This is a genomic window from Demequina maris (assembly GCF_000971155.1).
Taxonomy (GTDB): Bacteria; Actinomycetota; Actinomycetes; order Actinomycetales; family Demequinaceae; genus Demequina; species Demequina maris.
Genome location: NZ_BBLX01000002.1, coordinates 1 through 57,175 on the forward strand (window position 1 = coordinate 1; position 57,175 = coordinate 57,175).

The 57,175-nt window shown below is 68.7% G+C and carries 54 protein-coding genes (1 of these 54 cut by a window edge); 32 read left to right on the top strand and 22 right to left on the bottom strand.

Annotation, left to right across the window (positions count from 1 at the left end):
* Nucleotides 1-100: 100 nt before the first annotated feature.
* The 3 genes from AOM02_RS02240 to AOM02_RS02250 form a co-directional block, all read right to left on the bottom strand.
* Complete coding sequence (locus AOM02_RS02240) at nt 101-1,105, bottom strand: GDP-L-fucose synthase family protein (protein ID WP_062296239.1); 1,005 nt, start codon at nt 1,103-1,105, stop codon at nt 101-103.
* The gene (gene gmd / locus AOM02_RS02245) at nt 1,090-2,121 is read right to left on the bottom strand and encodes a GDP-mannose 4,6-dehydratase (RefSeq protein WP_062296241.1); all 1,032 of its coding nucleotides are present in this window, start codon (nt 2,119-2,121) and stop codon (nt 1,090-1,092) included. Before gmd ends, AOM02_RS02240 begins: the two co-directional genes overlap by 16 nt.
* Nucleotides 2,122-2,219: 98 nt before the next feature.
* Nucleotides 2,220-3,593 carry a tyrosine-protein kinase domain-containing protein gene (locus tag AOM02_RS02250; RefSeq protein WP_062296243.1) on the bottom strand — a complete coding sequence of 458 codons (1,374 nt, stop codon included), beginning with the start codon at nt 3,591-3,593 and terminating at the stop codon, nt 2,220-2,222.
* Nucleotides 3,594-3,723: 130 nt separating this feature from the next.
* Here AOM02_RS02250 and AOM02_RS02255 point away from each other — a divergent pair, with 130 nt between their 5' ends.
* Nucleotides 3,724-5,208: a sugar transferase gene (locus AOM02_RS02255; protein WP_169746581.1), complete on the top strand. Its 1,485-nt coding sequence runs from the start codon at nt 3,724-3,726 to the stop codon at nt 5,206-5,208.
* Nucleotides 5,209-5,541: 333 nt separating this feature from the next.
* Here AOM02_RS02255 and rfbA read toward each other — a convergent pair whose 3' ends face one another.
* From rfbA to AOM02_RS02270, 3 genes are read right to left on the bottom strand one after another with little or no spacing between them, the layout of a single operon-like run.
* The gene (gene rfbA, locus AOM02_RS02260; protein WP_062296246.1) at nt 5,542-6,411 is read right to left on the bottom strand and encodes a glucose-1-phosphate thymidylyltransferase RfbA; all 870 of its coding nucleotides are present in this window, start codon (nt 6,409-6,411) and stop codon (nt 5,542-5,544) included.
* 11 nt (nt 6,412-6,422) lie between these two features.
* Nucleotides 6,423-7,415, bottom strand: a complete 993-nt coding sequence (gene rfbB / locus AOM02_RS02265) for a dTDP-glucose 4,6-dehydratase (RefSeq protein ID WP_062296248.1) — start codon at nt 7,413-7,415, stop codon at nt 6,423-6,425.
* Complete coding sequence (locus AOM02_RS02270; RefSeq protein ID WP_062296249.1) at nt 7,412-8,023, bottom strand: dTDP-4-dehydrorhamnose 3,5-epimerase family protein; 612 nt, start codon at nt 8,021-8,023, stop codon at nt 7,412-7,414. Before AOM02_RS02270 ends, rfbB begins: the two co-directional genes overlap by 4 nt.
* Before the next feature lie 57 nt (nt 8,024-8,080).
* Between AOM02_RS02270 and rfbD the strand changes: the two genes are divergently transcribed.
* The 3 genes from rfbD (at nt 8,081) to AOM02_RS02285 (ending at nt 11,351) form a co-directional block, all read left to right on the top strand.
* A complete protein-coding gene (gene rfbD, locus AOM02_RS02275) occupies nt 8,081-8,941 on the top strand; it encodes a dTDP-4-dehydrorhamnose reductase (protein WP_062296873.1) in 861 nt (286 codons plus the stop codon).
* A gap of 214 nt (nt 8,942-9,155) precedes the next feature.
* Nucleotides 9,156-10,190, top strand: coding sequence for a sulfotransferase family protein (locus AOM02_RS14005; RefSeq protein WP_169746582.1), 1,035 nt, complete (start codon nt 9,156-9,158; stop codon nt 10,188-10,190).
* 36 nt (nt 10,191-10,226) lie between these two features.
* The gene (locus tag AOM02_RS02285) at nt 10,227-11,351 is read left to right on the top strand and encodes a glycosyltransferase (RefSeq protein WP_062296253.1); all 1,125 of its coding nucleotides are present in this window, start codon (nt 10,227-10,229) and stop codon (nt 11,349-11,351) included.
* Nucleotides 11,352-11,647: 296 nt separating this feature from the next.
* Here the strand turns inward: AOM02_RS02285 and AOM02_RS02290 are convergent, their stop codons facing one another.
* The 5 genes from AOM02_RS02290 to AOM02_RS02300 form a co-directional block, all read right to left on the bottom strand.
* Nucleotides 11,648-12,727 (bottom strand): acyltransferase family protein, encoded by a 1,080-nt coding sequence (locus tag AOM02_RS02290; RefSeq protein WP_062296254.1) that lies wholly within the window; start codon nt 12,725-12,727, stop codon nt 11,648-11,650.
* 304 nt (nt 12,728-13,031) lie between these two features.
* Nucleotides 13,032-13,973 (bottom strand): sulfotransferase family protein, encoded by a 942-nt coding sequence (locus tag AOM02_RS14195; protein ID WP_156156047.1) that lies wholly within the window; start codon nt 13,971-13,973, stop codon nt 13,032-13,034.
* Nucleotides 13,937-15,283 carry an O-antigen ligase family protein gene (locus AOM02_RS14010; protein WP_169746583.1) on the bottom strand — a complete coding sequence of 449 codons (1,347 nt, stop codon included), beginning with the start codon at nt 15,281-15,283 and terminating at the stop codon, nt 13,937-13,939. The genes AOM02_RS14195 and AOM02_RS14010 overlap by 37 nt, the downstream gene beginning before the upstream one ends.
* Before the next feature lie 28 nt (nt 15,284-15,311).
* The gene (locus tag AOM02_RS14015) at nt 15,312-16,472 is read right to left on the bottom strand and encodes a glycosyltransferase family 4 protein (protein WP_082104829.1); all 1,161 of its coding nucleotides are present in this window, start codon (nt 16,470-16,472) and stop codon (nt 15,312-15,314) included.
* Nucleotides 16,469-17,362 carry a glycosyltransferase family 2 protein gene (locus tag AOM02_RS02300; protein ID WP_062296257.1) on the bottom strand — a complete coding sequence of 298 codons (894 nt, stop codon included), beginning with the start codon at nt 17,360-17,362 and terminating at the stop codon, nt 16,469-16,471. Before AOM02_RS02300 ends, AOM02_RS14015 begins: the two co-directional genes overlap by 4 nt.
* 187 nt (nt 17,363-17,549) lie before the next feature.
* Here AOM02_RS02300 and AOM02_RS14020 point away from each other — a divergent pair, with 187 nt between their 5' ends.
* The 9 genes from AOM02_RS14020 (at nt 17,550) to AOM02_RS02335 (ending at nt 26,750) form a co-directional block, all read left to right on the top strand.
* Nucleotides 17,550-18,530 (top strand): sulfotransferase family protein, encoded by a 981-nt coding sequence (locus tag AOM02_RS14020; protein WP_169746584.1) that lies wholly within the window; start codon nt 17,550-17,552, stop codon nt 18,528-18,530.
* A 93-nt stretch (nt 18,531-18,623) separates the two neighbouring features.
* Entirely contained in the window at nt 18,624-20,084 is a 1,461-nt protein-coding gene (locus AOM02_RS02305; RefSeq protein ID WP_082104830.1) for an oligosaccharide flippase family protein, read from the top strand.
* A 266-nt stretch (nt 20,085-20,350) separates the two neighbouring features.
* The gene (locus AOM02_RS02310) at nt 20,351-21,850 is read left to right on the top strand and encodes a tyrosine-protein kinase domain-containing protein (RefSeq protein ID WP_062296262.1); all 1,500 of its coding nucleotides are present in this window, start codon (nt 20,351-20,353) and stop codon (nt 21,848-21,850) included.
* A gap of 1 nt (nt 21,851) precedes the next feature.
* Nucleotides 21,852-23,249, top strand: a complete 1,398-nt coding sequence (locus AOM02_RS02315; protein ID WP_062296264.1) for an arsenate reductase/protein-tyrosine-phosphatase family protein — start codon at nt 21,852-21,854, stop codon at nt 23,247-23,249.
* Entirely contained in the window at nt 23,246-23,539 is a 294-nt protein-coding gene (locus AOM02_RS02320; RefSeq protein WP_062296266.1) for a hypothetical protein, read from the top strand. The genes AOM02_RS02315 and AOM02_RS02320 overlap by 4 nt, the downstream gene beginning before the upstream one ends.
* Complete coding sequence (locus AOM02_RS02325) at nt 23,536-24,495, top strand: nucleotidyltransferase family protein (protein ID WP_062296268.1); 960 nt, start codon at nt 23,536-23,538, stop codon at nt 24,493-24,495. Before AOM02_RS02320 ends, AOM02_RS02325 begins: the two co-directional genes overlap by 4 nt.
* Nucleotides 24,492-24,770, top strand: a complete 279-nt coding sequence (locus AOM02_RS02330; RefSeq protein ID WP_062296270.1) for a PqqD family protein — start codon at nt 24,492-24,494, stop codon at nt 24,768-24,770. Before AOM02_RS02325 ends, AOM02_RS02330 begins: the two co-directional genes overlap by 4 nt.
* Nucleotides 24,771-25,115: 345 nt before the next feature.
* Entirely contained in the window at nt 25,116-25,673 is a 558-nt protein-coding gene (locus AOM02_RS14200) for a hypothetical protein (protein ID WP_156156048.1), read from the top strand.
* Between the two features lie 108 nt (nt 25,674-25,781).
* Nucleotides 25,782-26,750, top strand: a complete 969-nt coding sequence (locus tag AOM02_RS02335; protein WP_062296272.1) for a hypothetical protein — start codon at nt 25,782-25,784, stop codon at nt 26,748-26,750.
* A gap of 21 nt (nt 26,751-26,771) precedes the next feature.
* Here the strand turns inward: AOM02_RS02335 and metX (AOM02_RS02340) are convergent, their stop codons facing one another.
* Both metX (AOM02_RS02340) and AOM02_RS02345 read right to left on the bottom strand, forming a co-directional pair.
* A complete protein-coding gene (gene metX, locus AOM02_RS02340; protein WP_062296274.1) occupies nt 26,772-27,971 on the bottom strand; it encodes a homoserine O-acetyltransferase MetX in 1,200 nt (399 codons plus the stop codon).
* Complete coding sequence (locus AOM02_RS02345; RefSeq protein WP_062296275.1) at nt 27,968-29,335, bottom strand: bifunctional o-acetylhomoserine/o-acetylserine sulfhydrylase; 1,368 nt, start codon at nt 29,333-29,335, stop codon at nt 27,968-27,970. The genes metX (AOM02_RS02340) and AOM02_RS02345 overlap by 4 nt, the downstream gene beginning before the upstream one ends.
* A gap of 353 nt (nt 29,336-29,688) precedes the next feature.
* Here AOM02_RS02345 and AOM02_RS02350 point away from each other — a divergent pair, with 353 nt between their 5' ends.
* Both AOM02_RS02350 and AOM02_RS02355 read left to right on the top strand, forming a co-directional pair.
* On the top strand, nt 29,689-30,297 hold the full coding sequence (locus AOM02_RS02350; protein WP_062296277.1) for a hypothetical protein: 609 nt from the start codon (nt 29,689-29,691) through the stop codon (nt 30,295-30,297).
* Between the two features lie 102 nt (nt 30,298-30,399).
* A complete protein-coding gene (locus AOM02_RS02355; protein WP_062296278.1) occupies nt 30,400-31,152 on the top strand; it encodes an SGNH/GDSL hydrolase family protein in 753 nt (250 codons plus the stop codon).
* A 66-nt stretch (nt 31,153-31,218) separates the two neighbouring features.
* Here the strand turns inward: AOM02_RS02355 and AOM02_RS02360 are convergent, their stop codons facing one another.
* From AOM02_RS02360 to AOM02_RS02375, 4 genes are all read right to left on the bottom strand, one after another.
* A complete protein-coding gene (locus AOM02_RS02360; protein ID WP_062296279.1) occupies nt 31,219-32,244 on the bottom strand; it encodes an acyltransferase family protein in 1,026 nt (341 codons plus the stop codon).
* A gap of 104 nt (nt 32,245-32,348) precedes the next feature.
* A complete protein-coding gene (locus AOM02_RS02365) occupies nt 32,349-32,837 on the bottom strand; it encodes a hypothetical protein (RefSeq protein ID WP_156156049.1) in 489 nt (162 codons plus the stop codon).
* 316 nt (nt 32,838-33,153) lie between these two features.
* Nucleotides 33,154-34,350, bottom strand: coding sequence for a homoserine O-acetyltransferase MetX (gene metX / locus AOM02_RS02370; protein WP_082104833.1), 1,197 nt, complete (start codon nt 34,348-34,350; stop codon nt 33,154-33,156).
* 62 nt (nt 34,351-34,412) lie between these two features.
* Nucleotides 34,413-35,195 (bottom strand): SGNH/GDSL hydrolase family protein, encoded by a 783-nt coding sequence (locus AOM02_RS02375; protein ID WP_062296281.1) that lies wholly within the window; start codon nt 35,193-35,195, stop codon nt 34,413-34,415.
* 250 nt (nt 35,196-35,445) lie between these two features.
* Between AOM02_RS02375 and AOM02_RS02380 the strand changes: the two genes are divergently transcribed.
* On the top strand, nt 35,446-36,846 hold the full coding sequence (locus AOM02_RS02380; RefSeq protein ID WP_156156050.1) for a C40 family peptidase: 1,401 nt from the start codon (nt 35,446-35,448) through the stop codon (nt 36,844-36,846).
* 237 nt (nt 36,847-37,083) lie between these two features.
* On the opposite strand, the gene AOM02_RS02385 is transcribed toward AOM02_RS02380, so the two are convergent.
* A complete protein-coding gene (locus AOM02_RS02385) occupies nt 37,084-37,608 on the bottom strand; it encodes an inorganic diphosphatase (protein ID WP_062296284.1) in 525 nt (174 codons plus the stop codon).
* A gap of 93 nt (nt 37,609-37,701) precedes the next feature.
* Here AOM02_RS02385 and dacB point away from each other — a divergent pair, with 93 nt between their 5' ends.
* The 15 genes from dacB to AOM02_RS02460 all read left to right on the top strand — a co-directional run bounded on the left by dacB (nt 37,702) and on the right by AOM02_RS02460 (nt 53,461).
* Entirely contained in the window at nt 37,702-39,102 is a 1,401-nt protein-coding gene (dacB, locus tag AOM02_RS02390) for a D-alanyl-D-alanine carboxypeptidase/D-alanyl-D-alanine endopeptidase (RefSeq protein ID WP_062296286.1), read from the top strand.
* Nucleotides 39,103-39,148: 46 nt separating this feature from the next.
* Nucleotides 39,149-40,126: a tRNA lysidine(34) synthetase TilS gene (tilS, locus tag AOM02_RS02395; RefSeq protein ID WP_228373753.1), complete on the top strand. Its 978-nt coding sequence runs from the start codon at nt 39,149-39,151 to the stop codon at nt 40,124-40,126.
* A gap of 14 nt (nt 40,127-40,140) precedes the next feature.
* Complete coding sequence (gene hpt, locus AOM02_RS02400) at nt 40,141-40,677, top strand: hypoxanthine phosphoribosyltransferase (RefSeq protein WP_062296876.1); 537 nt, start codon at nt 40,141-40,143, stop codon at nt 40,675-40,677.
* 229 nt (nt 40,678-40,906) lie between these two features.
* On the top strand, nt 40,907-41,734 hold the full coding sequence (locus tag AOM02_RS14205) for a type IV toxin-antitoxin system AbiEi family antitoxin domain-containing protein (RefSeq protein ID WP_156156051.1): 828 nt from the start codon (nt 40,907-40,909) through the stop codon (nt 41,732-41,734).
* Nucleotides 41,735-41,971: 237 nt separating this feature from the next.
* Nucleotides 41,972-44,014, top strand: a complete 2,043-nt coding sequence (gene ftsH / locus AOM02_RS02410; RefSeq protein ID WP_062296292.1) for an ATP-dependent zinc metalloprotease FtsH — start codon at nt 41,972-41,974, stop codon at nt 44,012-44,014.
* 2 nt (nt 44,015-44,016) lie between these two features.
* Nucleotides 44,017-44,583 carry a GTP cyclohydrolase I FolE gene (gene folE, locus AOM02_RS02415; protein WP_062296294.1) on the top strand — a complete coding sequence of 189 codons (567 nt, stop codon included), beginning with the start codon at nt 44,017-44,019 and terminating at the stop codon, nt 44,581-44,583.
* A 10-nt stretch (nt 44,584-44,593) separates the two neighbouring features.
* Nucleotides 44,594-45,412 (top strand): dihydropteroate synthase, encoded by an 819-nt coding sequence (folP, locus tag AOM02_RS02420; RefSeq protein ID WP_228373754.1) that lies wholly within the window; start codon nt 44,594-44,596, stop codon nt 45,410-45,412.
* A gap of 5 nt (nt 45,413-45,417) precedes the next feature.
* A complete protein-coding gene (gene folK, locus AOM02_RS02425) occupies nt 45,418-46,449 on the top strand; it encodes a 2-amino-4-hydroxy-6-hydroxymethyldihydropteridine diphosphokinase (protein WP_062296297.1) in 1,032 nt (343 codons plus the stop codon).
* Nucleotides 46,450-46,468: 19 nt separating this feature from the next.
* Nucleotides 46,469-46,936 carry a DUF3180 domain-containing protein gene (locus AOM02_RS02430; RefSeq protein ID WP_062296298.1) on the top strand — a complete coding sequence of 156 codons (468 nt, stop codon included), beginning with the start codon at nt 46,469-46,471 and terminating at the stop codon, nt 46,934-46,936.
* Nucleotides 46,937-47,151: 215 nt separating this feature from the next.
* On the top strand, nt 47,152-47,634 hold the full coding sequence (locus AOM02_RS02435) for a PH domain-containing protein (RefSeq protein ID WP_062296300.1): 483 nt from the start codon (nt 47,152-47,154) through the stop codon (nt 47,632-47,634).
* A gap of 17 nt (nt 47,635-47,651) precedes the next feature.
* On the top strand, nt 47,652-49,292 hold the full coding sequence (locus tag AOM02_RS02440) for a PH domain-containing protein (protein ID WP_062296302.1): 1,641 nt from the start codon (nt 47,652-47,654) through the stop codon (nt 49,290-49,292).
* Complete coding sequence (locus AOM02_RS02445) at nt 49,285-50,214, top strand: Rossmann-like and DUF2520 domain-containing protein (protein WP_062296304.1); 930 nt, start codon at nt 49,285-49,287, stop codon at nt 50,212-50,214. The genes AOM02_RS02440 and AOM02_RS02445 overlap by 8 nt, the downstream gene beginning before the upstream one ends.
* Nucleotides 50,214-51,086, top strand: coding sequence for a pantoate--beta-alanine ligase (gene panC / locus AOM02_RS02450; protein WP_062296306.1), 873 nt, complete (start codon nt 50,214-50,216; stop codon nt 51,084-51,086). The genes AOM02_RS02445 and panC overlap by 1 nt, the downstream gene beginning before the upstream one ends.
* A gap of 45 nt (nt 51,087-51,131) precedes the next feature.
* The gene (gene panD, locus AOM02_RS02455; protein ID WP_062296308.1) at nt 51,132-51,602 is read left to right on the top strand and encodes an aspartate 1-decarboxylase; all 471 of its coding nucleotides are present in this window, start codon (nt 51,132-51,134) and stop codon (nt 51,600-51,602) included.
* Between the two features lie 164 nt (nt 51,603-51,766).
* A complete protein-coding gene (locus AOM02_RS02460; protein ID WP_062296309.1) occupies nt 51,767-53,461 on the top strand; it encodes an L-aspartate oxidase in 1,695 nt (564 codons plus the stop codon).
* 123 nt (nt 53,462-53,584) lie between these two features.
* Here the strand turns inward: AOM02_RS02460 and AOM02_RS02465 are convergent, their stop codons facing one another.
* From AOM02_RS02465 to AOM02_RS14685, 4 genes are all read right to left on the bottom strand, one after another.
* Complete coding sequence (locus AOM02_RS02465) at nt 53,585-54,364, bottom strand: alpha/beta fold hydrolase (protein ID WP_062296310.1); 780 nt, start codon at nt 54,362-54,364, stop codon at nt 53,585-53,587.
* Nucleotides 54,365-54,473: 109 nt separating this feature from the next.
* Nucleotides 54,474-56,159 (bottom strand): FAD-dependent oxidoreductase, encoded by a 1,686-nt coding sequence (locus tag AOM02_RS02470; protein ID WP_062296311.1) that lies wholly within the window; start codon nt 56,157-56,159, stop codon nt 54,474-54,476.
* Nucleotides 56,160-56,332: 173 nt separating this feature from the next.
* Entirely contained in the window at nt 56,333-56,593 is a 261-nt protein-coding gene (locus AOM02_RS02475; protein WP_082099639.1) for a metal-sensitive transcriptional regulator, read from the bottom strand.
* A gap of 91 nt (nt 56,594-56,684) precedes the next feature.
* Nucleotides 56,685-56,810 (bottom strand): hypothetical protein, encoded by a 126-nt coding sequence (locus AOM02_RS14685; RefSeq protein ID WP_267127681.1) that lies wholly within the window; start codon nt 56,808-56,810, stop codon nt 56,685-56,687.
* A gap of 70 nt (nt 56,811-56,880) precedes the next feature.
* Between AOM02_RS14685 and nadC the strand changes: the two genes are divergently transcribed.
* On the top strand, nt 56,881-57,175 hold the start of the coding sequence (nadC, locus tag AOM02_RS02485) for a carboxylating nicotinate-nucleotide diphosphorylase (RefSeq protein WP_062296318.1). The gene runs 629 nt beyond the window's last position; the window shows 295 of its 924 coding nt (coding positions 1-295); it begins with the start codon at nt 56,881-56,883; its stop codon lies beyond the right edge, outside the window.

The following is a 57,175-nucleotide window of genomic DNA, read 5'->3' on the forward strand; positions in this document are numbered from 1 at the left end:
GGCGCGCGTCATCATGTTCAGTCATTGTGGTCCCCCAGCAGTCCATCAAAGATGCCGGAAACTGTACCAGCGACCGATTGCCGCGCCGAAGCCGTCCAAGTCAGTCGCGCAGGGCTTCGACGTTCTCCTGGTACCACGCATAGGTACGGCGCAGGCCCTCCTCAAGGGAGATCTGCGCGGTCCACCCGAGCCGGGTCAGGTGCGAGACGTCGAGGAGCTTCTGCGGTGTGCCGTCGGGCTTCGTCGTGTCCCACTCGGTGCGGCCGGCGAAGCCGGTCACCTGGGCGATGGTCTCGGCGATCTCCTTGATCGTGACGTCGGTGCCGGTGCCCACGTTGACCTGTGACGGCCCGTCGTAGTGCTCGAGCAGGTGGAGGCATGCGTCGGCCATGTCGTCCGCGTGGAGGAATTCGCGCCGCGGCGTGCCGGTGCCCCAGTTGGTGACTGTCGGCGCTCCCGATCTGGCTGCCTCGTCGTAGCGTCGGATGAGCGCCGGGAGTACGTGGCTGCCCCGGAGAGAGAAATTGTCGTGGGGACCGTAGAGGTTCGTCGGCATCGCAGAGATCCATGCCTTGCCGTACTGGCGACGTGCGGCCTGGATGTGCAGGATGCCTGCGATCTTCGCGATGGCGTACGCGTCGTTGGTCGGCTCGAGGTGGCCGGTCAGCAGGCTGTCCTCGGGGATCGGCTGCGGCGCAAACTTGGGATAGATGCACGACGAGCCGAGGAACAGCAGCCGCTCGACGTCGTGGGCGATCGCCGCGTCGATGACGTTGGTCTGGATGCGGATGTTGTCGGACAGAAAGTCGACCGGGTACGTGCTGTTGGCGAGGATGCCGCCGACCTTCGCGGCGGCCAGCACCACGTAGCGGGGCTTGGTCTCGGCGAAGAACGCGAAGGTGGCGTCGCGGTCCTTGAGGTCGAGGTCAGCCGACACGCGCCCCACCACGCTGGTGAAGCCCGCTGCCTCAAGGCGGCGCACGATAGCGCTGCCAACGAGCCCCCGGTGGCCCGCGACGTAGAACGTTGCCGTGTGGTCGAGCGGTGCCGGGGTGTACTCGACGCCGTCGACCGCCACGGAGGGTGAGATCAGGCCGCTCGCCACGACTGCAGGTCCACGACATCGTGCCACGGCTTGGCCTCGTAGCCGATGGCGTCGAGGTCGGCGTCCACCATGAGCCGCGCGAGAGCGCGGCCGTCGACGGTGGCCTCCCAGCCCAGCATCTCCTTCGCCTTCGAGGCGTCGCCGATGAGGGCGTCGACCTCGGAGGGGCGCAGGTAGCGCTCGTCGAACTTCACGTGGTCGTGCCAGTCGAGGTCGACGCGCGCGAAGGACTCCTCGAGGAAGTCGCGGACGGTGAGGCCCACGCCTGTCGCGAGCACGAAGTCGTCCGGCTCATCGGCCTGCAGCATGCGCCACATGCCCTCGACGTACTCGGCGGCGTAACCCCAGTCACGGACCGCGTCGAGGTTGCCCAGCCACAGGTCGTCCTGCAGCCCCGCCTTGATGTGCGCGGCGGCACGGGTGATCTTGCGGGTCACGAAGGTCTCGCCGCGGCGCGGCGACTCGTGGTTGAAGAGGATGCCGTTGACAGCGAACATGCCGTAAGCCTCGCGGTAGTTCTTTGTCACCCAGTAGGAGTAGACCTTCGCCGCGCCGTAAGGGCTCCGCGGGTAGAACGGCGTGCCTTCGTCCTGCGGCGGCGGCGAGGCGCCGAACATCTCCGACGACGACGCCTGGTAGAAGCGCGTGTCGATGCCGGCCATGCGCACGGCCTCGAGCAGGCGCACCGAGCCGATGCCGGTGGTGTCGCCGGTGTGCTCGGGCTCGTCGAAGCTCACTCGGACGTGCGACTGCGCGGCGAGGTTATAGACCTCGTCGGGATTGATACCAGCGAGCAACGACACGAGCCGTGCGCCATCGGACAGGTCCCCGTAGTGGAGGAACAGCCGAGCCTCCGGCTCGTGCGGATCCACGTACAGGTGGTCGATGCGCTGCGTGTTGAACGACGACGAACGGCGGATCAGGCCGTGCACCTCGTAACCCTTGCTCAGCAGCAGTTCTGCCAGATATGAGCCGTCTTGACCGGTGATGCCCGTGATGAAGGCCTTCTTCGGCATGATTCCCCCCTCAAGCCTCAGCGTGGGAGCGGACATGCGCTCCTACTGCGGACTATAGCCAGAATGTCCGAAATGAGGGAAGGGGGTGGAAGCCTCCGCTACTTGTTGGCAGCTTCCTCTTCGTAGGTGTAGCCGTAGCGGCCGTAGCCGTAGGCGTCTGGACCGCGCGCCGGGAGCATCGAGAGCACGAGGCCCGAGACGTGCGCGCCGACCGTCTCGAGGGACTGGAGCGCGCTATCAAGCTGCGGCGCATGGGTCTTGCCCGCCGCGACGATCACGACGGCGCCGCCGACGAGCTTCGCGAGGACCGCGGCGTCGGTCACGGGCAGCAGCGGCGGCGCGTCATAGAGGACCACGTCGAAGCGTGCGTCGAGTTGCTTGATGAGCTCGTCCATGCGCGACGAGCCGAGAAGCTCAGACGGATTTGGGGGGATCGAGCCCGCCGGCAGCAGGTGGAGCTCGCTGCGGCCCCACCGCTGGATTGCGTGGTCGAGATCAAGGCGGCCGATGAGCACGTCGGTGAGGCCGACGGAGGCCTCGATGCCCATGTATTGCGCCATCTTGGGGCGCCGCAGATCTGCCCCGACCAGGAGCACGCGAGCGCCGGCATCCGCGAGGGTGATCGCGAGGTTGGCGGCCGTCGTGGACTTGCCCTCCGAGGGAATGGACGAGGTGATGACGAAGCTGCGCGCGGAACGCTCGGTATCCAGGAACTGGAGGTTGGTGCGGAGCGTCCGGAAGGATTCCGCTCGGGGGCTGCGCGCGTCCTCGTGGACGATGAGCGGCCGCTGCTTGGCCTTGGGATCGAAGACGATTCCACCAAGAACGGGCGTGTCTGTGACGCGCTCGATGTCGCGTTCGTTGCGGATACGAGTGTCGAGCGTGGCCCGGAGCAGGGCGACGGCAACCCCGATAGCGAGTCCGACCAGGAGCCCAAGCGCAGCATTGAGCGCCTTCTTCGGGTTGACCGGGTATTGCGGCACCTCCGCCTGCTGGACCACCGTGAGGCTCACGGGCGAGCCACCAGCGCTGTCCGTCGTCTCGATGTCCTCGACGACGTCGATGAGCTGGTTCGCGGCCTCGGTCGCGAGCGACGCCGCGAACACCGGGTCAGAGTCGGAAACAGCGATGTCAATCACCGAGGTATTGAGAGGCGTCGAGGCGGAGATCTTTCCTCGAAGCTGCGCGACGCTGAGATCGAGGTGCAGGTTGTCGATAGTCGGCTGGAGCACCGCGGACGTACCGATGAGGTCCGCGTAGGTCTTCACACGCTGTTGAGTGAAACTGTTACCTTGTGCGAGGTCGGAGACCGTGGAGCCGCCGGAGGTAGAGACGAATACCTTCGACGATGCGGAATACGTCGGAGTGGCCACGAGCGAGTATGCGAGACCCGCAGCCCCGCCGAGCACCGCGAGTACTAGGATCAGGACCCAGTTCTTGCGCAGGATCCGGACGTAGTCCTGTAGCTCCACGTGTCTTCCTCTTGTTCTCTCGCGAACACTCGAGGGCGCGCCCCCCGGCGACCACCAATATTGCCATGACGGGGTACCCGCGATGGACGCGATGTCGAACACAGGTCACAGCCCGGGTACCCTTGCGTGCATGGTAGCCACGGGGGGCGAGACGCTTCGACGCGCCTCGACGCAACGAATGTTTGGCGCGCGGGGATGGGCGCGCAAGTACGAGCTGCGGCTCTTTGTGACGGACACGCTCGTTGTGTCACTTGTAATGATCGGCGCTCACGCCGTGCGATTCGGGTGGGATCCGTTGGTCGGAGTTACGGGGCACGCCTCCCCCGCGTACTGGCAAGTCACAGTAATTGTCGGGGTGCTGTGGGTACTTCAACTCGGATGGACCCGCTCGCGCGAGGCGTTGGTGCTCGGCCATGGACCTCAGGAGTTCCAGCGCGTGGTTCGAGCGTCGTGGAACACCTTCACGATTGTTGCCATCGTCGGTTTCTTGACGCAGTGGCAAGTGAGCCGCGGCTATCTGCTTTTTGCAATCCCGCTTGGCACCGCAGCGCTCGCGGTGTATCGCGCCGCGTGGCGTACATGGATGCATGGCCAGCGAGATCGAGGAGAGCTCCTCGCGCAGGTGATTGTCGTCGGCCCGATGTTGACTTCCCAGCAGATGATCCGGCGCATCCAGCGATCTCGGCGGGCGGGCTATAGCGTCATCGGTGCGTGCCTCCCTGCGGGTCACCAGTTCGTGGATGCAGACATGCACGACATTCCGCTTCTGGGCGCGGTGGAGAACGCTGCTGAGATCGCCAAGCGTGAGAACGCCGAGTTTGTGCTGCTCTCGGGGACTGATGCAATGTCACTTCGCGAGTCTCGCCAGCTCGGGTGGGAACTCGAGGGCACCGGCATCGGTCTCATTGTCGCGCCCGCCATGGTCGATGTAGCCGGACCTCGAGTCTCGATGAGCCCAGTCGAGGGCCTCCCGCTGCTGCACGTTGACATCCCTCGCTTCGAGGGGGGCAAGTACTTCCTCAAGGAGGCCGGCGATCGTCTCACGGCGCTGATGTTGCTCGCGGTGGGTGCTGTACCGATGCTAGTCGTGGCCGCCCTCATCAAGGTCACGAGTCCGGGACCCGTGTTCTTCAGGCAGGAGCGCATTGGCCGCGACCATGAGCCATTCGCGATGATAAAGTTCCGCTCAATGTATGTCGATGCCGAGCACCGGATACAGGAGCTGCGCGAGCGCCAGCGCGCTGAGGGCAATGAAGTCCTGTTCAAGATGAAGGACGACCCCCGAGTTACACCGGTCGGACGGTTCTTGCGCCGGTTCAGCATCGACGAGGTGCCGCAGCTCATCAACGTATTAGTGGGCGACATGTCGATCGTGGGTCCGCGCCCGCCGTTGAGGACCGAGGTGGAACAATGGGATGACGCGCGCGTAGGGCGGCGTCAACTCGTGAAGCCCGGAATTACCGGACTTTGGCAGGTGAGTGGACGAAGCGACCTCTCGTGGGATGAGAGCGTTCGACTCGACCTGTATTACACGGAGAACTGGAGCCTCGCTGGCGACTTCGTCATTGTGTTGAGAACGGTCGGAGCGGTGCTGTTCGGCCGTGGCGCGTATTAGGCTCCGCACGAATCACGGCACCTGACAGCGACACCAGCAGTTCGCGCTTCATTACCGCACGGAAAACGGAGCGCATCGAGGAGCGAGCTCAGGAGCCCAATCGAAGGACTGCACTTCGCTTTCTAGACCAAGTGAGCTGGGGACAGTGGCCGGCGTCGGCTCTGAGGTTATGGGGATTGCGCTACACGCAAACTAGTGCGATCGCTACCGCGGTAACCAACCCCGTCCGAGGGCTACGATGTCATTCGGCGCTAGACGGGCGATGGCAGAGGCACGGCGACTCAACGACGTCAAGGGGCTTCTTTAGCACTTTGACCCCAGTCTGCCTTGGCGCTACCCGTGGTACCGAAGCACCGATCGAAGGTAATCGCCGTAGCCCGACTTGGGGTAGGCGCCTGCGCGCTCAAGCAATTCGTCGTCTGAGAGGAAACCGCGGCGCCACGCGACTTCTTCGGGCGCGCCAATGCTGAGACCCTGACGGTGCTGGACCGTGTGAACGAACTCGGACGCTTCGAGCAGCGAATCAAAGGTGCCGGTGTCGAGCCAGGCGGTGCCTCGTGGAAGGACCTCGACCTTCAACTTGCCACGCTCGAGGTAGTGCCTATTGACGTCCGTAATCTCGTACTCACCACGGGCACTCGGGGGGAGGCTCCGGGCGATCTCCACGACTTCGTTGTCGTAGAAATAGAGCCCCGGTACCGCGAAGTTTGACTTGGGGCTCGCTGGCTTCTCCTCCAGAGAGACGGCGGTGCCGGATTCATCGAACTCGACAACGCCGTAGGCGGAAGGGTCCGACACGTGGAACGCGAACACGGCTGCTCCATCGAGTTCCTGGAAGCGTGTGAGGCGGTGCCCAAGGCCGGGGCCGTAGAAGATGTTGTCGCCCAGGACCAGAGCGACGCGGTCGTCACCGATGAAGTCAGCGCCCAGAACAAATGCTTGCGCGAGCCCGTTCGGCTCTGGCTGCAGGGCATACGTGATGTGGATTCCGAACTGCGCCCCGTCACCTAGCAGGCGCCTGAACTGTTCAGCGTCATGCGGTGTCGTGATGATCAATACTTCATCGATACCCGCGAGGATGAGCGTTGAAAGCGGGTAGTAGATCATCGGCTTGTCGTACACGGGCACGAGCTGCTTGCTCACCCCCATGGTGATCGGGTGCAGGCGTGTGCCAGAGCCCCCTGCGAGGATGATTCCTTTCATCGTTGCCTCCCTTAGCGTCCGAGGCGCTGGTACCTGAGCTCGGTCTCGAGCTTCTGGGGGCGCCACCAGGACTCGTTCGCCCGGTACCAGGCGATGGTCGCGGCGAGGCCAGCGCGGAAGTCGCCGTAGACGGGCTCCCAGCCCAGCTCCTCGCGCAACTTGGTCGCGTCGATCGCGTAGCGCAGGTCGTGGCCGGGACGGTCGGCGACGTGCTCGTAGTCGGTGGGCTCGTGACCCATCAGCTCGAGGATCGTCTCGATGACCGTCCTGTTGTCGACCTCGCCGTCGGCGCCGATGAGGTAAGTCTCGCCGATGCGGCCGCGCTCGAGGATGGTCCACACGGCCCGGTTGTGGTCGTCGACGTGGATCCAGTCCCGCACGTTCAGGCCCGCGCCGTACAGCTTGGGCCTGACGCCATCCAGGAGGTTGGTGATCTGGCGCGGGATGAACTTCTCCACGTGCTGGAGCGGCCCGTAGTTGTTGGAGCAGTTCGAGATGGTCGCCTGCAGCCCGAAGGAGCGCACCCACGCGCGGACCATGAGGTCCGAGCCTGCCTTGGTCGAGGAGTACGGCGACGACGGGTTGTACGGCGTCTCCGGCGTGAACTTCGCGGGGTCGTCGAGATCCAGGTCGCCGTAGACCTCGTCGGTCGAGACGTGATGGAAGCGTGTCTGGTGGCGGCGAGCGGCCTCGAGCAGCTGAAACGTGCCCACCAGGTTGGTGTGCACGAACGGCCAAGGGTCGTCGAGCGAGTTGTCGTTGTGGGACTCGGCCGCGAAGTGCACCACCGCATCGTGCTCCCGCACGAGGGAGTCCACGAGTTCGGGATCCGCGATGTCGCCCTTGACGAGCGTGACGCGCGGGTCGTCGGGCACGGACGCGGTGTTGCCCGCGTAGGTGAGCAGGTCCAGCACGGTTACGGTCACGTCGGGACGCGTGTCGAGGGTGAGGCGCACGAAGTTCGCGCCAATGAATCCGGCGCCGCCGGTGACAAGGAGCTTCACAGCGAGGAGATCCAATCGGTGGTGGACCCGAAGTTGGGGAGCAGGCCAAGTTCGGCAGCATCGGCAAGAGTCGGCGCGGCTTGGTCCTTCGCGGAGAGCTCGTAGGCGAGCGGGCTCCCGTCGCGCGCGGTGGTCGGCCATGCGATGCCGATCGCGGGGTCGAGCGGGCTCACCTCGTGCTCGCGCTCCGGCGAATAGGGCGTGGAGCACAGGTACATCACGGTCGAGCCATCCTCAAGGGACAGGAAGGCGTGGCCTAGGCCCTCGGAGATGTAGATCGCCTTCCGGCCGACGTCGTCGAGCAGAACCGAGTCCCACTGGCCGTAGGTGGGGGAGCCGACGCGGAGGTCCACCACCACGTCGAGCACCGCGCCCTTGGCACACGTCACATACTTGGCCTGTCCGGGCGGGACATCGGCGTAGTGGATGCCGCGAAGCACGCCTGCGGCCGAGACCGAGCAGTTGGCCTGGGCAAGCGTGAAGTCGTGTCCCGACGCGTCGGCGAACGGCGCGCCCTTGAACCACTCGAGGAACACGCCTCGGTCGTCTCCGAAGTGCCGGGTGGTGATCTCCCACGCTCCGGGTACGGCAAGCTCTCTGTATTCCAAGGTCCCCCCTTGACCAGTCGGCGTCCACCTTACCCGGGTCGCCTACAATCCGTGACCATGTTGATTGAGGGAACGACGTGGGTGGTCATTGGCGCCCGTGGCATGTTGGGGCAGGACCTTTGCGCGCGAGCGCAGGCTCGGGGCGCGGTGGTGGTGGCTCTCGACCAAGACGATGCGGATATACGCAGGGCCGGCTCAGTGGCGGCGGCGGTACCTGCTTGCGATGTCGTCGTGAACTGCGCCGCCTACACCGCGGTCGATCAGGCCGAGCAAGACGAGGCACGTGCTTTCGCAGTCAACGCCGTAGGTGCTGGAAATGCTGCAGCTGTCGCGAAGGCTCGCCACGCTCGATTCGTTCAGGTATCGACTGACTATGTGTTTGCCGGCAACGCGCCGGTCGCTTACCCGGAGGACGCGGCGAGAGCGCCGCTCTCCGCCTACGGACGGACCAAGGCTGCGGGCGAGGAAGCAGTTGAGTCGAGCGGAGCGGACAGCCTAATTGTGCGGACTGCGTGGCTCTACGGTGCGCACGGCCCCTGCTTTCCGAAGACGATCGCCAAGGCAGGGAAGGAGCGCGGCGCGCTTCAAGTCGTCGACGACCAGATCGGTCAGCCGACCTGGACCTGTGACCTCGCGGAGTTCATCATCGACCTCGTGGAGGCGGACGTGCCCAGTGGCATCTACCATGGCACGTCCGGCGGCCAGGCGTCGTGGTTCGACTTTGCACGTGAAGTCGTTGCCGCTGCGGGCCTTGGTGACATTGTGACCGCGATTGACTCATCGAGCCATGTGCGGCCGGCACCGAGACCACCGTGGTCCGTTCTCGGCCACGATGCTGCGAGGCGCTTCGGCGTCAAGACCATCGGCAACTGGCGAGACCGTTGGCGCGAAGCCGCGCCGGCGGTCCTGGGCGCGTAGTGAGTACGCAGGATAGCGGTGCCCGTCGCAGCTCCGCAGGCGCCTCTGGAGCCCTTGGTTGTATCCGACGTCGAGGCGACCGCCAGCGGCGACGGCGGGACGGCGCTTCCCCGCTTTGCGCGGGTCCGGTCTCGTCGATGTACATGGTGCAGGCGGAGAGCGGCATACTGGGGGCCGCATGTTTTCACGAACGACTCTCGGACGGACCCAACAAATGAAAATCGCGAGCGCCGTCTTCATCGCGGGAAGTTCACGGTCGGGAACGACGCTGCTGTCTCGAGCGGTTGGGCTAAACTCGCAGGTCCATTCGACGCCGGAACTTCACTTCGTAGGCGAATTGTGGGACCCGTCGAGTGCGCGGCCAGTAGCTTCCGCGTCAGAGATCGCTAACGGCTTGGAACGGGCCGGTGAGGGACGCTATTTGCGTGATTCGGACCCCGCGCGGACCCGGCGGCGCGGTGCAGCGTTGTTGGTCGCTTCAGGTGGGGAATCCGCGCGCCCTGCAGAGATCCTCCTCCGATACCTAGACCAAGTGGCAGATGACAATGAAGTTGCCGTTGTTTGTGAGCAGACTCCAGCGAATGTGTACTTCATCGCTCCGCTTCTTGAAGCTCTGCCGCAGGCGCTAGTGCTCGGCATCGTTCGCGATCCGCGCGACGTCCTTCTGTCACAGAAGCGCTGGTGGCGGCAGGTCTTTCAGGGCGGCAAGTTCCCCTATCGCCATATTCCTTGGCGAGTGACTTTGCGCCGGTGGGCCGACTACAACCCGATAGTCATGGCGCTCATGTGGAAACGGGCCGCCGAGGCACTGGTCAAGGCACGTGGCCACGAACGGGTTAAGGTCGTGGTCTACGAGGAGCTTGTGGCGGATCCGCACGTGTCGCTCCGGGGGATCGCGGACTTCATCGGTGTGCCTTTCGAGACGCAGATGGCGGATGTGCCCCGACGCAACTCGTCGCATCGTGCAGATGCGGGCACCGGCCTGGGGATGGACGCGTCGTCGGCGGGCCGCTGGACTGCGGGCCTTTCCGCCGGGGAAGTGTGGCTTTGCGAACGCACTGTCTTCCCGACCGCTGACGAGTTCGGCTACACGCGATCATCCACGCGATTCCCCGCGGGCTCTGTAGTTTGGTCGATTCTGAAGACGGCGCCCAAGTTGTTGGTTTCCCTCATTCTCAGGCTGGGCTCGCCACGGCAGGCATGGCGAACGTTGCGCGCGCGGACTGGTCACACGGCTTCTGCCCCGTGAGAACGGCACACTGCGGTAAATAGGAAGGAAGGACTCGTGGGAAAGAGCGTCGCCATTATTGGAACGCGTGGCTACCCGAGCTACTATGGCGGCTTCGAGACGGCTGTCAGGAAGGTCGCGCCGTACTTGGCCGCGCGTGGCTGGGACGTTACTGTCTATGGGCGCCGGGGCGCCGCGCGGATAGATGACCCGGATCGGGACCACAGCGTGCACACTTCTGTCACTTGGGGGCTTGAATCGAAGTCGTTGAGCACGCTGTCATATGGACTCAGCGCATCCGCGGTCGCGGCAATTCGAAGGCACGATGTCGCCCTCGTCATGAACGTTGCCAATGGCTTCTTCCTGCCGTTTCTCCGTGCCCGAGGAGTCAAGACCGTGGTCAATGTGGACGGCATCGAGTGGGAGCGCGCCAAGTGGGGAAGGACCGCGTCGAACGTCTTCCTCGCGGGCGCTCGTGCGACGGCGAAGTACGCCGACTCGATTGTTTGCGACTCGGTGCGCATCCAGTCGCGGTGGCGAGGGGAGTTCGACGTCGACGGAGTGTTCATACCTTACGGTGCCGACAGTGTCGAAGATCCGCCGGTGCCTCTCGGCCTTGAGCGCCGCGGCTATGTGCTGCTCGTCGCGCGGTTCGTCCCGGAGAATACGGTCGAAGAATTCATTGCCGCCGTGGACGCGCTACCAATCACGACGACCGTCGTGATTGTCGGGTCAGCCGGATACCCTTCTCCCATCGAGGATGCGGTTGCGCGGCTCGCGGAGCGACGGCAGCACGTCCAGTGGCTCGGGCACGTGAGTGACGACGCGTTGCTCGCCGCACTTTGGTACCACGCCGGGGCCTATTTCCACGGGCACTCCGTCGGCGGAACCAACCCCGCACTTGTTCAGGCAATGGCAGCAGGCGCGCCCGTGGTCGCCCGCGACACGGAGTTCAACCGAGAGGTGCTCGCGGATACCGCGGCGGCGTTCGTGGAGCCGACGTCAGAGGCCATCGCCGAAGGCATCTCAAGGGTGCTTCGCAGCCCAGCATTGCAGGAGTCGGCGTCCATGCGCGCGCGATCTCGGGCTGCTGAGCATTACACCTGGGACGGAATCTGCGCGCTCTACGAGCGCGCTCTGGTTGATGCATTGAACGAGGGGTCGAAGCGGCGGCTCATCTAGCCGCTCGGCGGGCCCGTTGCGGACGGCTGCCGAGTCTTGCAGTTGCCGCGGCGGCGCTAACCGAGAGGCTTCGGGACAAGTATCCACGACGGCGGCGACCGGAAGCGGTCTCCACTGCCATTTCGTGTCGTTCGGCAACAGCCGGTGATCGCTATGGGGTTTGGCAATTGGCATCTACGGTCGATATGCCGACGTGGGCAAGACCGCGACGCGCGCAACGGCGACCGGGCCAACGAGGATTGGGTGCCAGACGTCTAAGGATTGGGGGCCGCGGCGGTGTTTGCTGGTTAGGGGTGCTATGCGATTGCGTGCCGCGGGAATCTGCGTCGCGCCCGCGCCCGGATGACGCGCGCGACCGGCTGCTCGAAGTGTCGGAAGGACAGCCATGCGAGCGCGACCGATGCGGCGAACCCAGCGGTGAGCGCCAACGGTGAAGTTCCGAGGAGGGCTCCGGCGGCTTCCCGCAGAGGGCGATGTAGGAGGTAGAGCCCATAGGAGATCGTGCCCAGAAATACGAACGCCTGCGAGTCGAGGAAGCTCAGGGAGCGAAGGTTGAGTACACAGCACAGGAACAGTGCGTAGACGAGTGCAATCGTCAGTGGGTCGTACCACGTCGACATGAAGTAGTCGCCGGGAGTGAGCGACAGCCCGGCATTCTCACGCAGGATCGGTAGGTTGAAGGCAACCAGTGCGAGCACGAGAACCCCGGCGAAGGCCGGTGTGCGCGACGCGAGAGAGCGCTTGATGCCAGGTAAATACGCGGCAGTCAGCACGCCGAGCATAAACATGAGGCTGTACTTCGGCAGCACGGCGACGTTGCCGTGCAGCAGGACCAGGTGCAGTACCGCGAGGGTGCCGAGAGCCCCCGCGCCGTACCAAAGGACCGCTCGACCGAGGCGCGGTACCAGAGCCCACATCAGCGCGAAGACCACGTAGAACTGCACCTCGACCGGGATCGTCCAAAGCTCGTAGGGCGCGCGCATGAAGAGCAATGCCTGGCCGATCGTAGTGGGGTCGGACAGCGGCAGATAGTAGCGGAATGCGCTGCCGGCAACGGTGCTGATCAGCGCTGAGGCGCCCACCACCGCCAGGAACAGCGGCACTACGCGTCCCACCCTCGCTGCGGCGTATCCTGCGATGTTGGCCCGGGTCGGAGATTGGCCCAGGTACAGATAGCCCATCAGGTAGCCGCTGAGCACAAAGAACAGCATGACCCCTACTTGGCCGAAGCCTTGGCCAAGAACGGACGGCAGGAGTCCGATATTGGCGGCATGCGAAACGACGACGATGGCCGCGGCTAGGCCGCGAAGTCCGGTGAGCAGCGGCAGGTTCTGGCGCTCGCTCGTCGCCTTTGCGGTGCTGTTGTCCTTTGTCAATCCGGCCCCCGGTTGTGCAGTCCTACGACGGTCGTGGCGAAGGCTACCATCGCGCCGATACGGTATGGGTGCCCCGGTTCGCTGCCGCGGAGCTGTTCAACCGCAGGCGCTGGAGCGCGCGCGTCAAGATCGCGTGCGCAATCTTCTCGTGCATCGAGGGTTTCAACAACGCACCGGCACACACTCAGGATTGGGCCGGCTCAGCCTGCCACCGTGTCGAGGACACCTACCCATCACGACCACTCGACTCCTCACACACGAGCCTGTGAAAGCGGGCAGGATCAGCAAATACAGCGGGTTGGGTTCAGTTTCTTTGAGACGATCGCAAGGCGCGAATCGCGTGGTCGCGCCATTCGCGAGTATCAACGCGATAGCGGTCGCCGAGTTCTTCGAGGTCATCGATGATCAAAGACAACGCCGCTCCAGGCAACGGTGGGAGTTCAGTACGCGTGCCGGAGGTAGTAGTAGGTGTCAGATTCGCGGAATCTAGACGTCGGGCAAGTGAGTAGCGGGCTTCTTTGGACGGCACAACGAGGCGCGCGATGCGTCGAGCAGACTTCAGCTTCTCCCGGTTCCAGAGGATCGATGCGACTCTTGCAGACTTCGGCGCTGACGCAGGATTGCTGCGAAGCGAAACATCCATCGGATGTATGGGCGCCCTCCCGGTCAATGATTCCACGAAGCGAACGTAGGCAGCGCCGCTGCTTTGGTCGGCGAAGATATCTTCGAAGCGGACAATGCTCACAGTGGAGAAACGCGAGGAGTATTCGTCCAGACTCCTCGCGTATAGCGAGCGCCAGAGGTAGTCGTGGTGGTCATCGGAGCGTTGCCCCAACGTGATGTTGCCGAGGTCGGCTTCGAGCGCTTCCGCGAAAGACCGACTCTCCAGGCCCCGGCGCGCTGTCATCTGGTACTGCGAGTGTGCGCGTGCTATCGGATCTCGAAGTACAACGCCGACCGGGATGTCGCCGACTGTGGAGCTTATCCTCTCGGCGCTGTCACGAGCCGTCAGGTAGTCCGGATCGATCTCGCCGCGAGTGTACCCACTGCTGTCAGCGTCGAACGTCGACACGTACCAGGGCCAGCCGCGGCCCCAGCGATCCAGTGCGCTAAAGAAATGAGTCTCCTTGCGACGGGGCAGCCGGATCCACTCCTCCCGCTGGAGGAGCTCATGTAGCGAAGTGGTGCCCGCCTTCTGTGCGCCGACGATCACAAACGAAAGGAAGCCGCGCTGGTTCTGTTCCACGAATCTCCTTCTTTCCTACTAGACATGGCGAAGCCGTAGCTCGCCGCCGCCAGAATCATCACGCCATTGAACGTCTGCACGTTCATCACGCCGCGGACTGCAACCATGGCGAACGTCATGACGAGCAGAGCTCCAAGGCTGATGCGGCCCAACAATCCGGCCATCTCGGGCAACCGCGATGCGCGAAGACTTCCTCGCATGAGCGCGAGCACGAACGCGGCCAAGACGATCATGCCCACTACGCCAGTCTTGACCAGGAGCTCGAGGTATCCGTTGTGAAGAATTGGGGCGGATACCCGCACGGTGTCCGAAGTAGAGGACGCAGTGTCGACAACGAGGTCCACCGGGTATCCCCAACCTCGTCCGAAAACGTGCTGCAAGTCCGTTCCTTGGCGAAACGCTTCGAGTGCCTTGAATGACTCGTAACTTCGATAGTTCTGCGTAATCTCCGTCCGAGACGATGCAGGACGAGGCAAGATTTCATGGATTGAGTTCTCGGCCTTGGTCAGGAACTGTTGTACCAGTGTTGGCGGGGCGACGACGAAGACGATGGAGGCCAGAGCCGCCGCTGCACCTGTGATCAGCAAGATCGGAGATGTAACACCCTTCTGTCTGGGCGCGTCCAAAGGCGGCCCGCTCCCGGCGGATGTCTGCCGGGCCTTGAGCAGTGATGCGATCACAAGAATCGCGACGAGACCGAATATCGCTGTTCGCGAGAAGTATGTGGCGATCGAGACGCTTAGTATGGTCGCGAGCGCAGCACGGCGGGCACTCGTCGATAGCGGGCCGGTAGCCATCATGCGACCACCAAGCATCAGCAGGGCAAGCGCGAGCACTTCGGTAACTGAAGACTTGCTCACCTCGGTACGGAGCGCGCTAACTGCTGTGACCGTGAGACCGCCGCCCATCGCGAAGTCCCAAAGGTGGACACCTGCATCCAGAAGCCCGGCCCAAAGGATCGCTCGCGCCAAACTGACAGCATTACTGCGCGTCGTTCCCAATGCGAGCCCTATGGCAAGCAGCGCGCAGAGTCGCAGGGCATTGGCGAGGTCTCTCGCAACGTCGGCCTGCGTGGCGATCGAAGTGGTCAGTCCAAGAAGACCTACTCCGGTGAGCACTGCGATGGTCGCGATCGGTGCTGGGCGAAGGTGCCGCCAATGTCCGCTTGTTGCCACGACGACCACAGCGAGGGCGACAGTCGCAAGGGACTGCGTCTGCCACGAGGGCCAGATGTTTCTCGCCATCGCCAGCGACAGGGTCAGCTCAAGGGCGATTGGAATCCCGGTATGCGAGGCGCGTGCTGCTTTCACCGGCCGGCGCCTGTGTAGCGATACCATGTCATCCCTTGCGGAGCTTGTGTGCCGACACAGCCGTGCTGTAGCTCGTCAGGTATTCAGTCGCCATGGCATCGGTCGACTGCGAACGAATCGCGTGTGCGCGAGCGGCCCTGCCCATCCGCCGTCGGAGCTCACCGTTGGTCACCAGCAACTCAATCGCTTCGGACAAGGGTCGGAGTTGCCCGGGTTCGACGAGTATGCCCGTCACGCCATGGACAATCGTCTCGCGAAAGCCACCGTGATTCGTTGCGATTGTCGGTACACCTGCGATCGCTGCCTCGACCGGTACCCGCCCGAACGGCTCCGGCCTCGTGCTCGGCGTAACGACGACATCAGTGGCGCTGAGCACAGTGTAGATGTCCGAAACGAAATCGTGGATGGAGAACGCGCTGCATCGCGGAGACGCTGAAATGCGCCGCCGAAGGTTCTCTTCAAGATCTGGCCTGCCGGGCGGGCTTCCACCCACGAATGACACGTGTAGCGACGCTGCGACGGTAGCCGGCAACTGCTCAATCGCAGCGACGAGCTCTTCGTGTCCCTTCCAACCGTTGATGCGGCCAATGAGCGCAAGCCGAACCGTTGTGGTGTCGTCTGGAATTGCGGGAAGCGCATCGGCTCGTGCGTCGACGCGGTTGAGGATCGTGAATCCCTTGTCGCGCAAACCGTCGGGGCCGACCGCTTCCCAGAAATCCCGAGTGGCCTGTGAGTTGTACGTGACAGCGTTGGCGCCGTGGAAGAGCATTCTCGCCACTGCGCGCGCGACGAGTGGCCTGTCGCTGAGGATTTCGCGCACGGTCCAAACGTGTGGGATGTTGTGCCGCCGTGCCCATGCGGCGCCTGCAAGAACTGCTGACGTATTCGAGTGAACAACGTCGATTGCGCCAAACGCATGAACTCCATGGTCGAGGTCGCGCACGACCGCCCGTAGCTTCTTTCTCCATCTCTGGAAAATTGACTTCTTTGAGTTCTGCAGTTTGAGCACATCAGTGTGCAGTACTTGGGCGCCACTGGACCGCAGTAGCCTTGTGAGCGGCCCATCGACGCGCCCTGGCAACGCCACGAGACAACGGTTTCCTCGTTCAGTGAGGCGTGCAGTCAACGCAACGAGACTTCGATCCGATCCGTATAGCTCATCCGAGGAATGCACGAGCAGGATGTTCAATGGGTTTCCTTCACCAAATGCAAGGTCTCACGCGCTCGCGACGCGGCGCTGGCTGCTGTCGTACTGTTCGGCGCGAGCATCTGACGAAGCGTTGACATCAGTCGTAGCACGGCGAGTTTGGAGTAGAAGACGCCACGCAGGGTCATGCCGCGGGCGCCACTCGAATGATCAGACAGGAATCGCCACTGTCCTTGCGCGACCAAGGGCGCCCTTGACGCGACGTAGCCGCCGTCATGTACATAGCGCGCGCGCGACACGTAGAGCGTCTTGTGGCCCAGAGCCCGGGCGCGGTAGCAGAAGTCCCGCTCCTCCCCGTACATGAAGTAGCGTTCATCCATGCCGCCCAGGTGACGCCAGACGCTCGACCTCACCAAGAGGAACGATGCTTCGACATAGTCCACCTCATATGCGGGGGAGTCCATGTCGCCGGATCGAAAATGACCGCCAGCGAGGCTCAGACGCTTCAGGGCCACCGAAGGAAGTGTCGGGAAACGATAGACCGATGGCCGGAAACCGCCCTGGCTCGAGTACATCGCAGCTCCGGCGATTCCTGCGTGGGGATTCTCTTGCAGAGCAGACACTGCGTGGTCCAATCCTTCGAGGATCCGCGCATCCTGGTTGAGGAACAACAAGAGCGGCGTGTTCGCGCGCTTTGCACCCTCATTGCAGGCAGCGCCGAAGCCACTGTTGTGCGCGAGCCTGACGACGTCGCATGCGAACTCGCTCGTTGCCGCTAGGTGCGCGGTTCCGTCGGTCGACGCGTTGTCAACGACGATGATTCGTGCAACGCGCGCCTGCGCTGCCGATGCGAGCGAGTCGAGGATCTCGTCCGCGCCGTTGTACGTCGGTATGACTACTGTCACATCGGACGACGCCAACGTCTCGTTCATCTGCCGGCTCCTAGTTCGCGTTGTCTTTCTCGAGGTTGGTGGCTGGCACTCTACCGTCAACGTTGTTCACCATGAATTGGCCACCCGAGTGTGCGCTCGCGCGGCGAGATCGATCCCACGTAGTACTGTGGGCGGGTTCAACCGGGCTCCGGTGCAGAGAGAACGATACACCGAGCGGGTGGGGCACGTGCTTGATGCACTTCGGCGCCGGGCGGCTCAGGGCCTGCGTGGAATCCGCGGCAAAGGAGATCAATCGGTGCGAGTGGCCTACCCAAACCTGTTTGTAGTCGGAGCTCCCAAGTCCGGAACAACGTCGATCTACGACTATCTAGCCGAGCATCCTTCGGTGTTCGTGCCCGTCCGCAAGGAATTGCACTTTCATTCGAGCCCCGAGTTGCGTGCGAATGTGGCGGGCCCCGGAGATGCGGCTGCGGTTCGCGGCATCGTTACGTCAAGCGAGGAGTATCAGGGCTACTTCGCGCACACGGACGCGTCGCACACTGTGGTGGCCGACGTATCGCCTAGTTACCTCTACCACGCTCGGTCGGCTGGCCGTATTCATGCAGTTTCGCCGAACGCCAGAATCGTAGTTCTCGTTCGTGATCCGGTCGAGCGCGCGTATTCACAGTATTTGCACCTCGTGCGAGTTCAGCGCGAGAACCTAGACTTCGAGGCGGCGCTGGACGCTGAAGATGCACGGCGCTCTGCCGGCTGGGCGTCGATGTGGCGATACGTCGACACCAGCCGCTACGCGCGTCAGATCTCCACGTACCTTGAGACCTTCGGTTCAGACCGAGTGCTTATTTTGCATGCTGAGCACCTCCGTGCCGCTCGGGACGAGACCATGGCAAAGTTGTTTGACTTCATTGGACTTGAACCCGTCGAGACATCAGGCCTAGACGAGCGAAACGCGGGCGGCGCCGCTCGGTCGAAGTTGGTTGCCCGTACAATGGCTGGACAGGGAATCGTGAAGGCCGCCGCGCGCGCCGTCGTCCCGAAACGCTATCGCCGAGGCGTCGCTCTGCGCGCGCTCGCCCTGAATACAGGTGCAAAGCCGCAACTAGAAACCGGCGCGCGCGCACGTCTACAGGAGGCATTCGCCGATGAGGCAGTCGAGTTGGCGGCGCTCACGGGTGCGGCGCTGCCGTGGTCGTGGGTGCGTGGGTAGCGTTGAGATTCTGTGGCGGTGTGGTTCGGCAAGGGCGATGCGACATGAAGAAAGATCGCATTCCTTTGCCGCAGTACCTGGGCATGCTCGCGGATGACTAGTCTCGCAACGACTGGCGCGCGCGGTGCTGCTTCGACAATCGGCGCGCAGGCGCTGTCTACCCTCATACGCCTAGTCGGCGTGGCGATCCTCGCGCGTCTCATTGCGCCGTCAGTCTTCGGCACGGTGGCGGTGGCAGTGGCGGTCGCCGCATTCGGCAACGCGGTCGCGACGATGGGCTTCCCCACGGCGATAGCTCAGGCGCCGGCGCTGAGCAGGCGTTCGGCTAGCTATGTCTTCTATTGGACCCTGGCAACTGCGCTGCTGGTCGCTGTCGCCATCCTCGCTCTCGCAAAGCCTCTCGAGGACATCTTCGGCATACCGGGTCTCCATGTAGCACTCAGTTGGGCAGCGATAGTGCCGATTGCGGCAAGCATCGCCGGCTTCCTTCGGATGCTCCTGGCCCGTAGACACGTATTCACCCGAATAGCGATGGTGGAGGTTGCCGCGACTGCCATCGCTTTCGCGGTAGCGGTAGGTCTCGCGATCGCGGGTGCAGGCGTCGCCGCCATCCTCGCGCAGATCCTGCTAGTGCCCGCGTGCCAGGCAATTGGGTTTGCGCTTGTCGCAAGGTGGGTGCCGGAACGGCCAAGGCGGGCAAGCCCGGCAGAGTTGGACCTCCGCCATGTCGGCCTGAGGGTGTTCGGCATCAACCTGCTCCGGGAAGGAGCAAAGAACTCGGTCGTGCCGGCGCTGGGGTTGGTTGCTTCGCCGTCTGAAGTCGGTGTCTTTGACCGCGCACAACAGGTTGTGTTGATCCCGATCGTTCTAACGGTTGAGCAGATGAAGCGCGTAGCCCTTCCCCTGTTATCGCGTGTTCGCACTGATTCTTCGCGGCTCGCGGACGCCTTCGGCCGTGCTCAACTGCTTGCCGCGTATGGCACAGCGACCCTCTTCGCAATGATCGCTGCGCTGGCTGAGCCTGTAGTTCGAATTCTGCTGGGGCCGACTTGGCTCGCCGCAGTGCCGTTGGTCCAGGTGCTCGCAGTTGGCGGGGTGTTCAGAGCCTTGGGGCTGACCATCCAGTGGCTGCATATTGGTGGTGGTGCGGCGTCAGTCGGATTGCGCTTCAACGCAATCGCATTGCCAGCAGTCACACTGGCGACCCTGGCGGGACTCCCATGGGGAGCCTCCGGTGTGGCGATCGCAAATTCAATCGCCTGGGCCCTCTACTGGCCGCCTGCGGTGATTTCTGGCGCGCGAGCGGCGGGCATTCCTGCTTTGCCCATCGTGCGCAGTGCAGGCCTTGCGGTTGCGACCGTGGCGCTGCCAGCCGGCACTCTGACCGCGATAGCGGCGCGCCCTGTCGGGGGAGTGTTTCTGCAGGTTGCTGTAGGCATCGGTTGCCTGGCCACAGTCCTCGGCGTGAACTGGCTGATCAACCCCGTATTTCGCCAGCACGCACTCGACTTCACATTGACGCTGAAAGGAGCGAGGGGGTCGGCCGACACCTGAGGCACTTCGACGGGGCGAGCACGCAAACGGCGGTGCGCCGTGGCTCAGCGCACACGCGCCGGACACGGCACGAGGTCGCCGCAGTGAGCCGTGGACTGCTTCTCTCGACTACGAGGCTGTTGGCTGAGTCGACGTGCGTCTCCGTCGAGACTGAAGGGACTGCTCGCACGGATCGGAGTCCGGTGGGGCTTTGGGTGATGGGAGCCCTACACTCATTCCCAACGCGCAGGTAGGAGGGTTGTGTGGAACTCACGGACTATGCTCGCGTGTTTCGCGCGCATTGGGTCGCGATTGCCGTCTTCGTCCTTCTCGGCGCGATCGTTGCATCGGCATGGAGTATCACCCAGACGAAGGTCTACACCGCCACCGGCTCCGCGATCATCACTACCGGCGCAAGCGAGGACCTCGGTAGCGCGCTCGTCGGCGACAACTACGCCAAGTCCCGCGTGAAGAGCTACCTCGACATCGCGCAGTCCCGCAAGGTCGCCGAGTACGCGATCGAGGATTTGGGCCTCGACTCCAGCCCGGACGCGCTCGTGTCGCGCGTGACGGTCAGCAACCCCCTCGACACGGCGGTGCTGCGCGTCGCTGCCAACGGGTCCTCACCCGAGGAAGCGCGCGACCTGGTCGAGGCGTGGATCGCCGGCATGACCAAGGCCGTCGCGGACATCGAGAACTCCGGTTCGGGGGACGGTGAGACGCAGTCGGTCGTCGGCCTCCAGACGCTCGACAGCGCCGTCCTGCCCGGTGCTCCATCGAGCCCGAACGTCAAGCTCGCCGTCGCGCTCGGTCTGCTCGTCGGCCTCGCGCTCGGCGTCGGCTACGCGCTCATCAAGGCCACCCTCGATCGGCGTCTGCGCAAGCCCGAGGACGTCGAGCGAGAGTTCGACATCCCCGTGCTTGGCGCGCTGCCGTTCGACGACGCGATCGCTCGCAGCGGCGTCGCCCTCGGTACGTCCGACTTCGCGATGACGGAGGCGATCCGTCAGGTCCGCACCAACCTCCAGTTCATGGACGTCGATAACCCGCCTCGCGTCATCGTGGTGACCTCGTCGCTGCCCGGCGATGGCAAGTCGACCTCGATCATCAAGCTCGCGGACGCGATCGCCGAGTCCGGCCGCGACGTGGTCCTCATCGACGCCGACCTCCGACGCCCGAGCGTGGCGAAGAACCTCGGTCTGGTGGAGGGGGCCGGCCTGACCGACGTCCTCGTGGGCCGCGCCCGCGCGCAGGATGTCTTGCAGGCGTACGGCACTACCGACCACTTCTACGTCATGGCTGCCGGCGCTATCCCGCCGAACCCGTCCGAGCTGCTCGCGTCGGACGCGATGCACAAGCTCCTCTACAGCTTCCCCAAGAGCGCGATCGTCCTCATCGACACGCCGCCGCTCATCCCGGTGACCGATGCGGCGGTGCTGACCGCCCGCACCGACGGCGCCCTCGTGGTCGCGCGTTCGGGCAAGACCACCATCGACGTGCTCGACCGTGCGTTGCAGAACCTCGACCGCGTCAACGGCCGCGCGCTCGGCATCATCGTCGACGCCATGCCGCGCAAGGGAGCCCACAAGGACGCCTACGCGTACGCCTACGACTACTCGACCGGCGTCGAGCGCAAGCACGGCAAGAACGACGGTGCCGCATCGGTCCCCGCCGCATCGCCGCGCGTCCCGCAGCATGCCGGTCCCCGCCACGGCAAGAACGACGACGCATCGTCCTTGCCGGGCTGGGACGAGATCATCGAGACCTTCGACGGTCCCCGCGCCTGACATGCCCTGGGAGTCGGGCATCGCTTTCCGCGTGCTCATCGTCGACGCCACCAACACGGGCCGCTCGGCCGCGGGGGAGCGGCTCCTGCGCAAGCACCTCTGGGCGCGCGGCGTGGGTCGCGACCGCATCCGCGTCACCTCCGCCGGCCTCAACGCCGACGACGGCGCCACGATGCAGGATCTCGCCCGCGACGTCATCGAGGAGCACGGGGGCAGCGCGCAGGGTTTCGCCGCGCGCTCCCTCAGCGACGCGATCGTCGAGGCGACCCACCTCTTCATCGTCGGCACAGGATACGAGCGCGACGAGCTCGTGCGTCGTCACCCGCGCGCCCAGGGCCGCTCGTTCACCATGTCGGAGTTCGCCCAGCTCTATGACGGCCTCGGTGTAGCGGCGCCCTTGCACGAGCACCCGGCCATGCTTGAGCGGCTCCGCACGGGGCGTGATCTTGCCCCTGACTGGGAGCTGCCCCCGTGGGAGGAGCTCGAGGAGCGCGCGCACGCGGTCGGCGACCGGATCAACGAGGCGGCCGTGTGGATTGCCGACGCCTGGGCGGCGATGGCCCCCGCGGCCACGGTCGCTCCTGAGCGCCTCACGGACGACGGGGCGTCCTGCCTGGTCGACGCCTTCGGCGTGACCGTTGCGGTGCATTGCGAGGGCGCGGGCGGCGACGCGCTGTCGGTCGCGGGGCGACGCGCGTGGGGCCGCTGCGTCATCGAGGACGGCGAGGCGGACACTCGCGTCGACGTCATGGTGGACACCGACGCCGATGCGCTCGCCGAGGCGCGCGCGCGAGGCGTGCTCGCATATCCCGACGTCGAGCGCGCGATGCACCACCTCTCGCCGGCCATCACGGTGCGGGCGATCGAGCAACGCGTCGGGTCGCTGGTGATGCTCCACGCCGCAGGACTTGCCTCGCCCGAGGGTGACGTCGTGGGATTCGTCGCGCCGTCCGGGACCGGCAAGACCACGCTCGCGCGCACGTTGGGCGCGCACTATGCCTATGTCACCGACGAGACCCTCGCCATCGACGTTGGCCGCACCGTGCTGCCGTATCCGAAGCCGTTGTCGGTGCTCGGTGCCGCCGGACCGATGAAGGATCAGTGGGGGCCCGAGTCGCTCGATCTGATGCCGTTGCCGCCGGGGCGGCTGCGGCTAGTGCGTCTCGCGCTGGTGGAGCGGGACCCTTCGGTGGGCTCGGAACCGGTGGTCGACGAGCTGCCGCTGCTGCATGGGCTCGCGCACCTCGCCGAGCAGGTGTCGTACCTCTCCCGCCTCCCGCAGCAGCTCCACACGCTCGCGGACCTGGTCGAGTCCATCGGTGGCCTGGTGCGCATCCGCTACCGCGAGGCGCGCGACCTGCTCCCGCTCATGCCGTCGCTCCTCGAGGGGGCACGATGAGCGACGCCTACCGCCTTCCGGACGATGCGGTGGTCCGGTCTTCGTGGGACGACGCTCTGGAGCGGGGCGGCGAGATGCTCGTGCTTGCCGGCAACGACGTGACGTTGCTCTCGCCCCTTGCGGCGGAGGCAGTCCTGGCGGCGCGACATGGGATCACCGTGGTCGCGCTGGCCGAGCGGTTGGTGTGTGCCTTCGGTGAGCCGGAGGATAGGGATGCCGGAGACATGGCGCGCGAGGTCGTGCTCGCGCTCGTGCCGCGCGGCGTGATGACGGTGGAGTCGCCCGAATGACCGACGGTGTGGCGCTCCTGGTCGCCGACGCCGTCCCGATCGCACACGCGCTCGCGATCGATGTCGCGCGTCGGGCAGGTGTGCGCGCGCTCGTGGTGAAGGGACCGAGCGCGTCGCTCCACGGGCTCCGTCCCGAGCGGCTGAGTGCGGACGCGGACGTGCTGATCTCTCCGGACGGCTTCGAGGAATACCTCCAAGCGCTTGGTCGCTGTGGCTGGTACGAGCGCCCTACAGCCGAGGGGCCCGGTCCGAAGGCGTCGCATTCGATCACCTTGATCCACGACGGCTGGCCGTGTGACATCGACGCACATGTGCAGTTCCCGGGGTTCCTCGCTCCGGCCCAAGCGGTGTTCGACGAGCTCTGGACGCGCCGCGAGCCGTTGGTGCTCGCCGGGATCGAACTCGACACCGTCGACCGTGCGGGCGCGTTCCTGGTGGCCGCGCTTCACGCGCTGCGCACGCCCGCGCAGACCGCGCGGCACGAGGCAGAGGTGCGTGGTCTGGTCAGCCGGGTGATCCCCTCGACGGACGCGGCCACCCGGGCGGATGTGGTCGCGCTGGCGCTCGACGTTGGCGCCATCGACACCGCGCGACCCGTACTCGCACGGCTCGATGTTTCGCTCCCCGAGCCGACGCCCCACGGTCGCGACGCCGCGCTCGACGCGTGGCGCGCCCGCGTCGGTGGGCGTGGCGAGATCCTCGCGCAGTGGTTCCCGATCGTGTCCCGCACGCGGTGGCGGGACCGGCCCGCACTGGTGGCCCGGATGGTCTGGCCGACCGACGCATCGTTCCGCAAGTCCCATCCCGAGACACCTCCCGGCCGGGTGGCAGCCGCGCGAGGTCGGTTGATGCGAGTCGGTCGCGGATTCCGCGCGGCGCCGCGGGTCCTGTGGGGCCGCGTCCTCGCGAGGCGCGGCGTAACCGACGATTCGTTGCTGAACGAGGATTCGCAATGAGCGCGCTCCTAGCCCGCGTCGACGGGCTCGCTGAGGTCGTCCGCGACGACGTCGCGGTAGTCGTCAACCTGCCGCGTCTGGCGGAACAGCAGGTGCCGCACCTGTTCGGGGGCTCGTCGTTCGAGATCTGGACGCGGGTCGACGGGACGCGCACCGTGGAGAAGATCGCGGACGAGCTCGCAGAGGCCTACGAAGCGCCCCGCGACGTCGTCGGCTCGGACGTGGAGGCGTTCGTCGCGGAACTCATGGCACTTGGCCTCGTTCTGGAGGCGTGAGTCTCGGCGCGAGAGTCCTTGGCAGTTGTGGCGGCGGTCGATAGCCTGCAGTCACAGCGATGAGCGTCCGGGGGGACTCATGCGGAAGAGACGGCACCGTTCGTACACGCCGATGGGGCACCGCAACTGGCTGTTGCGTGAGCATGGTGGGATGCCCGGATGGGCGATCCTTGCCTCGTTCGCGATCGTGGCGGCGATGCTTGGCTACGCGGCGACGCACGCGGCATAGGTAGCGAAGCGCCGGACCCAAGCGCGCGAATCTATAGTCACGCAGGGATTCTGTCGATATCCTCAGGGACTGAGCGCTCGTTGAGGGACGAGTCCACCAATACTTGAGGGGTATCGATGGCTATCGAGTCGACGAATGCGAACGAAGGCGCGGGTGTCTCCCGCCGCCGCATTGTGCAGGGAGCCGCGTGGGCAACGCCCGCGATCCTGATCGCGACGGCGGCGCCGGCGTTTGCCGGATCCAATCCCGACGTGCTGCCGATTCTTTCAGGCGGAGTGGTTGGACCTGCGTCAGCAGATAGTGGCGCGCAGACGCTCACTGTTAGTGCGATTCGTACCGACAACAACAGCACCTGGCCGATCGTCGTCACGCAGATCGTCGTCGAGTACATCAAGGGTGCCAACGGCTCGGTCTCCCACAGCGTCGTGACGGCAGGGTGGCAGGAGTCCGGGTCGGTTCATCCGGGCGGAAACAGTGCGGGCCAAACAGGGTCGGTTGTGCTCGAGCCGGTGAGTGCGACAGGTGTGTCCATCTCTGTTCCTGAGGACCCGACCACGACCCCTGAGACTTCGATTGCGGTCCAGTTCACACTGAGCCGCTACAGCGAACTCTCGAAGTTGACGATTGTCGCAACCGCCAACGGGCAAGATTGCGGCATCGAATACGAGCTCTGAGCCGCGCCAACATTCGGGTATGCGTGAATCCAGGTATCACGCTGTAATCTAGCCTTCCGCGGTGCTCGCTGAGGGGCGCCGCTAGTTGAGGAAGACAGGTCGCCCCCCATGACCATCGAGCACACCAGCGCGCCCTCTGGCGCCGTCTCGCGCCGCCGCATCGTTCAGGGTGCGGCCTGGGCCACACCCGCGATCCTCGTCGCTACGGCTGCCCCCGCGCTCGCGGCCTCGCCCGCCGTCACCGGAGGACTCGTCCTCGCGGGCGTCTCAGCGAACCAGAACGAGACCGTATTCACGGTCAAGGCCACCGCCGCCTACGTGGGCGATGGCGCTCCCCACGCCGACTACCCGGTCTCCCAAGTGAAGATGCGCATCGCGGTTCCCGCCGCACGCCTCGGTACCGGGACGCCCACGACGCCGACCGCCGGCTGGACCTACGTGTCCACCGAGACCGTCGGCACGACCAAAGTGGTGGTGTACGCGTGGTCCGGCGACGTGACGGCCACCGCGACCACTGCGCCGCTGGTTGCCTCGATCCCCAAGACCACCGACCGCACCGCGACGTCGCTCACCGTCGAGGCGCGCGGCACCTCAAACGCGAGCTCGGTCCAGTCGCTTTCCGTCACGGCCCCTGTCGGGGCGTACTCGCTGCTCAAGTTCAACTCGAACCCCGGCGGCTACGCCGATGGAACGGGGAACCCTCGCTACACCCACCTGCAGTGCGCGATCCTCGTCGACCCCAATGCCAACACCGCGAGCGTGGTAGGCGTGGAGGCGCTGGTGACGGTACCGTTTGCTGGCGTCGGCGCTGGCACGCCATCTTCCGACTCGTACCCGGGCAACTTCACGTATCAGGACACAACGGTGGATGCAGCGTCGGGGACTCACACGTTCCGCTTCACCTACGACGGCGGCGCCATCCCGGCGAGCTATACGCCGACGCCGGTGGGCCTGAGAATTCCTCGAGCCCAGAACGCGAACGGCAGCAAGACGGTCGCTCTCTCGGTGCTCTTCCGCGGCAAGTCGCCCGATGCCAACGGAGCGCTCACCACGCTTTCCGGTACGGCGACGATCTAGCGGGGCCGCGCGGAACCCGCCCTACCGCGCGCCCGCAGCCACCTCCACCTTCGCGAGCACCCCACGCACCACCTGATCGAGACCGGATCCTTCGACGAGGAATCCGTCGTGCCCGACCTCGGAATGCAGCAGAGTGACACCTTCACAACGCGGGAGTGCCGCGGCGAGCCGCTCCGAGTCGGCCAACGGGTACAGCCGGTCCGAGTCGATGGCGACCACCAAGGCATCCCCGGAGAAACGCGACAACGCAGCCTCGACCCCGCCCCGACCGCGGCCCACATCGTGAGTGTTGACCGCGTGCAAGAGCCGGAGGTACGTGTTGGCGTCGAAGCGCCGCGCCAGCTTGTCCGCGTGATGGTCCAGGTACGACTCGACCGCGAAGATCCCCTCCGGCCGCAGCACATCGCCGTCCTGCGCGTCCCGCCCGAACCGTCCGTTGAGCTCGGCCCCCGACCGGTAGGTGGTGTGCGCGATCGCCCGCGCGATTCCTAGTCCCGTGTGGGGGCCCTCGCCGGGCGCGGCGTCGTAGTAGTCGCCGTCGCGGAAGTGCGGGTCGAGCCGGATCGCAGCGCCCTGCGTCGCGTGCCACGCGATCTGGTCGGCCGTGGTCGCCGCGGTCGCGCCGATCGCGCCGATCGCCCGTACCCGCTCGGGGAACGACGCGGCCCACTCGACTGCGCGCATCCCGCCCATCGACGGCCCGATGACGAGCGCCCACGCGTCGATGCCCAGGTGGTCGGCGAGGCGCGCCTCGGCCACCACCATGTCGTGCAGCGTGACGTACGGGAACTGCGAGCCCCACGGGTGGCCGTCCTCGGGGTGCGGGTGCGCCGGCCCGGTGGTGCCCTGGCAGCCGCCGAGCACGTTCGCGCTCACCACGAAGTACCGGTCCGTGTCGATCGGCCTGCCCGGCCCGACCAGCCCGTTCCACCAGCCGCCCGTGAGGTGCCCGTCGCTCGCGTCGCCCACCACGTGGCTGTCGCCCGTTAAGGCGTGCGCGACGTAGACCGCGTTGGACGCGTCGCCGTTGAGCTCGCCCCACGTCTCGTACGCGAGGGTGACGTCGATGCCGCCGCGCGGGTCGGCCTCGAGCGGCAGCCACCCCAGGTCCACGAACTTCCGCTCGCCGGGGTGGTCGCCCGGTCGCCAGGCGGACGATGCGGGGATCGGGCCGGGGCGGCGGCCCGCCGGTCTCCCCGCGGTCTCGACGTGGTCGCTCATGCGGGCGTCGCCACCTTCACGGCCAGCGCATCGTCCTGCCGCGCGGCGACCGTCGCCGCGGCCTCGAAACCGACGCCGAGGTCACCGAGGATGTCGTCGATGTGCTCGATGCCGACGGCGAGGCGGACGAGGCCGGGGGTGACGCCGGCGTCGCGCTGCTGCTCGGGCGTGAGCTGCGAGTGCGTGGTGGTGGCGGGGTGGATCGCGAGCGAGCGCACGTCGCCGATGTTCGCGACCAGGCTGTGGAGCGTGAGCGCGTCGACGAACGCCTGGCCGGCCTCCCTGCCGCCCTCGATCTCGAAGGCGAGGACGCTGCCGCCGCCGCGGGGAGCGTACTTGAGCTGGAGCTCGTGCCACGGGCTGGTGCTCAGGCCGGAGTAGGCGACGGAGAGGACCTGGGGGTGGCCCTCGAGGAAGTCGGCGACCCGCTCGGCGTTGTCGACGTGGCGCTCGACGCGGAGGCTGAGCGTCTCGATGCCCTGCGCGATGAGGAACGCATTGAGCGGGCTGATCGCCGCGCCGGTGTCGCGCAGCAGCTGCACGCGCGCCTTGAGGATGAAAGACAGGTTCGCGCCGAACGGGCTGCCGACGCCTAAGTCGCGGGCGTAGACCAGGCCGTTGTAGCTCGGGTCGGGCGTGTTGTAGTTCGGGAAACGGTCGGGGTGCTGCGCGTAGTCGAAGCTGCCGCCGTCGACGATCACGCCGCCGATCGCGGTGCCGTGGCCGCCGAGGTACTTGGTGGCCGAGTGGGTGACGATGTCGGCGCCCCAGCTCAGCGGGTTGATGAGGTACGGCGACGCGACGGTGTTGTCGACGATGAGCGGGACGCCGGTCTCGTGCGCGACCGCGGCGACGGCCTCGATGTCGAGGAGGTCCTGCTTGGGGTTGGAGATCGACTCGCCGAAGAACGCCTTGGTGTTGGGGCGGACGGCCTCGCGCCACGAGTCGGGGTCGTCGGGGTCGGTCACGAACGTCACCGTGATGCCGAACTTGGGCAGCGTGTGCCGGAAGAGGTTGGAGGTGCCGCCGTACAGCGAGGGCGAGGCGACGATGTGGTCGCCCGCCTCGGCGATGTTCTGGATCGCGAGCGTGTTGGCGGCGGATCCGGAGGCGACCAGCAGCGCGCCGACGCCGCCCTCGAGCGCCGCGACGCGGTTCTCGACGGCCTCGGTGGTGGGGTTACCGAGGCGCGTGTAGATGGGGCCGAGCTCGCCGAGCGCGAAGCGGGCGGCCGCCTGGTTCGTGTCCTCGAAGACGAACGAGGTGGTCTGGTAGATGGGGAGGGCGCGGGCGCCGGTCTCGGCGTCCGGGGTCTGGCCGGCGTGGATCTGGATGGTCTCGAAGGCCCAGTCGTGGGTGGTCATGGTGGCTCCTGTGTGTCGGGGTGGTCTGCGTGATCAGTGGGGGCTGATCCGCATCCCCGGGTCAGGTGTCACCGGCCGTCGGGCGTGCAAGCGCGCCGAGACCCGCAACCCTCAGGGATGCGGTGCGACACGTGGGAGTGGGCCCGTGGTGGGTGTGGCCTGCGGTCACTTCCCCGTCTCAGCGGGGGAGTTCGCGGCCGGCGCCCTCACGGGCGCACGCCGAACGTGCGCTGGTCAGCGGCACATTCGACGGAACATGGGAGCGACTGTAGGGGGAGGGGCGCCGAAAGCGCAAGCCCGGAATGTGACGCGCTCAGCGAGCCGCGCGCGCTCGTCGGTGCTTTCATGGATGCGTGGCAGGCGCGTCGAGCGTGACGGATTGGCTTCCCGCGCTCGCGGTGGCCGGCTCTCTCGCGGGCGTCTGGCTTGGACAGGTGATGTCGAGGCGAAGCCGGGCCTTCGAGTTGGAGGTAGCGCGCGAAGCCAAGGTGCGGGACGAGCGGCTCGAGGCTTATCACGGTCATCTTGCGCTGGCCACGGAGTTCGATGCCGTGCTCGATCAGTTCACCGCGGAGTACGCGCAGCTCGGGCGCGATGCTGCGACTGACGCGCTGCGAGCAAGAATCGGCGAGGAAGAGATCGCACGGATGACGGCAAACGGCGAGGCGACCGAGCGCCTTGATCGAGCACCGCTGCTCGCGAATGCGGACGTGTCGGATGCGAAGCTGCTGCTTTCCCGGTGCCAGGCGGCCGCGGCGAAGGTGAAGATCGTCGGACCCGAACGCGCCGTCGTCGCGAGCGACGAGTTGGCACGCGCTCAGAGGGCGTGGCTCCTCGCGCTGGAGCGCGACGATCCGCAAGCGACGCAGAAGGAGCGCGCCGACGCTCAGATCCGCGTGAGGACGCTTGACTCTGTCTTTCGTGCTTGCTTGGACGGACCGCACGCCGCTACGACGGACTAGCTATCCGCATCGTCCCTCCCCACGAAATCGTTACGGATCGGGCATAGGCATGCGCGCGCCCGCTTTGTAGGCTGATCGGCGGGGGAGGCGAGGGGGAACGCCATGACCGGGTTCGGCGCGCGCAGGAGGGACTCCTGGCTGACGCGCGAGTGGGCCGGCGTGCAGCTGTGGGCCATCCTCGCGATGGCCGTCTTGCTCGTCGCGATCGGCGGGGTGTGGTTCGCGCATGCCGCGAAGGGCTCGGGTGCGACGGCGGCGGCCTCCGCGAGCCCCACCGGGGGGCCGCCCGAGGCCCTGTTCCTCGGTGACTCGTACACCCTCGGCACGGGCGCGTCCGACGAGGCGCATCGGTGGAGCACGCTCGTGTCCGAGGACCAGGGGTGGGTCGAGCTCAACTACGGCCGCGTCGGCGCGGGCTACTCGACAGCCGACGACTGCAAGGGCGACTCGTGCTTCGGCCTCGCGGAGGCAATCGGCGAGGCGGTCGACGCGGGTGTCGAGCCGGACATCGTGATCATCTCGGGCGGCCTGTTCGACAGGGACCACTGGCTGGCCGACAGCGAGGCCGTCACGGCGGCCGTCGACGCGACGTACGCCGAGCTGCGCGACCAGTTCCCGCGCACACCGATCCTCGCCGTCGGGCCCTACTTCCCGTGGGGGCCGCTCGACTGGAAGTTCGACTTCGACGACGCGGTCGAGGCGGCCGCCGACTCGATCGACGCGGACTACGTCTCCCTGCTCCGGCCCAAGGCCGTGAAGTTCAAGCAGAACAACTTCGGGGACGCGCTGCACGTCAACGACGACGGCCACCAGCTCATCGCGAAGCGCGTGATCGAGGCAGTGGAGTCGCGCTAACGCCGGACGATGCGCGGCGCCCCCGGGCGCCCCAGGCTCAGCGACCGCCGAGCCCGCGCATCGTCCCTACGCGGCCTCGGCCGCCTTCGCCTCGACGGGCTTGGGCGCCGGCTTCCTCCCGCGTTCACCGAGCATGATCCGGCCCACGGCCACCTTGCGCAGCACGATCACGCCCAGGATCGACCCGAACAACCCCGTGATCGACATGATCACGAGCGAGGGCGCGAGCGCCTGGAAGCCGACGATCTTGAGCGCGCCGGCCGTGGCCGCGACCGCGAACGGGTGCAGCAGGAAGATGCCGTACGAGTAGCCGCCCACCCACGCGAGGAAGTTGTTGGACCGGCCGAACGCGATGAAGGCGAGCGGGAACGCGATCCCGAGCGCGATCCCCAGCGGGTCCTGGCGCTGGTTGTCCGCCGCGGCCCACACGCCGTTGACCGCGAACTGCGTGTAGATGAACAACGCCACGGTCGCGCCGGTCATGATCCAGGCACCGGTGAGGCCGATGTTCTTCCAGCCGAACCGCGTCGCCGCCATGCCGGCCACGAAGAACAGGCCCAGGTAGACGGCGCTCGTGAACTGCAGGAAGCCGGTCGCGTCCTGCATGTTGAAGATGATGTTGACCGCGAGCAGCAGGCCGAACAGGACGCCCATCTTCAGCTTCGTGTCGAGCAGCTTGTACGTGTCCATCAGCGCGACCACGGCATAGACCCAGAAGGTCGCGAGCAGGAACCAGTACGGCGGCAGCGAATACAGGAACCAGTCGTAGATCGCCGACGGCGGCGGCGTGCCGTAGTCGAGCAGCACCTGCGTGAGGCCGATCAGCGGCACGAAGATCGCGTACGGGATCAGCAGGCGGCGCACCTTCTTGCCCAGGTAGGTGCCGTAGTGCGACACGTCCGTGAGCGGGCGCCACGCGTAGACCACGCCCGACAGGAACGCGAACAGCGGCATCCGGATGTAGATGAAGGTGTCGCCGTACCACTCGAGCCAGTCGGCCTCGCCCCAGCGGTTCTGCGCCACGTGCAACGTCACCAGCAGGATGCACGCGATCCCGCGCAGCGAGTCGACGACCTTATCCCGTCCCCCCATGGCACGCCCCCTCCAGCCGTGTCGCGGTCCTCCCAGCACGGTAGCCCCGCGGCGGGGGACATGTCACGCAAAAGGGGTGAAGTGGGGTCGCGGGGCCGCGCCCACTAGGAGCAGCGCGCCTCGACGTCCCAGAACTCGACCATCGCGGTCGCGCCCTTGGTGGAGGTGGTGTCGGCCGTGATCTTGATGGTGCGGCCGGCGCCCGCCTCGAGGACCTCGCCGCCCTTGCGGAACGCGTCCTCGACCGCGGTGGGCTGCCACACGCCGCGCAGCGCGATGTCGAACGCCGAGATCTTCGTGTGCGCCAGGTGCACGCCACCCACGCGCAGCGCGGTGCAGTTCTCGGGGAGCGTGATCTTGAGGGTGACGCTGTAGCCCGGACGCTTGTCGATGTACGTGCTGGCGCTGATGTAGCCGCCGGGCGTCGGGGTGTCGGCGTCGAAGCGGCTCGAGAACTCCACGCCGGCCTTCGCCGCGCCCACCCACTTCTCCTGGTCCGCTGCCGCCGCCGCGGTGCCCACCGCGGTCGCCGCCACCATCGCCGCCGCCAGCGCCATCGCCGCCGCGGTCCGAGCCCTGAGCCACTTCTTCACGTCTGCCCCCTTGCGTCTGTCGCGCCGCGCTCGCGTCGCGTACGGGGAGGCTATCGGGGGACGATGCGCGGATCCACCAGGGGAGACGCGTGTCACGTCCGTTCGGGGCAGGTCCGGTCAGAGCGTCCTGCAGGCGCGCGGAATGCGCGCGATCCGGCACCCAACCTCGCGGCCGCCGGCCTCGTTCTCCTCGTGGAACCGGTGCGCTCATCCACACAGCGAGCCGCCGCATCGTCCGGTTGCGGTCGTCCTTGGTCATCTTTGGGGCTTCTCGGTGGATCAGTGCCGATCCTGTGTGGAGGAGCGCCCGCGGGAACTACAGCGACCGCTCGAACTCGTCCATGAATGCGATCATCTGGGCGGCCTCGACCAGGAAGCCGTCGTGGCCCACGGGGGAGTGGACCACCTTGATGCCGTTGGAGCCGGTCAGCGCCGCGTCGAGGCGCTGCGAGTTCGCCATGGGGTACAGCCGGTCCGAGTCGATCGCGATCACCAGGGCCGGGTCCGTGTACCGGGCGAGCGCGGTCTCGACTCCGCCGCGGCCGCGGCCCACGTCGTGCGACTGGATCGCCTGCGCGAGCCGCACGTAGGTGTTGGCGTCGAAGCGGCGCGCGAGCTTGCGCGCGTGGTGCTCGAGGTAGCTCTGCACCGCGAACAGGCCGCCGCGTCCCAGCGGGTCGGTCTCGCCCTGGTAGTTGCGGTCGAAGCGCTCGTTGAGCTCGCCCGCGCTGCGGTACGTGGTGTGCGCGATCATGCGCGCGATGCCCATGCCCACGTGCGGGCCGTCGCCGTCGGCGGCGTCGTAGTAGTCGCCGCCGCGGTACCGGGGATCCGCCTCGATCGCGGCGACCTGCGCGGTCGACCACGCGATCTGGTCCGCGGTGGTCGCTCCCGTCGAGCCCACGGGCGCGATCGCCCCCACGCGCTCGGGCGCCATCGCGGTCCACTCGAGCGCGCGCATGCCGCCCATGCTGGGGCCCGTCATCAGGCGCCACCGGTCGATCTCCAGGTGGTCCATCAGCGCGATCTCCGCGCGCGCCATGTCGCGCATCGTCACGTACGGGAAGCGCGATCCCCACGGCCTGCCGTCGACCGGGTGCGCGCTCGCGGGACCCGTCGAGCCCTGGCAGCCGCCGACCACGTTCGCGCAGACGATGAAGTGCTTGGCCGGGTCGATCGGCTTGCCCGGGCCCACCATCGCGTTCCACCAGCCGCCGGTGTGGTGGCCGGGCTCGGCGGGGCCGAACACGTGGCTGTCGCCCGTGAGCGCGTGCGCGACGTAGACGGCGTTGTCCTTGGCGGGGGAGAGCTCGCCCCAGGTCTCGTAGGCGAGGACCACGTCGGGCAGCGTGCCCAGCGGGTCGGCCTCGAGCGGCAGGTCGCCCAGCGCGAAGAACAGCCGGCGGCCCGGGTGGTCGCCCTCGCGCCAGGCGGCGCTCGCGGGGATCGGCGCGCCCGGGCCGGGGCCCTGATCCGCGGCGAGCGCGTCGGTCTCGATGCCGTCGTCATCCATGGCGCTCAGCCTAGAGGTCGGCGGCCCGGGAGAGCCTCCCGCGCATCGTCCCTCCGCGGTGGCTACTCCTGCAGCGCGTTGACGATGCGCGCCGCGACCGCCGCGTGGCCCTTGTCGTTGAGGTGCGCGCCGTCGCCCACCCCGAGCGCGAGGTCCTCGAGCAGCGGCGGGTCGATGAGGCTGACGAACGTGCCGCCGACTCCGCCCACCGAACCCTCCACGGCCCCGTCGAAGTCCTTCTCCCACTGCATGGGCTCGCCGATCCACGGCACCCCGATCGCGACGATCTCCGCGTCCGGGTAGGCCTGCTGCACCGCGAGGAAGGTCGCGTCGATCGCGCCGGCCATCAGCTCGGGGTCGTCGTTCCAGCGTCCGCCGTCGTTCGAGCCGCCGGTGACCACCACGATGTCCGCCTCGACGCCGTCGGCGACCGCCGCCGAGAGAGAGCCCTGGTAGTTCGCGCAGAAGGTCCGCCCGCAGCCCGTCACCCCCGAGGTCGCCGCGTAGCCGGTGCCGCTCACCGCGTAGTTCGCCTCGCGCCAGCCGAGCTCGGTCGCGACCAGCGTGGTCCACCGCTTGCTGCTGGTGCTCGCGGTCGTTCCCACGGTGTTCGAGTCGCCCAGGATCAGCGCGATCGGCATCGTGATGGGTGCGATCGGCGCCTCGGTCGCGGCGAGCGTGCTGGAGGGCGTCGTGGCCTCGGCCTGCGGCTGCTGCGAGACGACGTAGTAGACGCCGCCCAGCCCGATCAGCGCCACGGCCGCCAGCAGCAGGCCCCAGCCGCTGATACCGGCGTGCTCCCGGGCGAACCACCCGTGGCCCCAACGACGACGTGCTCTCGACATGTCCCCAGCCCCCTCGCGGCCAGAGTATCCATGCAGGCCCCGGCGCGAAAGGGGCGAAACGGGGGACGATGCGCGGCTCAAGTCGTGTGCGGGTCGCGCCGATATCCCGGCTGGGTCCCCTGCGCCGCCGCTCGGCTCGCGCTCTCGCGCGTGTGAGAGATATGGCACAGGGGTCTTCTGCTGGGAGCGATCCCCGCCTAGTATCGGTGCGGACGTGACTCGTGTGACAGATGTGACAAGGGTGGTGAAGGTGACGGCTGGGCTGAAGCGGGTGCTCGCGCTCGCGGCGATGTTCGCGCTGGCGAGCGCCGTCGTCGTGGCGGGGCCGACGCATCGTGCCCAGGCCGAGGACTACCCCGGCCAGGCCGAGATCGACGAGGCCCGCAAGGCCGCGAGCGACCTCGCCGCCGGCATCGACGAGCTCGACAGCGCCATCGCGGCGCTCGCGGAGGCGCGCGACAAGGCCGAGGCCAACGCGCTGCTCGCGGGCGAGGACTACACCGACGCCCAGGACGCCGCGGATGCCGCGCAGGACACCCTCAAGGCGGCCAACAAGCGTGCACGCGAGGCGGAGAAGGAGCTCGCCGAGGCGCGCGAGAACCTCGCCTCGGTCGCGCAGGCCGCGTACCGCGACTCCGGCTCGATGAGCCAGATCGGCGCCGTCGTGGGCTCCGAGACCGTCGACGAGGTCATCGCCCGCTCCGAGGCCTTCGCCCGCGGCTCCGACGAGGCCGACATGTGGGTCCAGCGGGTCAAGGCCGCCGAGCTCGTCGCCTCCACCATGCGGACCTACGCGGACGAGGCAGCCACCGAGGCCGACGCCGCCGCCGCCGAGGCGAAGTCCGCGTACGCCGAGGCGCAGGACGCCCGCGCGCACGCCGAGGAGGCCGTCGCCGTCGCGAACGAGACCCGCGCGGATGCCGTGACCCGCCTCGCCGAGCTGCGCGGCGTCACCATCGCTCTCGAGGAGCAGCGCCAGGCCGGCCTCGAGGCCGAGCGCCAGGCCGCCGCGCAGGCCGAGGCGCAGGCGCGCCAGAAGGCCGCCGAGGAGGCCGCCGCCGCGGAGCAGGAGCAGTCCCGCCCGCGTCCCACCTCCACCAAGACGTCGACCCCGAAGCCGACCGCGACGAAGACCTCGACGCCCAAGCCCTCGGCGACCAAGACGTCCGAGCCGGAGCAGACCTCCGAGCCCGAGACCACCACCACCTCGACCCCCAAGCCGACCACGACGTCGACCCCCGCACCCGAGCAGCCCGGCACCAGCTGGAACTCGACCGCGGCGCAGGGCAAGAAGGCGGCGCAGCACTCGCTCACGCTGATCGGCTCGGAGTACCTGCTGGGCGGGTCGGGCCCCAAGTACGACTGCTCGGGCGTGACCTCGGAGTCGTGGCTCGAGGCCGGCCAGTGGATCACCCGCTCGTCGCGCACCCAGTACCAGGCGACTACGCACCTGTCCTACTCGCAGATCCGCGAGGGCGACCTGGTGTTCTACGCGACCGACACCTCGGACCCGTCGACGATCTTCCACGTCGCGATCTACGTGGGCAACGGCCAGGTCATGGAGGCGGTCAACTACTCCAAGCCGGCCGGCGTCCGCGGGCTCTACGCCTGGATGACGGGCAACATGATGCCCTTCATCGGCCGCCCCTGAGCCTCTCCTCGCCTCTGCCCCCGCCCCCGCCCCCGCTTCCCGCCGCCCGGCGCGCACGCAGCACCTACACGCTCCGCGCCCGGGCGCCTATGGGGAACTGGTGGTCGGTTTCCGGAGGTCTGAGCCTCCTATGGGGAACTGGTTGACGCTCGCCGCCACCGTGTAGGTGCGCGCTGCGCGCCCCCGGGTATGCAGAAAGGGCCGGAGCATCGCTGCTCCGGCCCTTCGCTGTGAGTCCTAGTGGCTGCTCGGCGGGAGCAGCGGGTTCATGTTCGCGAACGGCGTGCCCTTCGCGCGCTCGATCGACGACCGGATCTCCTCCTCGGCCTCCTCGCGCGACACCCAGTGGGCGCCCTCGACGGACTTGCCGGGCTCGAGGTCCTTGTAGACCTCGAAGAAGTGCTGGACCTCGAGGCGGTGGAAGTCCGACACGTCGGTCAGCTCCTGGCGCCACGTCTGACGTTGGTCGCCCACGGGGACGCAGAGCACCTTGTCGTCGCCGCCGGCCTCGTCGCGCATGCGGAACATGCCGAGCGCACGGCAGCGGATCTGACAGCCGGGGAACGTGGGCTCCTCGAGCAGGACGAGCGCGTCCAGCGGGTCGCCGTCCTGGCCGAGCGTGCCGTCGATGAAGCCGTAGTCGTCCGGGTAGCGCGTCGAGGTGAAGAGCATCCGGTCGAGCACGATGCGACCGGTGTGGTGATCCACCTCGTACTTGTTCCTCGAGCCCTTGGGGATCTCGATGGTGACGTCGAATTCCATTCCTGGCGTCCTTTGGGGTCTGATGAGCGTCGTCAGTTCGGTACTAGTGTGGCCCATGTTCGGAGGTCGTGGGTGCGCAGAATCATCGCAGGCGTGAGCGTCGCCGTCCTCGCGCTCGCCGGCGGCTACCTCTACCTCGACGCGCAGGACGTGGTGCCGGGCTTCCTCACGGCCGAGCCCGCCGACGTCCCGCAGGCCCCCTTCATCACCCAGTCGCCCGTCTCTCCCGCACCCGTGCAGGGGGACGATGCGGCGGCCTCGTTGTCCGCGGACGCGCCGCGGCCCTCGGCCGCCGAGGTCCAGGCGCTCGCGGAGGCGTTGCGCGAGGACTCCCGGACGGGAACCTCGACCAACGTGTCCGTCGTCGACTACCTCGACGGCACGGTCTACGCGGACGTCTCCGCCGCGGACCCGCAGGTGCCCGCCTCCACCACCAAGCTCATCACCGCGGTCGCGGCGGTCTCGGAGCTGGGCGCCGACTTCACCACCCAGACCACCGTCACGTGGGACAAGACGTCGCGGACGCTGACGCTCGTCGCGGGCGGCGACTCGATGCTCGCGGCAGACGAGGGCCACCACGGCGACGTCGAGGACGCCGAGGACGCGGCGGAGGGCTGGGCCGGGCTCGGCGACCTCGCCGACCAGGTGCTTTCCGCGCTGGGGGAGGACGGCCGCGCGCTGAAGGTGCGCGTCGACGACTCCGCGTTCCCCGGCCCCGCGTGGCCCAAGGAGTGGCCCGACTACGCCTTCACCATGGGCTACGCCGCCCCCGTCACGGGGCTCGCGGTCAACGGCGGCCGCCTCACCGACGGCAACTACGTCGCCCGCGCCGAGGATCCCTCGCTGCACGCCGGCGAGCTCTTCGTCGAGGCACTCGAGAAGCGCGGGCTGCGCGTGCAGGGAGAGGTGAGCCACGCATCGTCCGCCGCGAAGGCCGTGGAGGTGGCGACGGTGAGCTCGGCGCCGCTGTCGGAGGTCGCGCGGCACCTGCTGTCGGTGTCGGACAACACGGTCGCCGAGCAGGTCGCGCGCGTGCTCGCGCTCGAGAGCGGCTACGCGGCGACGCCCGCGGGGGAGGCGAAGGCGATCGCCTCCGCGCTGGACCGCCTGGGCGTGACCACCGCCGGGCTTCAGCTCTACGACGGCGCGGGCTTCTCCGACCGCAACCAGATCTCGCCCGCGACGATGACGAGCGCGCTGCTGGCCGCGCGCGACGAGCCGTCGCTCGACGGCCTGCTCGACTGGCTGCCGCTCGCGGGGCTCGAGGGCACGGTCGAGGAGCGATACGTGGGGCTGCCGCCCGCCGGGTACTGGCGCGCCAAGACCGGCTCGCTCACGGGCGTGACCGCGATCGCGGGCGTGCTGGTGACGGCGGATGGTCGGCCGCTCGCGGTCGCGCTGCTCGCGGACGGCATGCCGTACGGGCAGGCGAACCCCATGGCCGCGTTCGACGACTTCCTCGGCGCTTTGGCAGAATGCGGTTGTGAGGGATGAGGGCAATCCGTTGACGGGACCGCATCCCGCCGTAGCCGCGTGCCGCGTGGCCGTGCGCGACGCCCTGGGGGACCTCGAGCTCGGCACCCGCGTGTGGGTCGCCGTCTCCGGCGGGCCCGACTCGCTGGCCCTCGCCGCCGCGGTCTCATTCGTGGCCCGCAAGCAGGGGCTGTTCGCCGGCGCGATCATCGTCGACCACGGCCTGCAGCCCGACTCGGCCGTCGTGGCCGAGCGCGCCGCGCACGAGGTCCGACGCGCCGGCATCCAGACCGTCTTCGTCGAGAAGGTGACCGTGGGGCGCGCCGGCGGCATGGAGGCCGCCGCGCGCGACGCCCGCTACGCGGCGCTCGAGGCGCGCATCGACGCCGAGGGCGGGCTGTCGCCGCTGCTGCTCACCGGCCACACGATGGACGACCAGGCCGAGACCGTCCTGCTGGCTCTGGCGCGGGGCTCGGGCGCGCGGGCGCTGTCGGGCATCCCCGCCAGGCGGGGGCGCATCGTCCGCCCGTTCCTCAACGTGCGGCGCAAGGACACCCTGGCCGCGTGCCAGGCGCTCGAGCTGGACCCGTGGCACGACCCGACCAACTACATGGAGGACGGGCCGCGGCGGTCGGCGCTGCGCACGAAGGTGATGCCCGCGCTGGTCGAGGTGCTGGGGCCGGGCGTGGTGTCGGGGCTCGCGCGGTCGGCGGCGCTGCTGCAGGCCGACGCCGACGAGCTCGACCGGCAGGCGCGCTCCGCGATGGGCGGGTCCGCGTCGACGGTGCGGACCGACGAGTGGCGCTGCGACATGCTCGCCGCGCTGCCCGACGCGATCCGCACGCGCATGCTGAAGATGCTGGCCGAGAACCGCGGCGCCGGACCCATGACCGCGACCCACGTCGCGGCGCTCGACTCGCTGGTCACGCAGTGGAAGGGCCAGGGCGCGATCTCGCTCCCGGGCGGCTACGAGGCCCGGCGCGAATATGGCAGGCTGGTCATCAGCCACCCTGATGCCCCGAACACCGAGGAGAGGCGAGCGTGAGCTTCCAGTACGACATGAGCGACTTCGCCGAGGTCCTCGTTTCCGAGAACTCGATCGGGCGCAAGCTCGACGAGATGGCCGCCGACATCCGCCGGGATTACGAGGGCGAGGACCTGCTGCTCGTGGGCGTCCTCAAGGGCGCGGTCATGGTGATGGCGGACCTCGCGCGCCGCATGCCGCCGCACGTGCAGATGGACTGGATGGCGGTCTCCTCTTATGGCAGCGGGACCAAGTCCTCGGGCGTGGTGCGGATCCTCAAGGACCTCGACGCGGACCTCACCGGTCGCCACGTCCTCATCGTCGAGGACATCATCGACACCGGCGTGACGCTGTCGTGGCTGCTGGGCAACCTGCGCTCGCGCGGGGCCGCATCGGTCGAGATCGCGGCGCTGCTGCGCAAGCCGGCCGCCGCGGTGGTCGACGTGCCGGTGAAGTACATCGGCTTCGACATCCCGCCGGACTTCGTGGTCGGCTACGGCCTCGACTTCGCGGAGAACTACCGCACGCTCCCGTTCGTGGCAGTGCTCAAGCCCGAGGTCTACGAGAAGTAACCCCCGCCAGGGCGAGCGACTATCCACACAGATTTGGCGCTCATCCACCAGGACTGGCTGTTTCGCGCGTGAGTTGCGCGTTTCCAGAGTCGAGGGGCGCGCCGTGTGTGGATAGGCACACGGCGTTCGCGGCGAAGGCGCTGTCCCCGGGCGTCAGCCGCACCTCTGGTTTCCACGGCATCGCCTGCCCTCCAGGCGCGCGAGACGTCGCGCGCCCACCCTGGAGCGCATGGATCCGGTTCGCGCAATCGAAGACCGGGGCGGCGCCGCGCGTCCCGAGGACCTGAAGCCTTCCGGGGTGACACGCGGGCGGCTGCTGCGGGCGGTCCGTGACGGTCGAGTCACCCGACCGCGCTACGGCGTGTACGCGCTACCAGACGCAACGATCGACGCGATCCTGCGCGCGGCCTATCGGGGTTCGCTCTCATGTGTCAGCGTGTGCAGGGCCCTCGAGCTCCCGGTGATCGAAGATGACCGTCGCACTCACCTGTCGATCCCGCGCGATCGCGCCCGCCGCGCGAACGATAGACGTCCCATCAACGGCGTGGTGCTGCATCGACACGACGAGGGCGGGCTAGGGAACGATGTCTCGCGAGCCCTCGACCTGATGGGCCTCTGCTCGGGTCGCCTGCAGCAGATCGTCGCGGTGGACGCCGCGCTGAACCGTGAACTCATGACCGAGCAGATGCTCGAGTCGTGGGTCCACACGGACCCCGCCCGACGTGATTGGCTCATGGCACGATGCGACGGCAGCGCCCAGTCGCATCTCGAGACGCTCACGCGGGTCACCTTGGCCGACGAGGGACTCCACGTCGAGTCGCAGGTGCGGATCCCGGGCCTCGGACACGTGGACCTGCTGGTGGAGCGGGCGCTGATCGTCGAGACCGACGGCGAGACCTTTCACAACAACCCGAGGGCGTGGCGCGAGGACCTGCGACGCAACAACGTGGCGACCCGCGGCGGATACCCGTTCCTCCGGTTCACGTACTCGGACGTGATGGGCGATCGCGCGCTGATCGTCGCTGCGGTGAAGGAGACGCTCGGTCTGCCGCGGTGACCACCGCATCGTCTCGCCCGTGTGCCTCTCCACACAACGCGACTCGAATCCTCGACGAAACGGTCATCCGTGGTCAGCGCAGGGGCTTGCCTGGTGGATCAGCGTCGAAATTGTGTGGATAGGCACACGCGGCGGGGTGCAACGGAGCAGGCGCGATGTGCGTTACCCAGCCATGCGGCAAGCCCTGAGCGAAACCTTTACCTTCCGTCTGACCCAGCGCGTAGAGTCGACCACACGATGAAGAACGTCCTCAACCTCCGCCTCATCCTCTTCTACGTCGCTGCGGCCCTCCTCGTCGGATGGATGGTGTCCGGCCTGCTGTCGCCGCGCGTCGAGAAGGTGGACACGTCCGTCGGCCTCGAGATGCTCGACCAGAAGGTCGCCGAGCAGGTGAAGATCGTCGACGGCGACCAGCGCGTCGAGCTCACCCTGATCGACCCCGCGGACTTCCCCGACGGCGTGCCCGACGAGTGGTCCGACTACAACGGCCGCGTCGAGTTCTTCTACGTCGCCCCGCAGGGCGAGGAGGTCGTCAACGCCGTCAAGGCCGCCGACCCCGCCCAGGGCTACAACTCCGAGGTCCCGCAGACCAGCGTGTGGGCCACCCTGGCGTTCACCTTCCTGCCGATCCTCCTGCTCGTGGGCCTCTTCTGGTTCCTCATGTCGAACATGCAGGGCGGCGGAGGCGGCCGCCTCATGAGCTTCGGCAAGTCGAAGGCGTCCCTGGTGACCCCCGACACCCCGACCGTGAAGTTCGACGACGTCGCCGGCGTGGACGAGGCCGTCGAGGAGCTCAAGGAGATCGAGGAGTTCCTCGAGAACCCGGCCAAGTTCCAGGCCGTCGGCGCCAAGATCCCCAAGGGCGTCCTGCTCTACGGGCCCCCGGGAACCGGCAAGACCCTGCTCGCGCGCGCCGTCGCCGGCGAGGCGGGCGTCCCGTTCTTCTCGATCTCCGGCTCGGACTTCGTCGAGATGTTCGTCGGTGTCGGCGCGAGCCGCGTCCGCGACCTCTTCGAGCAGGCCAAGAAGAACAGCCCGGCCATCATCTTCGTAGACGAGATCGACGCGGTCGGCCGCCACCGCGGCGCCGGCCTGGGCGGCGGTCACGACGAGCGCGAGCAGACGCTCAACCAGATGCTCGTCGAGATGGACGGCTTCGACATCCACACGAACATCATCATGATCGCGGCGACCAACCGCCCCGACATCCTCGACCCCGCGCTGCTGCGCCCGGGCCGATTCGACCGCCAGGTCGGCGTCGACGCCCCGGACCTCAAGGGCCGCGTCAAGGTCCTCGAGGTGCACTCCAAGGGCAAGCCGATCTCCCCGGAGGTCGACCTCGACGCCCTCGCGCGCCGCACCCCCGGCTTCACCGGCGCGGACCTCGCGAACGTCCTCAACGAGGCGGCCCTGCTCACGGCACGGCGCGAGAAGCAGCTCATCGGCTCCGACGAGATGGACGAGGCGATCGACCGCGTCATCGCCGGTCCGCAGAAGCGCACGCGCGTGATGAACGACCACGACAAGCGCGTCACGGCCTACCACGAGGGTGGTCACGCCCTCGTAGCAGCGGCGATGCGTCACACGGACCCGGTCACCAAGGTCACGATCCTCCCGCGCGGCCGCGCCCTCGGCTACACGATGGTGATGCCGCAGGAGGACCGCTACTCCAAGACCCGCAACCAGCTGCTCGACAACCTCGCGTACGCGATGGGCGGCCGTATCGCGGAGGAGCTGATCTTCGGCGACCCGTCGACCGGCGCGTCCAACGACATCCAGCAGGCCACCGAGATCGCCAAGCAGATGGTCACCGAGTACGGCATGTCGACCCGCATCGGCTCGGTGCGCCTGACGTCCGGCTCGGGCGAGGTCTTCCTGGGCCGCGACATGGGCCACGGCCGCGAGTTCTCCGAGTCCGTCGCGTCCACCGTGGACCAGGAGGTCCGCGCGCTCATGGACAACGCGATGGCCGAGGCCACGCTCGCGCTCACCCAGAACCGCGGCATCCTCGACCGCCTCGCGGAGGAGCTCCTCGAGAAGGAGACTCTCGGCGAGAACGAGCTCGCGGCGATCTTCGCGGACGTCGAGAAGATCGCGAACCGCGACGAGTGGATCTCCGGCCACTGGATCGCGGCCGCCCCCGAGTCCGCCAAGGGCGACGCCATCGAGGTCCCCGCGCGCGTCTCGGCGGACGATGCGGCGGTCGCCGCCGGCGCCACGGCACCGGCCGACGACGACCACGTCCCCGCGCCCGACCTCGTCGAGCCCAAGGACAACTAGCCGTGAGCGTCGACAAGCCCCGCATCGAGGCGGCGGTGAGGGAGATCCTCGCCGCCGTCGGCGAGGACCCCGACCGCGACGGCCTCAAGGACACCCCCAGCCGGGTCGCCCGCGCGTACGAGGAGTTCTTCAAGGGACTCCACGAGGACCCCGCGGACGTGCTCAGCGCGGTCTTCGAGCTCGGCCACGAGGAGATGATCCTGGTCAAGGACATCGAGCTGTACTCGATGTGCGAGCACCACCTCGTGCCGTTCCACGGAGTCGCGCACGTCGCCTACATCCCCGGCTCCGACGGCCGCATCACGGGCCTGTCCAAGCTCGCCCGCCTGGTCGACGTCTACGCCAAGCGCCCGCAGGTGCAGGAGCGTCTCACCACGCAGGTCGCGGACGCGCTGGTCGACGAGCTCGGCGCGCGCGGCGTCATCGTCGTCGTCGAGGCCGAGCACCTCTGCATGTCGATGCGCGGCGTCCGCAAGCCCGGCTCCCGCACGGTGACCTCCGCGGTCCGCGGCATCATGCGCGACGCGGCCACCCGCGCGGAGGCGATGAGCCTCATCGTCGGCAAGTAGGGGAGGCGTCGTGACGCTCGTCATGGGCATCCTCAACGTCACGCCTGACTCCTTCTCCGACGGCGGCCTGTTCGCCGAGGTCGACGCCGCCATCGCGCGCGGCGTCCAGCTCGCGCACGACGGCGCGGACCTCGTCGACGTCGGCGGCGAGTCCACCCGCCCCGGCGCCGCGCGCGTCACCGTCGAGGAGGAGCAGCGCCGCGTCGTGCCGGTCATCCGCGCCCTCGCGCAGGCCGGCGTCGCGACCAGCATCGACACCATGAACGCCGCGACCGCGCGCGCCGCCGTCGAGGCCGGCGCGAGCATCGTCAACGACGTCTCCGGCGGCCTCGCGGACGATGCGATGGCCGCCACCGTCGCCGACCTCGCCGTCGACTTCATCGCCATGCACTGGCGCGCCCACTCCACCGAGATGGACCACCGCGACGAGTACGTGGACGTCGTGCGCGAGGTGGGCGACGAGCTCTCCGCGCGCGTCGACGCCCTGGTCGCCGCCGGCGTCGCCGAGGACCGCATCGTCCTCGATCCCGGCCTGGGCTTCTCCAAGGTGACGGACTCGAACTGGCCGCTCCTCGCCAACGCGGCCGAGTGGTCCGGGGGACGCCGCGTGCTCGTCGGCGCGAGCCGGAAACGCTTCCTCGGCGCCGCGATCGCACGCGACGGCGTCGACGCCGCCGACCCGACCGCCCGCGAGGCCGCCACCACCGCGGTCACCACGCTCGCCGCCGCGGCGGGTGCCTGGGGTGTCAGGGTGCACGATGCGCGGGCCGCCGTCGACGCGATCCGCGTCGTGTCGGCTTGGGAGAACGCCGTACGAAGGGAAGGATGACAGGCATGACGACGCCTTCGATCAGCCCGTACATCAAGGACGGGGTCGAGCTCGACCAGATCATCGTGCAGGGGATCCGGGTGACCGCCTTCCACGGGGTCTACACGCCCGAGAAGGAATCCGGGCAGCTGTTCCTCGCGGACGTGGTCGCGCACGTGTCGACCCAGAGCGCCGCGACCAAGGACGACCTCGCGCGCACCGTCAACTACTCCGACATCGCCGACCGCGCCGCCGAGGTGCTGGGCGGCGACCCGTCGGACCTCCTCGAGACCGTCGCCGAGCACATCGCGCGGGCGATCCTCGAGATGGAGGGCGTGCACTGCGTCGACGTCGTGGTGCACAAGCCGCAGGCGCCGCTGCACGTCGAGTTCCGCGACGTCATGGTGAAGATCCGCCGCGACCTGCGGTCGGGGACGCTGTGGGCGGACAAGCGCATCGGCTCGTCGGCCGGCATGCCGGGCGACCCGTTCGCGCCGCGCGTGCGCTCCGACAACCCCGCCGACAACCCGCCGCTGCAGCCCGTGGTCGCGTACCTCGCGCTCGGCGGCAACATCGGCGACGTCGACACGACCTTCCGCGAGGCCCTCTGGGAGCTGCACAAGATCCCCGGGATCATGGTCCAGCGCGCATCGTCCCTGTTCAAGACCACCCCGGTGGGCGGTCCGCCGCAGGACGACTTCCTCAACGCCGTCGTCGAGATCATGACCGCGCTCGCGCCGCGCGAGCTGCTGGCCGCGTGCCAGGGCGTCGAGGTGCTGCACGGCCGCGAGCGTCACGAGGAGAACGGGCCGCGCACGCTCGACCTCGACATCCTCGCGTACGGCGACCTCGCCATCGACGTCGACGACCTCGTCGTCCCGCACCCCCGCGCCACCGAGCGGGCGTTCGTGATGAAGCCGTGGGCGACCCTCGCGCCGAACTACGAGGTGCCCGGCGCCGGCCGCGTGGCGGACCTCGCCGACGCGATCAGCAGCCAGGGCGTGTCGATGGTCCAGGAGCGGTGGCCGCAGCAGGACGCCGAGCCCGCGCAGTCGTGACCCCGTCCCGGAGCACCGCATGGAGCCGCTGAGCCGCATCCGCCTCGTCGTGCTCGCGGCGATCATGGGCGTGGTGTCGTGGGGCGTGTCGCGCACCGCGGTGAACTCGGGCGCCTCGCCGATGTCGGTGCCGTGGACGGTCATCGCGATCGCGGTGGCGCTCGCGGGCGTCGTGGTGTGGCTGGGCTGGACGGTGCGGCAGTACCGGCGCGGCAAGAACCCAGGGCTGAGCGGGCTGCGCGCCGCCCGGACCGCGGTGTTCGCGCAGGCGGCGGCGTATACGGGCGCGATCATGACGGGCGCGTTCGGCGGCTACGGCCTTGCGATCGCGGTCGAGTGGTCGCACGGGCCGCGGCGCGATGTGGCGATCTCGGCCTTCATCGCGGCAGCCGGCGGGCTCGTGATCGTCGTGGGCGCGCTGCTCGCCGAGCACTGGTGCAAGGACGACTCCTCCGACGAGAACCAGGGCGGCTCCGCCCCGGCCTGAGGGGCCCCGGGCCGCCCCAGCCCCGCCCCACCTCCGCTCCGGGGAACTGAGCGACGCTTTCGCGAGGTTGCGGACTCCTACGGGGAACTCAGCGACGGTCGCCAGCGAGCACCGTCCGCCAGTTCCCCGCAGGAGTCGGGGATTGCCGGAAACCGTCGGCCACTTCCCCGGAGCGCGCGGGGCCCGCGCACGGGAGACCCTGGCAGACTGGAGCCATGGCCTGGTACGACAACGCTGCCGCTCCGTGGAACTTCGTGTCGCGCAAGCTCATCACCGCGCGCATGATCACGATGTGGATCTGGCTGGCGATCCTGATGCTCGGCGGCCTCGCCGCCGCGCTCATCACCGGCGCCGCGCTGCTCCTCCTGGTCCCGGCGGTGGCGCTGGTGCTCGGCGGCTGGGGCAGCTGGCTGATCGTCCGCCAGGTCACCGCGCACGCGTGGGCCGAGGACGAGGAGGACCTGCTCGTCCGCCGCGGCCGAATGTTCCGCTCGGTGACCGTGGTGCCGTACGGCCGCATGCAGTTCGTCGACGTCAAGGCCGGCCCGATCGAGCGCGCGCTCGGCATCGCGAAGGTCCAGCTCCACACCGCCTCGCCCGGCACCGACGCCTCGATCTCGGGCGTCCCCGCCTCCGAGGCCGACCGCCTCCGCGACCGCCTCACCACCCGCGGCGAGGCCCGCCTCGCCGGGCTCTGAGGGACGCGCGCCGAGCCATGACAGACACCACCACCGGCTACGTCTACCGCGCACCGCGCGAGTGGACCCGCCTCCACCCCGTCACCCCGCTCCTGGGCGGCTGGGTCTTCCTCGGCCTGCTCCTCGCGTACTGGATCCACAACCAGCTGCCCGCGTGGGTCGACGGCGACAACGACAACTTCGAGTTCTTCGACCGCTTCCCGTTCCTGTGGCTGGTCCTCGCGGCCTTCCTCGCGTTCGCGGTCACCATCGGCGTCTCGTTCTGGCAGTGGCGCCGCACCGAGTACCGGATCGGCGACGACGCCGTCTACCTCCGCCAGGGCATCGTCACCCGCCAGCAGCGCCAGGCCCGCCTCGACCGACTCCAGGCCGTCGACGTGGTCCAGCCGCTGCTCGCCCGCCTGTTCGGCTTCGCGGCCATCAACGTGCAGGTCGCCGGCGGCCAGAAGTCCGGCGTCGAGCTCAAGTTCCTCCGCCTCGGCGACGCCGAGGCCCTCCGCAACGAGATCCTCGTCCTCGCCGCCGGCGTCAAGGAGGAGAAGGCGACGGGGGACGATGCGGCGGGCACCGAGGCGCCCGGCGCCCCGGCCACCGCCCCCGACGCGACCACCGCCGACACCACCGCATCGTCCGGCATCCGCAGCCACCTCGCCGAGCGCGCGGGCGCGATGTCGAATCCCGAGGCGATCCTGACCGGCAAGGAGCGCGTCCGCACCGCGGTCGCGGCCGCGGAGGAGCGCGAGGTCTACACGGTCCCGATCGGCCGGCTGCTGGGCTCGATCGCGCTGTCCGGCGCGACGCTGACCCTGCTGAGCCTCCCGTTCATCGGGCTCGTCGCGTTCTTCGTGTTCCGCGTCGACGTCGTGGCGGCGGTCGGCGCGGCGATCGGCACCAGCCTCGTGGCGATCGTGACGGCGGCCGCCGGTCTGCTCGGCTTCTTCTGGACGCGCCTCAACGGCGGCTTCGGCTTCACGGCCGGCATCTCCGCGGACGGGCTGCGCCTGCGCCACGGCCTCACCGAGACCCGCCGCCAGACCGTCCCACCCGGCCGAGTGCAGGCGATCCGCCTTTACCAGCCGTTCCTCTGGCGCGGCCAGGACTGGTGGCGCATCACCATCAACGTCGCGGGCTATGGCGAGGACCAGGAGTCGGTCTCCGTGCTCCACCCCGTCGCGACCCGCGAGGAGGCCCTGCGCGCGGTGTGGCTCGTGCTGCCCGACCTCGGCGACCCCGACCCGTACGGCACCCTCGGCCACGCGCTCCACGGCCATGGCGCCGACGGCGGCTTCACCACCAGCCCCGCGTCCGCCCGCCGCGTCGACCCGTTCCAGTGGCGCTTCCGCGGGGTCCGTGCCACCGACCGCGCGCTGCTCATCCGCCGCGGCCGCTGGGAGCGCGAGCTGTTCGTCGTGCCCCACGAGCGCACCCAGTCCCTCGGCCTCACCCAGGGCCCCATCCGCCGCGCGCTCGGCCTCGCGAACGTCGTCGTCCACTCCACGCAGGGACCCGTCACCCCGGTCGCGGCGCACCTCGCGGTGGACGATGCGATGGCATTGCTGGACGCGCAGGCCGCCCGGGCGCGCGAGGGCCGCCGCCGGCAGACCGCCGAGCAGTGGATGAGCGCCGTCGGCCTCGAGGAGGGAGACGCGCATGGATGACGTCCGCGGGCACGCGGTCAACGGCAACACCCGCCGGCCGGGCCGCCTGCGCATCGGCGTGGTCGGCGCGGGCAAGGTCGGCGCGGTCCTTGCGGCCGCGCTGCGCGAGGCCGGCCACGACATCGTCGCCGCTTCCGGAGTCTCGGACTCGACGCTCAGCCGCATCGAGGCGCTGCTGCCGGGCGTCCCCGTCGCCGACCCCGACGAGGTCGTCCGCGCCGCCGAGCTCGTCCTCCTCACCGTGTCGGACGATGCGATCGGCCCCGTCGCCGCGGGCCTCGCGAAGGTCGAGGCGTGGCGCCCCGGGCAGCTCGTGGTCCACACGTCCGGCCGCCACGGCATCGACGTGCTGTCCGAGTCCGCGACCCCGGGCATCGTGCCCCTGGCCATCCACCCCGCGATGACGTTCACGGGCACGTCGCTGGACCGCGCGCGGCTGCACGATGCGGTGTTCGCCGTGACCGCCCCGCCCGGGATGCTGCCGATCGCGCAGGCGCTCGTGGTCGAGATGGGCGGCGAGCCCGTCGTCATCGAGGAGTGGGACCGCCCGCTGTATCACGCGGCCCTGGTGCACGGCGCGAACCACGTGGTCACCGCGGTCGCGCAGGCCAGCCAGGTGCTGTCGCGCATCGGCATCGAGGAGCCCGCGAAGGTGCTCGGGCCGCTCATCCATGCGTCCGTCGACGGCGCGCTGCGCGACGCCCCCGGCGCGGTGTCGACCCTCACCGGGCCGGTGGTGCGCGGCGACGCCGGCACCGTCGCGGCCCACATCCGCGCCCTCGAGGGGCAGCCGGAGGCGCTGTTCGCGTATCGTGCCATGGCGCGCGCGACGGCCGACCTGGCTCTCAGCGGCGGCCGCATCGGCCCCGCCCAGTACGCCGATCTCATCGCGACGCTCGGAACGGAAGGGATGGGGGACTGATGCGCATCGTCCACACCGCGAGCGAGCTGCGAGGGACGACCGTCCGGCCTGCCCGCCGCTCGGGGGACCGGCCGAGCCGCGCCGTCGTCATGACGATGGGCGCGCTGCACGACGGTCACCTCGCGCTGGTGCGCGCCGCGCGCGAGGCCGCCGACGAGGTGGTCGTCACGATCTTCGTCAACCCGCTCCAGTTCGAGGACCCCGACGACCTCGACACGTACCCCCGCACGCTCGACGAGGACTGCGCGCTGCTCGAGCCGCTCGGCGTCGACGTGGTCTTCGCGCCCTCGGTCGACGAGGTCTACCCGACCGGGCTGCCGGTGGTGACGGTCAACGCGGGGCGGATCGGCGAGGTCTTCGAGGGCGCGCATCGTCCCGGCCACCTCGACGGCGTGCTCACCGTCGTGTGCAAGCTCATGCACCTCACGCAGCCGGACCTCGCGTTCTTCGGGCAGAAGGACGCGCAGCAGCTCATCGCGGTGCGGACCATGGTGCGCGACCTCGCGATGGGCGTCGACGTGGTCGCCGTGCCCACCGTGCGCGACGCCGACGGCCTCGCGCTGTCCTCGCGCAACGTCTTCCTGTCGGAGGAGGAGCGCGGGCGCGCGCTGATCATGTCCGAGGCCGTGATGGCGGCCGATGCCTCTGCGCGCGCGGGGGCCGAGCTCGACGAGGCGCTCGCGGCCGGGCGCGCTGCGCTCGCGCGCGAGCCCGAGGTGGACGTCGAGTACCTCGCGGCGCTCGACCCCGTGTCGGCCGAGGCGCTCGAGGGGGACTACCGTGGAGAGGCGGTGATCGCCGTGGCCGCCCGCGTGGGCGACACCCGGCTGATCGACAACGTGGTGACGCGGATCGGACGCCCGCTGGGCTAGGCGGGCCGGGTCCCGGTCCGGCCGCTCCCGGTGGAAGGAACCCTCATGACCTCGCTCCAGCGCCCGATGATGATCTCCAAGATCCATCGCGCGACCGTCACGCAGGCGGACCTGCACTACGTGGGCTCCGTCACCATCGACGTCGACCTCATGGAGGCCGCGGACCTGCTGCCGGGCCAGCAGGTGGACATCGTCGACGTCACCAACGGCGCGCGGCTCACCACGTACGCGATCCCGGGCGAGCGCGGCTCGGGCGTGCTGTGCATCAACGGCGCCGCCGCGCACCTCGTGCACGCCGGGGACCTGGTGATCATCATCGGCTACGGCATGCTCGCCGACGCCGAGGCCCGCACCTTCGAGCCGCACGTCGTGTTCGTGGACGGCGCCAACCGCGTGGTCGAGCTGTCGGACGAGCCGGGCCTGGTGCCGGACTCCGCCGTCGGCCTGGAACCGTCGGGCCTGCCGGTCCACGAGTTCCACACCCAGGGCTGGGAGGCCTACCACCACGCCCACTGAGCCCTCCCGGGTGCCTATCCACCGAGATATGGCGCTCATCCACCAGGAGGGCCTCGATCTGCACGAACTTGTCTCGGATCGGGCTCCTTTGACCCGTGGTGTGTGGATAGGCGCTCGCGGTCGCGCGGCGGGGGTCCCGCATCCGCGCCGGTAACCTGACGTTCATGACCGCCTTCGTGCGCAGCCTCGCCGCGCCTCCGCCCGGCTGGACCATCGAGACCGATGTGATCGTGGTCGGCTCTGGCATCGCCGGCCTCACCACGGCGCTGGACCTGCGCGAGCGCGTCGACCGTGTGCTGGTGGTGACGAAGGGCGAGCTCTCGTCCGGCAGCACGGTCTGGGCCCAGGGCGGCATCGCGGCGGCGCTCGACCCCGAGGACACCCCCGAGGAGCACCTCGAGGACACGCTCGTCGCCGGCGTCGGCCTGTGCTCCGAGGAGGCCGTGCGCGTCCTCGTCACCGAGGGGCCCCACTCGGTCCGCAAGCTGCTGCGCCGCGGCGCGCAGTTCGACACCGGCCCCGACGGCGGCCTCACCCTCACCCGCGAGGGCGGCCACCACCGCGACCGGATCGTGCACGCGGGCGGCGACGCCACCGGCGCCGAGATCTCCCGCGCGCTCATCGAGCAGCTCGAGGCGGTCCGCAACGACCCCGGCATCGAGGTCATCGAGCACGCCATGGTGGTCGACCTCCTCACAGCCGCGCCCGACGCGGACGGTCGTCCCGGCCCGGTCTGCGGCGCGACCATCCACATCATCGGCGAGGGCTCGCGGGACGGTGTCGGCGCGGCTCTCGCGAAGGCCGTCATCATCGCGACCGGCGGCATCGGCCAGGTGTTCCGCTCCTCGACGAACCCCGCATCGTCCACCGGCGACGGCCTCGCCGTGGGCCTGCGCGCGGGCGCCGCGGTCGCCGACGTCGAGTACGTCCAGTTCCACCCGACCGTCCTGTGGCAGGGCGCGAACGCCCGCGGCCAGCTGCCCCTCATCTCGGAGGCCGTCCGCGGCGAGGGCGCGTACCTCCTCAACGGCGCGGGCGAGCGCTTCATGGTGGGCCGACACGAGCTCGCCGAGCTCGCGCCCCGCGACGTCGTCAGCCGCACCATCGTCGAGCAGATGCGCGAGGAGGAGTCCGACTCCGTCTTCCTCGACTGCCGCCACCTCGAGCGCGACTTCCTCGAGCGCCGCTTCCCGTCGATCTGGGCGTCGCTCAAGGAGCACGGCCTCGACATGGCGCACGACCTCATCCCCGTCGCGCCCGCCCAGCACTTCCACTCGGGCGGCATCCTCACCGACCTCCACGGCCGGTCCACGCAGCGCGGCCTCTACGCGATCGGCGAGGCGGCCTGCACCGGCGTCCACGGCGCCAACCGCCTCGCGTCGAACTCGCTGCTCGAAGGCCTGGTGTTCGCGCGCCGCGCCGCCCGCGACGCCGCAGCCATGGTGGCCGACGGCGTGCTCGGGCAGCTCGAACCGGTCGAGCGGTCGGGGGAGTCCGCGCTGGTCCCGGCGACGATGCGCCCCCGCGTCCAGGCGATCGCCCACGAGGGCGCCGGCCCGGTGCGCGACGGCGACGGGCTGGACGATGCGGTGGCCCGGCTCGACCGCATCCGCGCCCGGTTCCACACGGAGCCCGTGGCGCAGGTGGTGCCGCAGACCGCCGAGTGGGAGACCACGAACATCGTCGCCGCGGCCTCGGTTCTGTGCCAGGCGGCGCTGCTGCGCGAGGAGTCGCGAGGCGGTCACCAGCGTGCGGACTTCCCGGACACCGACCCGGAGTGGACGGTGCGGCTCGCCGCGCGACTCGACCCGGACGGCGAGCTCGAGTTCATGAAGGCGCCGCTGGACATCGGCGAGTAGCGCCGTCCCCGCCGGCTCCCCGCCGCCCACCCGCCACCCCCGCCACCGTCGCCCCCGCCCGCTGCGGGGAACTCAGCGACGGTTTGGCGAGGTTTCCGACTCCTGCGGGGAAGTGAGCGACGCTCAGGCGAGGAACCGCAGCACGTGCGGCGCGAGAGCGGCGGGGTCGACGCCGTGGCCCTGCCCCTCGACGTCCTCGAACCGAGCGCCCGGCACGACCGCGGCCAGCTCACGCGCGCCCCACTGGAGGAAGCCTGGTGACGCGCCGCCGGCGAGCGCGAGCACCGGCGCGCTGATCCCCGCGAACTCGGGCGGCACCGAGGAGTCGCCCATCGCGGCGTCGTCGTACGCGAGCGTCGGCGCGATCGCGAGGGTGGCGTCCCACCCAGGCGACCGACGCATCGTCTCGACGCCCGCCTCCGGTACGCCGACCCGCGCGAGGAACGCCGCGACGGCCGCGTCCCGGTCGCCGCGTGCGAGCGCCGCCGTCAGCTGAGCCGTGTACGCGGCCGCGCCTGCGCGCGCGGGCGGCGGCATGTAGGGCGGCTCGTACACGGCCAGGTGGGTCACCGCGTCGCCGAGCTGGAGTGCCGCGCGAGCCGCCAGGGCACCGCCGGATGACATCCCGAGCAGGGCCGCCGTGCCGCCCGCCGCGTCGATCAGCGCCGCGAGGTCCTCGATCTCCCGGTCGACCGCGAACGGCAGCGTGTCGCCGCTGACGCCTCGTCCGCGTCGGTCGTACAGATAGACGGCATGGGTGTCCGAGAGCGCCGCGGCGATCCCGCGCATGGGGCCGGAGTCGCGCCAGCACATCGCGCCGTCGATGAGGATGAGCGGAGGGTCGCCCGCGCCCGCCACCTCGAAGCCGATCGCCGTGCCGTCCGCTGAGGTCACCTGGGACATGCGTCGATTCTCACGTGCGCGAACCCCGCCGTCGAGCCCCGCGCCACCACACCCGGGGAACGAAGAAGCCCGGCCCCACGAGGGGACCGGGCTTCTTCAGGCCAGCGGGCTAGGCGTTGGTCGGCTGCTGCGCGCCGGACACCAGCTCGAGGCCCGGGACCGCGTCGACGAGCGTGAACATGCCGCCGTCGAGCGTGGCCGAGTCGAGGCCGTGCTGAGCGAGCACGCGGTGCGCGTAGTACGAGCGCACGCCCGAGGCGCACAGCACGCGGACCGGACGGCCGGCCGCGATCTGCTTGACGCCCTCGATGTACTCGCGGATGTGCACGTGCGGGAGGTTGATCGCCTCGGGCAGGTGGCCCATCGCGTACTCGCGCTCCGAGCGCACGTCCAGGATGAGGGCGTTGTCCCGAGCCCACTCCAGGTCGCTCACCGTCCACACCTTGGTGGTGCCGTTGACCACATTCTGCGCGAGGAAGCTCAGCATGTTGACGGGGTCCTTGGCTGAGCCGAACGGGGGTGCGTATGCGAGCTCGAGCTCAGCGATGTCATCGGCAGAGAAGCCCGCCCGCAGTGCCGTCGCGAGCACGTCGATGCGCTTGTCGGCACCGTCCGGGCCCACGGCCTGGGCACCGAGGAGCTTGCCCTCGGGCGAGAACACGCCCATGAGGTGCAGCACCTGGGAGCCGGGGTAGTAGCCGGCGTGGTTCGCGGGGTGCGTGTGGACCACGAAGTACTCGATGCCCGCCTGGTCGAGCATGCGGGGCGAGGCGCCCGTGGTCGCGGCGGTGAGGCCGAACGTGCGGACGATCGCGGTGCCGAGCACCGGCTGCGCCTTGTCGGAGCGGCCCATGATCGAGTCGGCGGCGCGGCGGCCCTGGCGGTTCGCCGGGCCCGCGAGCGGGACCGGGCCCACCTGGCCGGTGACGCCGTGGCGGACGGCGATCGCGTCGCCGGCGGCCCAGATGTGCGGGTCGGAGGTCTGCTGGAACTCGTCGACCACGATCGCGCCGCGGTCGGTGAGCTCGAGGCCGGCCTCGTTCGCGAGGGCGGTGTTGGGGCGCACGCCGACGGACATCACGACGATGTCGGCGGGCACCTCGGAGCCGTCGCCGAGCGTGACCGACACGGCGTTCTCGGCGTCCGGGGTGGCGGTGACCGCGGTCGCGGCGACGCCGGTGCGGACGTCGACGCCGTGCGAGGTGAGCTCCTTCTCCACGAGCGCGCTCATCTCGGGCGCGAGCGGGGGGAGCACCTGCGGGGCGAGCTCGACGAGCGTCACCTCGAGGCCGCGGTGGCGGAACGCCTCGGCGGTCTCCAGGCCGATGAAGCCGGCACCCATGACGACGGCGCGCTTCGCGGTCGCGGTGCGGCCGGCGAGCTCGCGGGCCTCGTCGACGGTGCGGAGGTGGGTGACCTCGGGGAGGTCGACGCCGGGGATCGGCGGCACGATCGCGTCGGCGCCGGGGGAGAGCACGAGCGCGTCGTACTCGAAGGTCTCGGTGCCCTCAGGGGTCGCGACCAGCACGGTCTGCGCGTCGCGGTCGATGCCGATGACCTCGTGCTCGGTGCGCACGTCGAGGTCGAGCTCGGCCTTGAGGGACTGGGGGGAGTGGAGCAGCAGGTAGGAGTCCTGCTCGATCTCGCCGCCCACGTGGTACGGGAGCCCGCAGTTCGCGAAGGACACGTACTTGCCCTTCTCGAACACGATGATCTCCGCGTGCTCGTCGAGCCTGCGGGCGCGGGCTGCGGCGCTCATGCCGCCGGCGACACCGCCGATCACCAGGATTCGCATGTGTGGTCCTTCCATCAGGGTCCGTCTGGGGGGAGTGCATCCACCGTAACAGATACCCCCCGGGGGTATATTCCGACCAAGGTCCCTTGTCTGTGAAACCCCTGCTAGTCCCGGAAAATGCGAAGCGCGCCCCGCCCCCGACCGGGAGCAAGGCGCGCTTCGGCGACGCTGGCTCAGGCCAGCGACATGAACATCTTCTGGAGGCGCTCCTTGGCGTCCGCGGCGTCCTCGCCGGCGTTGACGCACTGCTCGAGGCCGGTCGCGATCATCGAGAAGCCGGCGCGGTCGATCGCCTTCGAGACGGCGGCGAGCTGCGTCACGACGTCGGCGCACTCGCGTCCGTCCTCGATCATCTTCAGGACGCCGGCCAGCTGGCCGTGGGCGCGGCGCAGGCGCTTGACCACGGGGTCCATGTCCTCGGGGCTCAGGTGAATCTCGGCCATCGCGTCCTCCTCAGGCTCACTGGCTGTGTCGTCAAGGATACCCCGTGGGGGTATATGTCGGCCAGGACCTCCGACAGCGCCCTCACGGAGTCTCGTCGCCCGGGCCCTGCTGCGCGTCGCGCATGCCGTCACGTACCCCCGTGCGGATCACGTGATACAGCACGTAGAGGAACGCTGCGGCGAGCACGAGGTTGAGGATGAAAGCCATGACCGGAGTGTGGCAGGCGCCGCCACCAGCGTCGAGCGTCCGCATGCCCCGCCCGTGCCACGATTGCCCCATGACCTCCACGCCGCACCCCGAGGAGCTGCCGCAGGACGCGCCGCTCGACGCCGACGCCCTCGCGCGCATCGTCCGCACCGCGCTCGACGAGGACCTCGGCGCCGCCCCCGGCCGCGACGTCACCACCCAGTCCACGATCCCGGCCGACGCCCGGGTGAGCGGCGTGGTCGCCACCCGCGAGGAGTGCGTCCTCGCCGGCGTCGACGCGATCGCGGAGACGATGCGCCAGGTCGCCGAGCGCCTGAGCCTTCCCGCCCCGACGGTCACCCTCGAGGCCGCGGAAGGCGACCTGC

Bases quoted from the DNA above. Each gene is read 5' to 3' on its own strand.
- gmd (WP_062296241.1), bottom strand. From the start codon at position 2,121: ATGCCGAAGAAGGCCTTCATCACGGGCATCACCGGTCAAGACGGCTCA.
- AOM02_RS02255 (WP_169746581.1), top strand. From the start codon at position 3,724: ATGGTAGCCACGGGGGGCGAGACGCTTCGACGCGCCTCGACGCAACGA.
- rfbA (WP_062296246.1), bottom strand. From the start codon at position 6,411: ATGAAAGGAATCATCCTCGCAGGGGGCTCTGGCACACGCCTGCACCCG.
- rfbD (WP_062296873.1), top strand. From the start codon at position 8,081: ATGTTGATTGAGGGAACGACGTGGGTGGTCATTGGCGCCCGTGGCATG.
- AOM02_RS14005 (WP_169746582.1), top strand. From the start codon at position 9,156: ATGAAAATCGCGAGCGCCGTCTTCATCGCGGGAAGTTCACGGTCGGGA.
- AOM02_RS02300 (WP_062296257.1), bottom strand. From the start codon at position 17,362: ATGAACGAGACGTTGGCGTCGTCCGATGTGACAGTAGTCATACCGACG.
- AOM02_RS02305 (WP_082104830.1), top strand. From the start codon at position 18,624: ATGACTAGTCTCGCAACGACTGGCGCGCGCGGTGCTGCTTCGACAATC.
- AOM02_RS02315 (WP_062296264.1), top strand. From the start codon at position 21,852: ATGCCCTGGGAGTCGGGCATCGCTTTCCGCGTGCTCATCGTCGACGCC.
- AOM02_RS02320 (WP_062296266.1), top strand. From the start codon at position 23,246: ATGAGCGACGCCTACCGCCTTCCGGACGATGCGGTGGTCCGGTCTTCG.
- AOM02_RS02325 (WP_062296268.1), top strand. From the start codon at position 23,536: ATGACCGACGGTGTGGCGCTCCTGGTCGCCGACGCCGTCCCGATCGCA.
- AOM02_RS02330 (WP_062296270.1), top strand. From the start codon at position 24,492: ATGAGCGCGCTCCTAGCCCGCGTCGACGGGCTCGCTGAGGTCGTCCGC.
- AOM02_RS14200 (WP_156156048.1), top strand. From the start codon at position 25,116: ATGGCTATCGAGTCGACGAATGCGAACGAAGGCGCGGGTGTCTCCCGC.
- AOM02_RS02335 (WP_062296272.1), top strand. From the start codon at position 25,782: ATGACCATCGAGCACACCAGCGCGCCCTCTGGCGCCGTCTCGCGCCGC.
- metX (WP_062296274.1), bottom strand. From the start codon at position 27,971: ATGAGCGACCACGTCGAGACCGCGGGGAGACCGGCGGGCCGCCGCCCC.
- AOM02_RS02345 (WP_062296275.1), bottom strand. From the start codon at position 29,335: ATGACCACCCACGACTGGGCCTTCGAGACCATCCAGATCCACGCCGGC.
- AOM02_RS02355 (WP_062296278.1), top strand. From the start codon at position 30,400: ATGACCGGGTTCGGCGCGCGCAGGAGGGACTCCTGGCTGACGCGCGAG.
- AOM02_RS02360 (WP_062296279.1), bottom strand. From the start codon at position 32,244: ATGGGGGGACGGGATAAGGTCGTCGACTCGCTGCGCGGGATCGCGTGC.
- metX (WP_082104833.1), bottom strand. From the start codon at position 34,350: ATGGATGACGACGGCATCGAGACCGACGCGCTCGCCGCGGATCAGGGC.
- AOM02_RS02375 (WP_062296281.1), bottom strand. From the start codon at position 35,195: ATGTCGAGAGCACGTCGTCGTTGGGGCCACGGGTGGTTCGCCCGGGAG.
- AOM02_RS02385 (WP_062296284.1), bottom strand. From the start codon at position 37,608: ATGGAATTCGACGTCACCATCGAGATCCCCAAGGGCTCGAGGAACAAG.
- hpt (WP_062296876.1), top strand. From the start codon at position 40,141: ATGAGCGACTTCGCCGAGGTCCTCGTTTCCGAGAACTCGATCGGGCGC.
- AOM02_RS14205 (WP_156156051.1), top strand. From the start codon at position 40,907: ATGGATCCGGTTCGCGCAATCGAAGACCGGGGCGGCGCCGCGCGTCCC.
- ftsH (WP_062296292.1), top strand. From the start codon at position 41,972: ATGAAGAACGTCCTCAACCTCCGCCTCATCCTCTTCTACGTCGCTGCG.
- folK (WP_062296297.1), top strand. From the start codon at position 45,418: ATGACGACGCCTTCGATCAGCCCGTACATCAAGGACGGGGTCGAGCTC.
- AOM02_RS02430 (WP_062296298.1), top strand. From the start codon at position 46,469: ATGGAGCCGCTGAGCCGCATCCGCCTCGTCGTGCTCGCGGCGATCATG.
- AOM02_RS02435 (WP_062296300.1), top strand. From the start codon at position 47,152: ATGGCCTGGTACGACAACGCTGCCGCTCCGTGGAACTTCGTGTCGCGC.
- AOM02_RS02440 (WP_062296302.1), top strand. From the start codon at position 47,652: ATGACAGACACCACCACCGGCTACGTCTACCGCGCACCGCGCGAGTGG.
- AOM02_RS02445 (WP_062296304.1), top strand. From the start codon at position 49,285: ATGGATGACGTCCGCGGGCACGCGGTCAACGGCAACACCCGCCGGCCG.
- panC (WP_062296306.1), top strand. From the start codon at position 50,214: ATGCGCATCGTCCACACCGCGAGCGAGCTGCGAGGGACGACCGTCCGG.
- panD (WP_062296308.1), top strand. From the start codon at position 51,132: ATGACCTCGCTCCAGCGCCCGATGATGATCTCCAAGATCCATCGCGCG.
- AOM02_RS02460 (WP_062296309.1), top strand. From the start codon at position 51,767: ATGACCGCCTTCGTGCGCAGCCTCGCCGCGCCTCCGCCCGGCTGGACC.
- AOM02_RS02465 (WP_062296310.1), bottom strand. From the start codon at position 54,364: ATGTCCCAGGTGACCTCAGCGGACGGCACGGCGATCGGCTTCGAGGTG.
- AOM02_RS02470 (WP_062296311.1), bottom strand. From the start codon at position 56,159: ATGCGAATCCTGGTGATCGGCGGTGTCGCCGGCGGCATGAGCGCCGCA.
- AOM02_RS14685 (WP_267127681.1), bottom strand. From the start codon at position 56,810: ATGGCTTTCATCCTCAACCTCGTGCTCGCCGCAGCGTTCCTCTACGTG.